63 protein-coding genes and 1 tRNA gene (1 of these 64 cut by a window edge) are annotated in these 55,280 nt (G+C 71.2%); 33 read left to right on the top strand and 31 right to left on the bottom strand.

The genetic code is table 11. The features are described 5' to 3' along the window. Window positions 1–147 precede the first annotated feature (147 nt). From KVT45_RS34730 to KVT45_RS34695, 8 genes are all read left to right on the top strand, one after another. Entirely contained in the window at window positions 148–774 is a 627-nt protein-coding gene (locus tag KVT45_RS34730) for a hypothetical protein (RefSeq protein ID WP_217553127.1), read from the top strand. A gap of 127 nt (window positions 775–901) precedes the next feature. After that, window positions 902–1,237: a WXG100 family type VII secretion target gene (locus tag KVT45_RS34725; protein ID WP_217553126.1), complete on the top strand. Its 336-nt coding sequence runs from the start codon at window positions 902–904 to the stop codon at window positions 1,235–1,237. A 41-nt stretch (window positions 1,238–1,278) separates the two neighbouring features. Then, window positions 1,279–1,569 carry a WXG100 family type VII secretion target gene (locus KVT45_RS34720; RefSeq protein ID WP_217553125.1) on the top strand — a complete coding sequence of 97 codons (291 nt, stop codon included), beginning with the start codon at window positions 1,279–1,281 and terminating at the stop codon, window positions 1,567–1,569. A gap of 1 nt (window position 1,570) precedes the next feature. Continuing rightward, the gene (locus KVT45_RS34715; RefSeq protein WP_217553124.1) at window positions 1,571–2,308 is read left to right on the top strand and encodes a hypothetical protein; all 738 of its coding nucleotides are present in this window, start codon (window positions 1,571–1,573) and stop codon (window positions 2,306–2,308) included. A 23-nt stretch (window positions 2,309–2,331) separates the two neighbouring features. Beyond that, the gene (locus KVT45_RS34710; protein WP_217553123.1) at window positions 2,332–4,686 is read left to right on the top strand and encodes a WXG100 family type VII secretion target; all 2,355 of its coding nucleotides are present in this window, start codon (window positions 2,332–2,334) and stop codon (window positions 4,684–4,686) included. A gap of 26 nt (window positions 4,687–4,712) precedes the next feature. Next, window positions 4,713–5,144, top strand: coding sequence for a YbaB/EbfC family nucleoid-associated protein (locus KVT45_RS34705; RefSeq protein ID WP_089099951.1), 432 nt, complete (start codon window positions 4,713–4,715; stop codon window positions 5,142–5,144). Then, window positions 5,137–5,514, top strand: coding sequence for a WXG100 family type VII secretion target (locus KVT45_RS34700; protein ID WP_217553122.1), 378 nt, complete (start codon window positions 5,137–5,139; stop codon window positions 5,512–5,514). The genes KVT45_RS34705 and KVT45_RS34700 overlap by 8 nt, the downstream gene beginning before the upstream one ends. Before the next feature lie 10 nt (window positions 5,515–5,524). Continuing rightward, complete coding sequence (locus KVT45_RS34695) at window positions 5,525–16,384, top strand: hypothetical protein (RefSeq protein ID WP_217553121.1); 10,860 nt, start codon at window positions 5,525–5,527, stop codon at window positions 16,382–16,384. A gap of 13 nt (window positions 16,385–16,397) precedes the next feature. On the opposite strand, the gene fabG is transcribed toward KVT45_RS34695, so the two are convergent. The 10 genes from fabG to KVT45_RS34645 all read right to left on the bottom strand — a co-directional run bounded on the left by fabG (window position 16,398) and on the right by KVT45_RS34645 (window position 25,519). Further along, a complete protein-coding gene (gene fabG / locus KVT45_RS34690) occupies window positions 16,398–17,102 on the bottom strand; it encodes a 3-oxoacyl-ACP reductase FabG (protein WP_217553120.1) in 705 nt (234 codons plus the stop codon). 19 nt (window positions 17,103–17,121) lie between these two features. After that, window positions 17,122–18,090 carry a zinc-binding dehydrogenase gene (locus KVT45_RS34685; RefSeq protein ID WP_217553119.1) on the bottom strand — a complete coding sequence of 323 codons (969 nt, stop codon included), beginning with the start codon at window positions 18,088–18,090 and terminating at the stop codon, window positions 17,122–17,124. 20 nt (window positions 18,091–18,110) lie between these two features. Continuing rightward, window positions 18,111–18,992, bottom strand: a complete 882-nt coding sequence (locus tag KVT45_RS34680; protein WP_217553118.1) for an ACP S-malonyltransferase — start codon at window positions 18,990–18,992, stop codon at window positions 18,111–18,113. Continuing rightward, window positions 18,989–19,774, bottom strand: a complete 786-nt coding sequence (locus tag KVT45_RS34675; RefSeq protein ID WP_217553117.1) for a polyketide synthase — start codon at window positions 19,772–19,774, stop codon at window positions 18,989–18,991. Before KVT45_RS34675 ends, KVT45_RS34680 begins: the two co-directional genes overlap by 4 nt. Beyond that, the gene (locus tag KVT45_RS34670; RefSeq protein WP_217553116.1) at window positions 19,771–20,499 is read right to left on the bottom strand and encodes an enoyl-CoA hydratase-related protein; all 729 of its coding nucleotides are present in this window, start codon (window positions 20,497–20,499) and stop codon (window positions 19,771–19,773) included. Before KVT45_RS34670 ends, KVT45_RS34675 begins: the two co-directional genes overlap by 4 nt. Continuing rightward, on the bottom strand, window positions 20,496–21,743 hold the full coding sequence (locus KVT45_RS34665) for a hydroxymethylglutaryl-CoA synthase family protein (RefSeq protein WP_217553115.1): 1,248 nt from the start codon (window positions 21,741–21,743) through the stop codon (window positions 20,496–20,498). The genes KVT45_RS34670 and KVT45_RS34665 overlap by 4 nt, the downstream gene beginning before the upstream one ends. Next, window positions 21,740–23,095: a beta-ketoacyl synthase N-terminal-like domain-containing protein gene (locus KVT45_RS34660; protein WP_217553114.1), complete on the bottom strand. Its 1,356-nt coding sequence runs from the start codon at window positions 23,093–23,095 to the stop codon at window positions 21,740–21,742. The genes KVT45_RS34665 and KVT45_RS34660 overlap by 4 nt, the downstream gene beginning before the upstream one ends. Next, window positions 23,092–23,340 (bottom strand): phosphopantetheine-binding protein, encoded by a 249-nt coding sequence (locus KVT45_RS34655; RefSeq protein ID WP_217553113.1) that lies wholly within the window; start codon window positions 23,338–23,340, stop codon window positions 23,092–23,094. The genes KVT45_RS34660 and KVT45_RS34655 overlap by 4 nt, the downstream gene beginning before the upstream one ends. Window positions 23,341–23,376: 36 nt before the next feature. Further along, a complete protein-coding gene (locus KVT45_RS34650; RefSeq protein WP_217553112.1) occupies window positions 23,377–23,646 on the bottom strand; it encodes an acyl carrier protein in 270 nt (89 codons plus the stop codon). Between the two features lie 70 nt (window positions 23,647–23,716). Next, entirely contained in the window at window positions 23,717–25,519 is a 1,803-nt protein-coding gene (locus KVT45_RS34645) for a polyketide synthase (RefSeq protein WP_217553111.1), read from the bottom strand. A 183-nt stretch (window positions 25,520–25,702) separates the two neighbouring features. On the opposite strand from KVT45_RS34645, the gene KVT45_RS34640 reads away from it, so the two are divergent. Continuing rightward, window positions 25,703–26,935, top strand: a complete 1,233-nt coding sequence (locus tag KVT45_RS34640) for a cytochrome P450 (protein ID WP_308310945.1) — start codon at window positions 25,703–25,705, stop codon at window positions 26,933–26,935. A gap of 3 nt (window positions 26,936–26,938) precedes the next feature. Here the strand turns inward: KVT45_RS34640 and KVT45_RS34635 are convergent, their stop codons facing one another. Both KVT45_RS34635 and KVT45_RS34630 read right to left on the bottom strand, forming a co-directional pair. Then, entirely contained in the window at window positions 26,939–28,819 is a 1,881-nt protein-coding gene (locus KVT45_RS34635) for a carboxyl transferase domain-containing protein (protein ID WP_217553109.1), read from the bottom strand. Between the two features lie 337 nt (window positions 28,820–29,156). Then, window positions 29,157–29,606, bottom strand: a complete 450-nt coding sequence (locus KVT45_RS34630) for a hypothetical protein (protein WP_217553108.1) — start codon at window positions 29,604–29,606, stop codon at window positions 29,157–29,159. A gap of 385 nt (window positions 29,607–29,991) precedes the next feature. On the opposite strand from KVT45_RS34630, the gene KVT45_RS34625 reads away from it, so the two are divergent. The 15 genes from KVT45_RS34625 (at window position 29,992) to KVT45_RS34555 (ending at window position 37,134) form a co-directional block, all read left to right on the top strand. Beyond that, a complete protein-coding gene (locus KVT45_RS34625) occupies window positions 29,992–30,387 on the top strand; it encodes a hypothetical protein (protein WP_217553107.1) in 396 nt (131 codons plus the stop codon). Next, the gene (locus KVT45_RS34620; protein WP_217553106.1) at window positions 30,384–30,611 is read left to right on the top strand and encodes a hypothetical protein; all 228 of its coding nucleotides are present in this window, start codon (window positions 30,384–30,386) and stop codon (window positions 30,609–30,611) included. Before KVT45_RS34625 ends, KVT45_RS34620 begins: the two co-directional genes overlap by 4 nt. Next, complete coding sequence (locus KVT45_RS34615; protein WP_217553105.1) at window positions 30,608–30,754, top strand: hypothetical protein; 147 nt, start codon at window positions 30,608–30,610, stop codon at window positions 30,752–30,754. Before KVT45_RS34620 ends, KVT45_RS34615 begins: the two co-directional genes overlap by 4 nt. Beyond that, window positions 30,751–31,269, top strand: a complete 519-nt coding sequence (locus KVT45_RS34610; RefSeq protein WP_254647764.1) for a hypothetical protein — start codon at window positions 30,751–30,753, stop codon at window positions 31,267–31,269. Before KVT45_RS34615 ends, KVT45_RS34610 begins: the two co-directional genes overlap by 4 nt. Further along, window positions 31,266–31,646: a hypothetical protein gene (locus KVT45_RS34605; RefSeq protein WP_217553104.1), complete on the top strand. Its 381-nt coding sequence runs from the start codon at window positions 31,266–31,268 to the stop codon at window positions 31,644–31,646. Before KVT45_RS34610 ends, KVT45_RS34605 begins: the two co-directional genes overlap by 4 nt. Then, window positions 31,643–31,843 carry a hypothetical protein gene (locus tag KVT45_RS34600; protein ID WP_217553103.1) on the top strand — a complete coding sequence of 67 codons (201 nt, stop codon included), beginning with the start codon at window positions 31,643–31,645 and terminating at the stop codon, window positions 31,841–31,843. The genes KVT45_RS34605 and KVT45_RS34600 overlap by 4 nt, the downstream gene beginning before the upstream one ends. A gap of 4 nt (window positions 31,844–31,847) precedes the next feature. After that, on the top strand, window positions 31,848–32,117 hold the full coding sequence (locus KVT45_RS34595; RefSeq protein WP_217553102.1) for a hypothetical protein: 270 nt from the start codon (window positions 31,848–31,850) through the stop codon (window positions 32,115–32,117). Beyond that, entirely contained in the window at window positions 32,114–33,235 is a 1,122-nt protein-coding gene (locus tag KVT45_RS34590; protein ID WP_217553101.1) for a conjugal transfer protein, read from the top strand. Before KVT45_RS34595 ends, KVT45_RS34590 begins: the two co-directional genes overlap by 4 nt. Further along, window positions 33,235–33,411 (top strand): hypothetical protein, encoded by a 177-nt coding sequence (locus KVT45_RS34585; RefSeq protein WP_217553100.1) that lies wholly within the window; start codon window positions 33,235–33,237, stop codon window positions 33,409–33,411. Before KVT45_RS34590 ends, KVT45_RS34585 begins: the two co-directional genes overlap by 1 nt. Then, a complete protein-coding gene (locus tag KVT45_RS34580; RefSeq protein WP_254647763.1) occupies window positions 33,408–33,824 on the top strand; it encodes a hypothetical protein in 417 nt (138 codons plus the stop codon). The genes KVT45_RS34585 and KVT45_RS34580 overlap by 4 nt, the downstream gene beginning before the upstream one ends. 97 nt (window positions 33,825–33,921) lie before the next feature. Next, a complete protein-coding gene (locus tag KVT45_RS34575; protein WP_217553098.1) occupies window positions 33,922–34,344 on the top strand; it encodes a transcriptional regulator in 423 nt (140 codons plus the stop codon). Between the two features lie 32 nt (window positions 34,345–34,376). Continuing rightward, complete coding sequence (locus KVT45_RS34570; RefSeq protein ID WP_217553097.1) at window positions 34,377–34,562, top strand: hypothetical protein; 186 nt, start codon at window positions 34,377–34,379, stop codon at window positions 34,560–34,562. Beyond that, window positions 34,559–34,774, top strand: a complete 216-nt coding sequence (locus KVT45_RS34565) for a hypothetical protein (RefSeq protein ID WP_217553096.1) — start codon at window positions 34,559–34,561, stop codon at window positions 34,772–34,774. The genes KVT45_RS34570 and KVT45_RS34565 overlap by 4 nt, the downstream gene beginning before the upstream one ends. After that, the gene (locus KVT45_RS34560; RefSeq protein WP_217553095.1) at window positions 34,767–34,931 is read left to right on the top strand and encodes a hypothetical protein; all 165 of its coding nucleotides are present in this window, start codon (window positions 34,767–34,769) and stop codon (window positions 34,929–34,931) included. Before KVT45_RS34565 ends, KVT45_RS34560 begins: the two co-directional genes overlap by 8 nt. 88 nt (window positions 34,932–35,019) lie before the next feature. After that, complete coding sequence (locus KVT45_RS34555) at window positions 35,020–37,134, top strand: zonular occludens toxin domain-containing protein (RefSeq protein ID WP_217553094.1); 2,115 nt, start codon at window positions 35,020–35,022, stop codon at window positions 37,132–37,134. 155 nt (window positions 37,135–37,289) lie between these two features. Here the strand turns inward: KVT45_RS34555 and KVT45_RS34550 are convergent, their stop codons facing one another. Next, a complete protein-coding gene (locus KVT45_RS34550) occupies window positions 37,290–37,505 on the bottom strand; it encodes a hypothetical protein (protein ID WP_217553093.1) in 216 nt (71 codons plus the stop codon). 103 nt (window positions 37,506–37,608) lie between these two features. On the opposite strand from KVT45_RS34550, the gene KVT45_RS34545 reads away from it, so the two are divergent. From KVT45_RS34545 to KVT45_RS34520, 6 genes are all read left to right on the top strand, one after another. After that, a complete protein-coding gene (locus KVT45_RS34545; protein ID WP_217553092.1) occupies window positions 37,609–38,280 on the top strand; it encodes a hypothetical protein in 672 nt (223 codons plus the stop codon). An 85-nt stretch (window positions 38,281–38,365) separates the two neighbouring features. Continuing rightward, window positions 38,366–39,097, top strand: coding sequence for a DUF6879 family protein (locus KVT45_RS34540; RefSeq protein WP_217553091.1), 732 nt, complete (start codon window positions 38,366–38,368; stop codon window positions 39,095–39,097). A 10-nt stretch (window positions 39,098–39,107) separates the two neighbouring features. After that, complete coding sequence (locus KVT45_RS34535) at window positions 39,108–39,947, top strand: helix-turn-helix transcriptional regulator (protein WP_217553090.1); 840 nt, start codon at window positions 39,108–39,110, stop codon at window positions 39,945–39,947. Window positions 39,948–40,034: 87 nt separating this feature from the next. After that, window positions 40,035–40,499: a hypothetical protein gene (locus KVT45_RS34530; RefSeq protein WP_217553089.1), complete on the top strand. Its 465-nt coding sequence runs from the start codon at window positions 40,035–40,037 to the stop codon at window positions 40,497–40,499. Next, window positions 40,496–40,864, top strand: coding sequence for a DUF6415 family natural product biosynthesis protein (locus KVT45_RS34525; protein ID WP_217553088.1), 369 nt, complete (start codon window positions 40,496–40,498; stop codon window positions 40,862–40,864). The genes KVT45_RS34530 and KVT45_RS34525 overlap by 4 nt, the downstream gene beginning before the upstream one ends. Before the next feature lie 352 nt (window positions 40,865–41,216). Next, complete coding sequence (locus KVT45_RS34520; protein WP_217553087.1) at window positions 41,217–41,435, top strand: hypothetical protein; 219 nt, start codon at window positions 41,217–41,219, stop codon at window positions 41,433–41,435. 69 nt (window positions 41,436–41,504) lie between these two features. Here the strand turns inward: KVT45_RS34520 and KVT45_RS34515 are convergent, their stop codons facing one another. Genes KVT45_RS34515 through KVT45_RS34505 form a run of 3 tightly spaced genes read right to left on the bottom strand, consistent with a single transcriptional unit; the run spans window position 41,505 to window position 45,198 of the window. Continuing rightward, window positions 41,505–44,612, bottom strand: a complete 3,108-nt coding sequence (locus tag KVT45_RS34515) for a hypothetical protein (RefSeq protein WP_217553086.1) — start codon at window positions 44,610–44,612, stop codon at window positions 41,505–41,507. Then, window positions 44,609–44,980 (bottom strand): hypothetical protein, encoded by a 372-nt coding sequence (locus tag KVT45_RS34510; RefSeq protein WP_217553085.1) that lies wholly within the window; start codon window positions 44,978–44,980, stop codon window positions 44,609–44,611. The genes KVT45_RS34515 and KVT45_RS34510 overlap by 4 nt, the downstream gene beginning before the upstream one ends. After that, window positions 44,977–45,198: a helix-turn-helix domain-containing protein gene (locus KVT45_RS34505; RefSeq protein WP_217553084.1), complete on the bottom strand. Its 222-nt coding sequence runs from the start codon at window positions 45,196–45,198 to the stop codon at window positions 44,977–44,979. The genes KVT45_RS34510 and KVT45_RS34505 overlap by 4 nt, the downstream gene beginning before the upstream one ends. Window positions 45,199–45,397: 199 nt before the next feature. Here KVT45_RS34505 and KVT45_RS34500 point away from each other — a divergent pair, with 199 nt between their 5' ends. Further along, window positions 45,398–45,865, top strand: coding sequence for a hypothetical protein (locus KVT45_RS34500; RefSeq protein WP_217553083.1), 468 nt, complete (start codon window positions 45,398–45,400; stop codon window positions 45,863–45,865). Between the two features lie 77 nt (window positions 45,866–45,942). On the opposite strand, the gene KVT45_RS34495 is transcribed toward KVT45_RS34500, so the two are convergent. From KVT45_RS34495 to KVT45_RS34435, 13 genes are all read right to left on the bottom strand, one after another. After that, window positions 45,943–46,632 (bottom strand): hypothetical protein, encoded by a 690-nt coding sequence (locus KVT45_RS34495; protein WP_217553082.1) that lies wholly within the window; start codon window positions 46,630–46,632, stop codon window positions 45,943–45,945. A gap of 140 nt (window positions 46,633–46,772) precedes the next feature. After that, complete coding sequence (locus KVT45_RS58500) at window positions 46,773–47,066, bottom strand: WhiB family transcriptional regulator (protein ID WP_217553081.1); 294 nt, start codon at window positions 47,064–47,066, stop codon at window positions 46,773–46,775. 169 nt (window positions 47,067–47,235) lie between these two features. Further along, on the bottom strand, window positions 47,236–47,505 hold the full coding sequence (locus KVT45_RS57800) for a hypothetical protein (RefSeq protein WP_308310944.1): 270 nt from the start codon (window positions 47,503–47,505) through the stop codon (window positions 47,236–47,238). Continuing rightward, window positions 47,499–47,666 carry a hypothetical protein gene (locus KVT45_RS34480; protein WP_217553080.1) on the bottom strand — a complete coding sequence of 56 codons (168 nt, stop codon included), beginning with the start codon at window positions 47,664–47,666 and terminating at the stop codon, window positions 47,499–47,501. The genes KVT45_RS57800 and KVT45_RS34480 overlap by 7 nt, the downstream gene beginning before the upstream one ends. Continuing rightward, the gene (locus KVT45_RS34475) at window positions 47,663–47,887 is read right to left on the bottom strand and encodes a hypothetical protein (RefSeq protein WP_217553079.1); all 225 of its coding nucleotides are present in this window, start codon (window positions 47,885–47,887) and stop codon (window positions 47,663–47,665) included. The genes KVT45_RS34480 and KVT45_RS34475 overlap by 4 nt, the downstream gene beginning before the upstream one ends. Next, window positions 47,884–48,417, bottom strand: coding sequence for an HGGxSTG domain-containing protein (locus KVT45_RS34470; RefSeq protein ID WP_302832595.1), 534 nt, complete (start codon window positions 48,415–48,417; stop codon window positions 47,884–47,886). The genes KVT45_RS34475 and KVT45_RS34470 overlap by 4 nt, the downstream gene beginning before the upstream one ends. 101 nt (window positions 48,418–48,518) lie before the next feature. Continuing rightward, the gene (locus KVT45_RS34465) at window positions 48,519–48,773 is read right to left on the bottom strand and encodes a hypothetical protein (RefSeq protein WP_217553077.1); all 255 of its coding nucleotides are present in this window, start codon (window positions 48,771–48,773) and stop codon (window positions 48,519–48,521) included. Window positions 48,774–48,785: 12 nt separating this feature from the next. Next, complete coding sequence (locus KVT45_RS34460) at window positions 48,786–48,977, bottom strand: hypothetical protein (RefSeq protein WP_217553076.1); 192 nt, start codon at window positions 48,975–48,977, stop codon at window positions 48,786–48,788. A gap of 208 nt (window positions 48,978–49,185) precedes the next feature. After that, window positions 49,186–50,265, bottom strand: coding sequence for an AAA family ATPase (locus tag KVT45_RS34455; RefSeq protein ID WP_217553075.1), 1,080 nt, complete (start codon window positions 50,263–50,265; stop codon window positions 49,186–49,188). Next, entirely contained in the window at window positions 50,262–51,125 is an 864-nt protein-coding gene (locus KVT45_RS34450; protein WP_217553074.1) for a toprim domain-containing protein, read from the bottom strand. Before KVT45_RS34450 ends, KVT45_RS34455 begins: the two co-directional genes overlap by 4 nt. Then, a complete protein-coding gene (locus KVT45_RS34445; protein WP_217553073.1) occupies window positions 51,122–51,400 on the bottom strand; it encodes a hypothetical protein in 279 nt (92 codons plus the stop codon). The genes KVT45_RS34450 and KVT45_RS34445 overlap by 4 nt, the downstream gene beginning before the upstream one ends. Before the next feature lie 167 nt (window positions 51,401–51,567). Further along, complete coding sequence (locus KVT45_RS34440) at window positions 51,568–51,960, bottom strand: hypothetical protein (protein ID WP_217553072.1); 393 nt, start codon at window positions 51,958–51,960, stop codon at window positions 51,568–51,570. 123 nt (window positions 51,961–52,083) lie between these two features. Then, complete coding sequence (locus KVT45_RS34435) at window positions 52,084–52,278, bottom strand: helix-turn-helix domain-containing protein (protein WP_217553071.1); 195 nt, start codon at window positions 52,276–52,278, stop codon at window positions 52,084–52,086. A 154-nt stretch (window positions 52,279–52,432) separates the two neighbouring features. Here KVT45_RS34435 and KVT45_RS34430 point away from each other — a divergent pair, with 154 nt between their 5' ends. Next, window positions 52,433–53,089 (top strand): hypothetical protein, encoded by a 657-nt coding sequence (locus KVT45_RS34430; protein ID WP_217553070.1) that lies wholly within the window; start codon window positions 52,433–52,435, stop codon window positions 53,087–53,089. Continuing rightward, the gene (locus KVT45_RS34425) at window positions 53,086–54,399 is read left to right on the top strand and encodes a tyrosine-type recombinase/integrase (protein ID WP_308310943.1); all 1,314 of its coding nucleotides are present in this window, start codon (window positions 53,086–53,088) and stop codon (window positions 54,397–54,399) included. The genes KVT45_RS34430 and KVT45_RS34425 overlap by 4 nt, the downstream gene beginning before the upstream one ends. 93 nt (window positions 54,400–54,492) lie before the next feature. Here KVT45_RS34425 and KVT45_RS34420 read toward each other — a convergent pair. Next, window positions 54,493–54,569 (bottom strand) — tRNA-Thr (locus tag KVT45_RS34420). Window positions 54,570–54,676: 107 nt separating this feature from the next. Continuing rightward, a protein-coding gene (locus KVT45_RS34415; RefSeq protein ID WP_217553069.1) for an alpha/beta hydrolase crosses the window boundary here: on the bottom strand, window positions 54,677–55,280 show its 3' end. It continues 1,007 nt past the right edge of the window; 604 of the gene's 1,611 nt are visible here — the last part of the coding sequence; the start codon falls outside the window, past its right edge; it ends in the stop codon at window positions 54,677–54,679.

The raw sequence follows: 55,280 nt of genomic DNA, 5'->3' as shown, positions 1-55,280 counted from the left end.
GCGGGTGGGAACACAAAGGCCGAAGGCGAAGCCGAGGCCACCCGCCACCTCACCGCCCTCACCTCCCTCACCCCCGTCACCGACGCCCTGGCCGCCCGCCTGGACACGCTCGTCAAGCTCGGGCAAGGCACCGCAGGTCTCGCGGACGTGGTGCTGGAGGGCCCCCCGGGCAGCGGACGCCGGGCCGTGGCCGCCGCGTACGGCAGAGCGCTGGGCGAGCTCGGCATCGTCGCGTCCGGCGCGCTCACGCACGTACCGCTGTCGGCCGTCCCGGCCCGCTGGGCCAACCAGCCGCGCGCGTTCCTCGCCGACGTGTTCCGGCGCGCGGCCGGCGGCCTGCTGACGGTGGCGGCGGACCCCGCCTTCGAGTCCCGGCCGGAGGCCGAACGGCACGCTGTCGTCGACGCGTTGACCACGGAGACGGCGGCCCGCGGCCCGTACGGCCCGGTGCTCGTGCTCTGCGGCGGCGCCCCGCGCCTGATGGAGCTGCTGCGCACCCGTACCGATCTGGCCGGGACGTTCGCCGAGTACCTGCGGCTGCCCGCCTGGACCGGCGCGGGTCTCGCGGAGCTGACCCGGCGGCGGCTCACGGTCCTCGGCTTCGAGGTACCCGACGACGTCCTCGCGGCGCTCGCCGCGCAGGACCCGGCGCACGGCGCGTACTGCGCGCACCGGCTGGCCGACCGGATCGCCGCCCGCGCGGGCGCCCCCGCGCTGGTCCTCGCCGACCTGGCGGGCGAACTCCCGTTGGAGGACGCGCTGGTGGCCGGCTGACGGGCCGCAGGGACAGAAAATCACGGCCGGTGGGGCAGCGAGTCCGGATTCCGGCCCCTGCCAGGCGCGGCCCCGGACCACCATCACGAACGACGACCCCCACGTCCCCGGCACGAGAGGAACGGCCATGGCCGCCAACACGAACACATCGGTCGACACTTCGGGCATGCGGACCGCCCAGGGCAGCTTCCAGACCGCCCTGGACGAGGTCAACGGCACGTACACCCAGATGCAGAGCCAGATCGAGGCGCTGCGCTCCAGCTGGACCGGTGACGCCTCCACCACCTTCCAGAGCGCCATGGACACCTGGCTCACCGACTTCGGCACGGTGAAGCAGCAGTTGGAGCTGATGCTCCAGAAGCTCCAGGCCAACACCGGGAGTTACGACACCACGCACCAGAACACCACGGACGCGGCCAGCCAGCTGAGCAAGACCATGTCGGCCCCGCTGCCCGGTTTCTGACCTCCGGTCCCCACCACCCCCACACACACAAGGAGCGACCCATGCCTACGTACACCGTCAACATGAACCAGGTCGAGTACGTGATCGGCGAGATGACCGCGATCAGTGGGAAGATCCAGGCGGCGCTGAGCGAGCTGGACGACAGCGCCAAGGTGCACCTGAGCGAGTGGACCAGCGACGCCCGCGCCACCTACGACGTCGCCAAGGCCAAGTGGGACGCCGCCGCAGCCGACATGGTGACCCAGGCCCAGAACGCCACCAACGCCCTCGGCCAGATCAACGAGTCCTACTACGCGGGTGAGCGGCACGGCGTGAGTCTCTGGGAGCAGTGAGGTGGCGACCGATTACGTCCACACCACCGGTCAGGACGACAACGTCGGCAACAACGACCCGACCATCAACCCCAACGACTACAAAGACAACAACAACACCACCACCCTGGTCACCACCACCGGCAGCAGCGACGACCAGCACTACCACGGCGGCACCGACGTCCTGCACACCCAGGGGATCCTCTCCGACCTGCACCCCTTCGTGCCCCCGCCGGTACCCGGTGGCGACGGGCACGACGGGACCTCGGTCAGCACGCCGTCGCTGGACCTGTTCGCCTCCAACATCGACCTGCTGATCCAGCCGGTGCGCAAGCTCGCCACCGATCTGACCGATGTCTCGGTCGCGCCGGGCGCCTTCTACCACGCCAACGTGATGCGTACGACGATCAACGGCCCGAACGCCGACGCAGGTCTCAAGAAGAGCTACAGCGACGCACTGTCGGCCCTGGTCCGGGGCCTGACGGACCTGCGGGACGGCGTACGGGGGCTGAGCCAGAAGTACGCCACGACCGAGGACGCCAACAACATGACGGCCCAGGACCTCTCGGACGCCTTCACGACGACCACCGCCGACTTCAACACGATGATGACGTCCAACGGCGGCAACAACATGACGACCAACACCGGTAACGGCAACTCGAACAGCAACACCGGTAACGGCAACACCGGTAACGGCAATACCGGCAACGGCAACGGCAACGGCAACACCGGTAACGGCAACTCGAACAGCACCACCTAGGCGCGCTCGGCGGGAGGGCGAAAGTGCCGGACTACAACAGCGGCGGCTTCCACCAGGGCGATGACGGAGCGATCTTCGGTGATCCCGACGGCTCGTCCAACGGAAGCGTCACGGACTACGACAACTGGGACTGGAAGCAGATCAAGGCCGCCGTCTACGGCATGTCGTCCGGAGTCTCGACCGACGCCAACCTGGCCCACGCCCGCTCCATCGCCAACCCGCAGTCGCTGCTGGACGCGGCCAACGCCTTCTACCACATCCAACTGACCCTGGAGGGCGTCACCAAGAGCCTGGTCGACCAGGCCAAGGCGCTCGCCGGCGACAACGGCCCGTGGGGCGGCACGGCCGCCGACTCGTTCCTCGACATGATGACCAACTTCTCCCGGCAGGTGAAGGCCAACGCCGATGTGCTGTCCGGGGGTTCGACCGGCGACCACTCCGTCCCGCACCAGCTGGCCAACAACGCGATCGCGTTCCAGAGCGCGCAGAACAAGCTCGCGGAGATCGACGTGTTCTACGCCAACGAGGCCCAGCAGATGGGCGTCACGCCGATGTCCGACGGGCTGATCCCGATCAGCCAGAAGCCCGAACTCGTCGCGATGATGACCGACGACATGCGCGCCGTGCTCAAGAACCTGGCGCACTCCTATCAGGTCACCACCGACGCCATCGTGAACCCGACCCCGGTGACCTCGCCGACCGACAACCCGAACGACTCCGGTGACGACAACGGTCTTCCGGACCCGAACGGCGATCCGAACACCGATGCGAACCTGGGCGGCGGGTCCGACTCCGGCCTCGGCGACCTCGGCGACAACGGAAACCTGTCGGACCTCTCCGGCTACCCCAACACCGACCTGGACAGCGGGCTCGGCACGGGCGACGGCACCGGCGACGGTATCGGCGACATCGGGGACCTCGCCGGTCTGGACGGCTCCGGCGACCCCACCTCCTACCCCGGCGACCTCGGCCTGGACGGCGGTGCGGACAGCGGGCTCGGCAGCGGCGACGGCATCGGCGATCTCGGCGGCCTGGGCGATCTCGGCAGCCTCGACCCCTCGGCCATCGACAGCGCGCTCAACCCGCTCTCCTTCCCCGGCCTGGGCAGCCTGTCCGGGCTGGGCAACAGCGGCCTCGGAGCCGACGGCGAGAGCTCGCTGGGCGGTCTGTCCACGGCCGACCCGGCCGCCTTCGGCGACACCGGGCTGAACGACGGCCTGGGAGACGGCCTGGGCGACGGCCTCACCGGCGGAGTGGACGACGGCCTCACCGACGGCCTGTCCTCCGACGCCCTCTCCCCCTCCCAGCTGGCGACGTCCTCCGGGATGCCGTACATGCCGGGGATGGGCGGTGCGGGGGCGAACGGCGCCGGTCTCACCTCCGAGCCCACGGACGCCTCGGGGCTGCTCGACTCCAGTGCGGACCCCTGGGAGGGCGAGGAGGCCCCCGGCGACGAGGTCGGCTCGGAGCTGGGCACGGCGGCCGGCGGCGAAGGCCTCGGTACGGCCGGGATGCCGTATCTGCCGGCCATGGGCGGCATGGGCGGCGCCCCCGGCGCGGGCCGGGACGGCGCCGGCGAACGCACCGACGCTTCCGGGCTGCTCGACGGCAGCGCCGAACCCTGGGAAGGCGCGGAGGAGTCCGGCGACGACGAGGCCGGCTCGCCCACCGGAGCCCTGCCCGGAGTGCCGTACCTGCCCGGATTCGGCACCACCACGGGCCCCGCGACCCGCGCCACCACGCGCCGCGCGGACGACCGGGCCGACACGAGCACCGCCGAGAACGCCGACGGGAACGCGGACGAGAGCACCGCCGAGAGCACCGATGTGAACGCCGGGCAGGGCGCCGTAGAGCCGGCAGCGGCCGAAGCGGGCACGGCGGCGGAGCCTGCGACGGGCATCGCCCCCGAGACCGAGACCGCGACCGCCCCCCGCACTGCACCGGTGGCCGTCGGATCCGACGGTCTGCCCCTGACCGCGGACCACCACGGCGACGACGGCGACGACGGTGAGGAGGACTTCTCCGTGTGGGAGGCCGGGGCCGGCGCGGCCGCGTTCGTCCCCCTGCTGTGGGCGCTGAACGGTGACCGCGAGCGGGAGGCGGACCCCGAGCAGGCCGAGTCCGCCGAGCCGCGCACCACCTGGCAGCCGGACCGCACCGCCACCGGGGCACAGGCCGGCACCGGCACCGCCTTCCTCGGCGAGGCGATGTGCGGCGACGGCGGCCCCGCACCGGAGGAACCCGAGGAGCCCGAGGAGTCGGCGGAGGCCGGGGAGGAACCGGACGAGGAACCGGACGCCCGCGGCATCGCGGACCTGCTGGTCCAGCACCAGAGCACCTGGGGAACCGTCCCCGGCGACTCCACCGCCACCCTCTGACCCGGCCCGAGAGGAGACGAGTTCCCGTGCCCAGCCCGTACGACCAGCAGATCGAGGACCTGCTGGACCAGTACCGCCGCCAGCGCGACGAGGCCGCCGCGACCCGGCGCCGGATCAACGAGACGACGGCGACCGTGACCGCCCCACGGCAGACGGTGAAGATCACCGTCGGCGCCCAGGGGGAGGTCACCGCCATCGAGTTCCCCACCGGCGCCTACCGCCGGATGGCGCCCAAGGAGCTGGCCGACGTACTGCTCACCACCCTGCGGCAGGCACGGGCCGAGGCGCTGGAAGGCGTCGCGGGCGTGCTCGCCGAGCAGTTGCCGCCCGGGGTGACCGTGCCGGACCTGCTCCAGGGCCGGGTCGACCCGGCCGCCGTACTGCCCGAGGACCCGGCGATGCCGGACTCCGTACGCGACTACGTCGACCACGGCTTCCAGGGAGAGACCCATGAGTGACAACACCTTCTCCGTCGACACCGCCCGGCTCGGCCAGTCCGCCCCGCAGATGCAGGAGCTGGCCGCGCGGATCCGCTCCATCGCCACCAAGCTGGACGGCCGGCTGGAGTCGCTCGGCGCGTGCTGGGGCGACGACGAGAGCGGACGGCAGTTCCTGGAGCAGTACGCGGAGCCCAAGCGGCAGCTCAGCAAGGGCATCACGGGCGTCGGCAACGTACTCGACAGCACGGTCGACGGCATCCGCACCATGGCCAAGGGGTACGCCCGGACCGAGGAGGCGAACGTGGAGGCGCTGCACGCCATCACGCCGGCCACCGACTCCGTGACGACGGGCGGCGGCGACTCCTCGCCGCACCGCACCCGGCGGTGAACTCTCCGGTATGAGCGTCGAGATGCCCCCCGAGCTGGCCTGGGTCGCCCGGCTGGCGGTCGGTCAGGCCTGGCCCAAGGGCGACGAGGACAACCTGCATGCCCTCGGCCAGGCGTGGAACGACGCCGCCCAAGAACTCAAGGGCATCAGCGGGCAGATCGGCGCGTCCGGCAACGGGGTCCTGGAGAGCGTGGGCGGGCAGGTCGCCGACGAGTTCCGGGCCTTCGTGACCCAACTGGAGGCCAGCCTCCCGGAGATGGCCGAGTCGGCGAACCAGCTGGGCAAGCTGGGCAAGCACACCGCCGTCCAGGTCGAGTACTCCAAGTACATGATCCTCGGCCAGCTCATCCTGCTGGCCGCGCAGATCGCGGAGTGGATCTTCTTCGCGCCCGAGGTCATCCCGCTGGCCATCACGGCGGCCCGGGTCGCGGTGAAGATGATCCTGCGCCGGCTGCTCATCTCGGTCGCGACCGGTGTCGCCATGAACGTCGGCCTCGACGTAGCCGTCCAGACCATCCAGTTCCTCAAGGGCGACCGCACCGAGTGGTCCACCGACAACACCGTCTCCGCCGTGGTGTCGGGCGCCATCGGCGGGGCCGTGGGCGGCCTCTTCTTCGGCGCCGGCAGCGTCCTCGCGCCGAAGTTCGCGCACTCGCTGCTCGGCAAGGCCATCCTCGGCGCGGCCACCGGCATCGGCACCTCCGGGATCATGTACGGCATCTACCACAGCGGGGAGGACGAGTTCGGCACGTCCATCAGCGCGGGTGCGCTGGGCGCGCTGGGCGGTGGCGGCAAGCGGCGGTTCGGCGGCAAGGACGACACGGTCAAGGTGGACCCCGTCCATGTGGACGTCCCGGACGCGCTCAAGATCAACCTGTCCGGCCTGGCCGACCTGTCCGACCTGCCCGGCCTGGTCTCGGCCGAGAAGACGGAACACCTGTCCGACACCGGGACCTTCAAGGACTCGACGCAGAGCACGGCGGCCACCGAGAAGAACGCGACCGCCACAGCGACAGCCACCGGGCAGAGCTCCACCACCCACCACAGCACCGAGACGCCCCACAGCACGTCCACGTCCACATCCACGTCGACCACGACCTCCACGTCATCGTCCTCGTCCTCGTCCGTCGCCACCGCTCAGCACGAGCACCAACACGAGCAGGGGCTGCCGGGGTTCACGACCACCGTCACGTCCACGTCGAGCGCGACGACATCCCACGCCGACGGCGGGACGGCCACCCGTACCGGTACGACGGCCACCTCGCAGACCCGCGTGACGACAGGCGGCACCAGCACCACCACCGCCGCCGGAACCGCCCGCCCGTCCACGGCGGGCACGGGTGGGCAACGCGGCACCGGGATCAGCACCGGCACGAGTACAGGTACGACCGGATCGGCGCCGTCCGTCCGTACGGAGACCGGCGTATCCGCCGCCCGTAACGAGTCCGGCACCTCGGTCCGTACCCAGACGGAGACGAACACCCCGCCGTCCGCCGCCACCCGCACCCAGACGACCGGCCCGGAATCCGCCCGGACCACGCAGACCACCGGCACCGCGGGCGCGGCCAGGCCGACGGAGTCCAGTACCGTCACCACATCCTCGTCGGCCACCACGGGCGTCACCGACACCGAGGCCGACGGCACCTCGCATACGACCGCCGCCGTATCGGAGACCGCGACCGCGACCGCGACCGCGACCGCCGGCGCCACCGCCGCACCCGGCCATGACGGCGCCGCCGTACCCCACCGGCAGGCCGCCGCCCACGCCTCCACCCCCGACCCCACTCCGGACCCCACCCCGCCCCCCGGCGGCCACCGGGCCGGACGGGATCCGGCGCCCCGGATGACGCTCGACCGCACGCCCCGCTTCGTCGTGCGCTCCACCTTCGAGGCCCGCCGGTTCGTGTACCAGGGCGAGCCGGTCACCGATCTGACGGTGCGGATCGCCTTCCGGGACGGCGGCCAGGGGCACGACACGGATGCCGTCTGGGCCAAGGTGTCGGCCGGCGTCGAGCAGTACCTCAACGCGCCGGGGTACCGCCTGCCCGGCCCGGACCACCTTCCCGGTGGCGGTGACCGGCTGCATGTCACCGTGGAGCGTGCGGCGCCCCATGAGGAGGCGCACCTGACGGTCGATCTCGTCGGCCGTGACGGGGTCATGGACCAGCGGAGGTGGCGGGCGGACGCGGAACCCGTCGAATACGCCCATGAGCTGAGTCACCAGGTGCTCGGACTGCGTGACGAGTATCGCGACGAGGCCGTTCCGCACCGCCCCCAGGTCGAGGGCAGTCTGCTGGGCAACTTCCACGCCGACTCGCCCGAGGGGCTGAGCAGGGGTGGTCTGCGCGACCGTCATCTGCAGTTGGTCGCCGCTGTCGTCGGCGACCTGCACCGCGAGGACCCGGGGCTCGCGCACGACGCCGAGTGGGAGCAGACGCGCCTCACGGCGACGCCCCACAAGCGCAGTCACACCTGGGTCGACCCGGTCTCCGATCCGTCACGCTACGAGCCGCTCGACGGCTCCGGGCAGAAGGCGTCGGCGGTCACGGACCCGCGCACCACGACCCCTGCAGATCTCGCCAGGGCGTTCGACAACGCAATGAGGAATCGGCGGCTGCAGCACGACTCCGACGAGGAGTCGGAGCCGGAGACGGACTGGAGCGACGCCGAAAGCGACACGCCGGCCACCCGCGGCGCCACTGCGCTGCCGGGGCCGTCCCGCTGGACAGCACCGGCTCCCACCCACGACATGGCGCAGCACGGCAACGGGCCGGGGACGGGGACGGACGCCGAAGGACAGGGCCCGGACCGCCCGGGGACACCGGAGACCGAGGAGCAGACAGGGCACACCGAGCACACCGATGCCGCCGGACACCAGGCGGTCCCGGAAGAGGCGACCGTGCCCGCCCCGGACGTTCCCCTGCTGGAGTCGTTGCCGTCCGGGCCGTTCGAGGCACGCGCGCTGTGGGGAGACGATCCCTTCGTCTATTTCGGTCTGGTCGTCCAGGAGCACCGGTCCGCGCAGAACATCAGTACGTTTCCGGCGGCGTACTCCCACGAAAGTGAGGTGACAGGTCTCCTGGAGGAGAACGAGCAAGGCGCTTGGCCGCAGTGGGATTACCGGAATGACGCGTACCGGGCCATGGCGCATGCGGCCGAGTACCGGCTTCGGCTGATCACCGAGCGGGCGGAGGAGACCGTCCGTGCGAAGGAGCCGGGCGATCCGGAACGAGAGCGTGCCGAACGTCTGCTGAAGGTGGAGTCGTCGCTGAAGCAAGACGGCTGGAGGCCCGAGTACCGCGATGAGTTCCTGCACGTGCAGATGCTGATGGCGGAGGACGGCTTCCTGGACAACCTGCCGCGGGAACTGGTCGTGAACGAGCGCTGGGGTGACCGGTCCGAGATCGATGCGGGCGTCGTGACGTCGTATGCCCTGGTCTCGCCGACCGATCCATCGGGGCCGATCGGCGGTTCGCTGCATGGACCTGGCGGTGTGTCGGAGCAGTTCCACGCCTGGCTGAACAGGAACGGCGGCGACAGCAACTGGCTGGCGCACTGGGCTGTGGGCCAGTCGGCCGGCTCCAACAACAGCGAGTCACTCCGCTTCAAGGTGATGGTGAGCCATTTCCGTCCGGCGAAGCATCCCGACGGCTTCTACATGTCTCGGCTCGACGGCCCGGAGGTCAAGAACAGCGATGCCCCCTACCCGGGCCACCGTGACGCCCTCCCGGTGCTGGACTTCGCCCCGGAATACGTGCGGAGCATGGTGGCCCAGCACGTCTTCACCCACGAGATCCTGACCCGGGTGAAAATGCCGAACGTGGACCCGGAGCGGGGCGTCGTCCAACTCCTGCGCCTGGACAAGCGATCCGTGGTGGACGATGCCAACGGTGACCGGACCCCGGACATCGGCGCCCGGATCAATCTGCGGCGCGGGCCCGCGGATTCGTACAGCCTGATGTCGCCGTACAAGGACCAGAACGACACCGAGAACCACACGCTGGGGGCGTTCTGGGTCACCTCGCAGGAGATTCCGCTGCACCAGGTCTTCGGAACGTACCTGCAGAGCAGAGCACCGGAAGAGGGGACGCCCGAGCACACCCTCTTCCTGTACGAGTCCGAGAACGAGTTCCTCGCCATGTCCGACGGCGTGGAGGCCGTGTTCCACGGAACGGACACGCCCCCCGTGCTGCAGGTGGCCCGAGAGGCGTCCGCTCCGCCCTCCGACGAGGCCGCACCCCGCGCCCCCGTGGCCGGTGGCAGCGGCCTGCAGACGCACTCTCCGGACACCGATCAGCAGGGAGACACCGGCACGGAGCACTCGTCCGTACCTGACATCCAGATCACGGACACGACGGCGCAGACGCCCGCGCCCGCGCCGGAGCACGAATCCCCGCGGACGGTGGCCCCGGCCGTGGCACGGTCGCACTACGGAATGCCGGAGAAGAACTTCGACAGGTTCAAGAGTCTGGCGCAGGCGCGCAATCTCGTGATCGACGTCCGGCCGACCAATCCGACGGCCGCCGGATGGCTCGAAGAGGGAAAGCTGCCCAAGCCCAAGGACATCAAGGCGAAGTCCGTCAACGACCTGGACGTCAGGCTTGGAGCCAAGGACGAACACCGCGGTCTGATCGGCTACTTCCAGCCGGTGCTGCCCGAGCGCGGCAGCCTCGACGACGCGACCTGGAACAAGCTCGAAGCCCGGCACGCCCAGCGCGACGAGGAGTTCAGGACGCTGGCGCCGGTCATGGACCAGCTCACCGAGGAGGGCCGGTTCAAGGTCGAGGACGGTCTGGTGTTCGGCCGGGACGGCCAGGGGGAGTGGCGGGAGATCACCGGCGACCACGACGTGTTCGACATCAGCACGCCGGGCGGTACCCGGCTGCAGGGCGAGCCGTACAACGAGGTCGTCGGCACCATGATGACCAACGACATGGCCGTCATGCACGGGGCGCACATGGACTGGGAGCCGACCACGCCCTTCAGCAAGGGCATCTTCAGCAAGATCGTGGAGTCCCACCAGGAGGGCGGCGAACCCCTCCTCCGCTTCCGCCCCGACGTCAACAACGCGGAACTCGTCCACGCCCCGGCCGAGTTCCGCTTCAGGGGCCCGGCCCCGGAGCCGCGGCCGGCACCGGCGGAACCACCGACCGGCCGGCCCGAGCCGCCGACCGACCACCCCGAGTCACCGCTCCCGCCGACGGAGCCCATCACCATCGCCGACTCACCGATCCGGCAGGCCGAGCCGCCCCTCATCAACGCCGACGCACCGCTCCCCCACGCCGAATCCACCACCCGCCAGGCGGAGCCGCCGACCCTCACCCGCGCCGAGTCGCCCCTCACGCACGCGTCCCCCCTCCCCCGTGCCGAGTACCCCGTTCTTCCCTCGCCGGAGCCCGAGGCCGCGGTCGGTGTGCGGTCCGGTGAGCCCGAGGTGCTGCCGGTCGTCGAACCTGTCGTGGACCCCGTCGTCGAACCTGTCGTAGAACCGGTCGTCAACCCCGGGACGGTCACCGGGGATGCCGTCAAGGCCGCCGAGCCCGAGCCGATGGTCGTGGAGCCGGAGGGCGACCCCTCGACCCCCCGTCCGCCGGACGACGACCCCCACCGGGCCGGTGCCCCCGAGACCGTGGACCACACCGCGCCGTCCCCCGAGCCCCCCGAGCCGCCCGGTCCGCCCGCCCGGCTCGGTGACCGGCACCAGCAGTCGCTGGCCGGCATCCGGATCACCGACGCCCCCGGCCCGGAGGACCTGCGCGCCCAGGTCCTGGCGACCCTGCCCGAGGCGCACCGCACCGACCGCCAGGTCGTCCAGAAGCTCGACGCGGAGTTCGACCCCGCCGACTTCCGGACCCGGCACGAGCAGATGGTCAACGGCGGCTGGCGCTTCCAGATCCGGGTGGCCGGCGCCCTGCACGACGTGACGCTCACGGCCCGCCCCGGCCGATGGCACCTGCGCGGGGACCAGGCAACGGCCGAGGAGAGGGACGGCAAGAGCTTCGACCGGTCCGCCGAGGCCAAGCGCGCGCCCGAGCCGAAGAAGACCTCGCTCACCGCCTCGGAGGCGGGCCTGGACCTGGCCCCGACCGTGATCCGCCCGGACGGTTCCCAGGGCGACCGGCTGGCCCTGATCACCCCCTCCGTCAAGGCGGGCGGCGCCACGCACGCGACCGACACCTCGGTGAAGACGGGCGCCGAGACGGGCACGAAGACCTCGCTCACCGGCCCCACCGACACCTACGTCTCGCGCTTCCGCTACGAGGCGACCGTCAACGGCCCCGACGGCCGCCCGCTCCCCCGGCCCGCCGGTGCCCCCGTCGCCGCCGACGTGACCGCGGAGATCACCCGCCCGGACCGGGCCCCGACGGACGGCCGCGCCACCGGCTGGAACGGCTGGGAGAGCGACCGCCCCGACCGCGCGGAGGGCCGTCCGCTCGACGTCACCGGCCTGGGCGCGCTGCGCGAGGACGTCTTCCGCCATCTCCCGGGCGAGGCCCGCCCCGACGGCACCGCGCACAACGACATCCTGGAGTTCCTGTCCCCGAAGAACGTCGTGGACGGCTTCGAGCACGCCGCCGGCTGGGGCCTGACCTCCAAACGGCTCGACCTCACCGGCGGCGGCCACGCCTGGCTCCGGCTCACCCTGGAGCCCGAGACGTCGGTGCGCGAGGGCACGGTCGCCGACAAGGACACCGTCACCAGCAAGGAGACCGGCGAGCACGCCACGGGCCGTACCGACACCAGCGGGTGGGGCCTCGGCCTGAACGGCGGCGGCGCGCGGCGGTTGTGGCAGAGCCGTACGACGAAGGAGTCGACCTGGCTGACGGTCACCGGCGGCTACTCCTACGCGTACAGCCAGGCCCACCAGGAGAAGGGCAAGCAGACCTTCTCGCTGGAGCGGAGCCTGGAGCACAAGGGCACCGGCGACCTGGTCAGGACGGGCGTACGGTTCCGGCTGGAGGTGCTCCGCGAGCGGCTGGCCCCGGGCACGGACGGCCTGCACGCGGTCCGCGCGGAACCCGACCCCGCGCCCGCGCGCGACGAGGAGAACCCGCCCGCCGTACGCACCGGCGAGGTCATCCGCGTCCGCCACCAACCGGCCGCACCCCCCACCGACACCCGCACCACCGCCCCGGCCCCGGCCGCCGACGCTTCCGGCGTCCCCGGCACCCACGCTCCCGCCCCGGCCGCCGACGCCCCCGGCACCCGCCCCGCCCCCGCAAGCCTCCGTGAGCCCCTGACCGCCCAGCGCACCGCCTTCGTCGACGTGCCCGGTTCCCGGGAACTGGAGCGGCACATCACCGAGCGGCTGCGCGAGCTGGCCCCCGGCATCCTGCCGCCGCCCGACGGCACGGCGGGCCGGGTCACCCCGCAGGCCATGGAGAACCAGCGCCTGCTGCGCGAACGCGTCTCCCGGTCCGGACTGCGCGCCGACGGCGACCGGCTCCTCGACGGCACCTTCCGGATCACCCTGGACGCCTCCCATCTGCCGGGGCTGCCCGGTCGTACGTACGAGGTGGTGGTCCGCGCCGACACCGGGGCGGGCCACCACGACGGGGCGGCGGCGGGAACCGCGAAGGACACGGTGGCCCGGGGCCACGCCGCCGACAAGGGGGTGACCCGGGGCAGCAAGCACACCCTCGGTGTCAGCGGCAACGTGCGCAGGGCGCTGAACCCGCCGGACACCGTACGGGCGTTCGGGAACGCCGGTGTCGACGGCTCGTACGGCCCGTCCCGGCAGACCGTGGCGTCCAGCGAGACGCAGGCCAAGCGCACGTTCCAGCACAAGGGACCGGCGGACGCGTTCAGTTACCCGGTGACGTACCGGGTCCTGGTCGCCCCGCACCGGGAGGGCGACCCGCCGAGCACCCTGCCCGCCGAGCGCCCCGCCGACGGCCAGGGCTCGGACAGGGTGCGCGACGTGACCACCGCGGCCGACGACCGGCTGCGGGTCGAGGTACGCCGCCCGGAGCTGTCCGCCACCGCGCCCCGCCATCTGCGGCCCACCCGGCTGCCCCAGCTGCACGCCGTCACGCGGGTCGCCGACGAGGCCGGGCTCCAGCGCCAGGCGCGGACCGCGCTGGAACAGGCGTACCTGTCCCGTGAGCCGGGCGACGCGGAACCGTCACCCGTCCCCCGGCTGGAGGAGGCCGTGGAGGCGCTGGCCGGCCACGCCCAGCTGCCCGGTCTGGTCTCCGCCTCGCACTCCGGCTGGGCCAACACGCTCGACCGGCACGTCGGCGACGGCCGGGCCCCCGACACCGTGGGCCTGTCGGTGCGCACCCGGCTGATCGACCTGACGTACCAGGAGACCCTGTCCGGGGACAGCACCCTCGACCTGGAGCTGAAGGCGAGCGGGGCCACCGCCCTCGCCGACCAGACGTCGTTGTCCCTCAAGGGCAACATCGGCCCGGACTTCGGCCTGTTCCCCGAGACCGCGACCGGCGCGCTGACCACCACGTTCCAGGTGCGCGGCGGCGGCAAGCTCAAGGCCGGCGGCCAGTGGGACGACGTCGACACCTTCAAACAGCAGACCAGCACGACCCGCAAGGTCAGCCACACCGGCACCTGGCACGTCTACCGGGCCACGGCCGAGCTGAGCGTCACCGGCCGTCTCACCGAGGCGTCCGGCGCCTCGCACGTGGGCCGCCCGGTCCGCCGCGACCACGACATCCACGTCCTCCTCTCCGACGAGGACGTGACCCGCCTGCACACCGCGCCCACCGCCCCCATGCCCGCCGCCCCGTCCCCCGCGCCCCCGGAACTCCGCGCCACCCTGCTGGACCAGGGCGTCTCGGGCGGTGCCCTGGTGGAACTCCCCGACACCGACCCCGTGCTCCGCGAGATCGACCAGCAGTTGCGCGGCCCGCGCGAGGAGGCCGTCCCGGTGGCCGCCCTCCCCTTCGCCGACACCTACTCGCCGGACAGCCTCGCCGCCCGTTACGACGAACTCGTCGGCCCCGGCGTCCTGGACCGGCACGTCGAGGTGACGCGCGCCGGGCATGTCGTCACCGAGGTGCTGGTGCGCGGGATCGCCGACGCCTGGCACGACGACGGCTCCCGCTCCGACCGCCCCCTCACCCGTGACGTCACCGCCGCCCACACGGTCAAGGGCAAGGCCGGCGCCAAGGGCACGCTCGGCGTCGACGGCAACCTGCGGGCCTCCGTGCGCCCCCCGGTGCCCCACTTCAACTCGGCCTCCGCCACCCCCGCCGGCGCGCTCGAAGGCGGCCGGGGCAGCAGCGCCGAGTCCGGCGTGACCACCACCGTCGGCCACAAGACATCCGGATACGGCGGCACGAACGCCCGGTTCACCACGGACCTGCGGTACGAGGTGACGGTCACCCGGCGCACCGAGACCGGCCGCTTCGTACACCTGCCGAAGGAGCCGGAGGCCGTGGGCCCGCACCAGGCCACGGCGTGGGTGCCGGAGTCCCTCACCCAGGACGCGACCGCCGCACCCCACCCCGGCGCCCCGCACGTCCCCGCCGATCCGGCCGCGCCGCCGGCCGACCACCCGTTCGACGTCGAACTCAGCCGCCTCCGCGACCCCGCCCGGTACACCGCCTGGCAGAACGCCCTGCGCGGGGCGCACGACCTGGTCGGCTTCGACAACACCAAGGCCCTGCACGACACCGCCGTCCAGGTCCAGGCGACCCCGCGCCCCTGGGGCGACGGCGTACTGGGCCAGACCGGCGCCTACTACTCCTGGGCCCTCGCCCAGAGCGCCGGCGCGGCCCACTGGGCGGCCCACACCATGCTCCCCCCGCACCTGACCGCCACGGTCTCCCGTTTCCTGGCCACCTTCACCGCCGACCCCCGGCTCGGCCCCGGCCACGACCTGAGCCAGGAACAACGCCTCACGCTGGAGGAGCAGTTCGCGATCCGCCAGATGTTCTCCGGCCAGTCGCTCCCCGCCCTCTTCCACGAACTCGGCAACTCGGACAGCCCGTACCGGGTGCCGGGCACCTCGCTCGCGGTGTCCATGGAGGCCATCGGCCCCGCCGAGGAACTGACCCGCCGCGAGGCCGCCGACGACGAACTCTCCGTCGCCGTCAAGGACGAATCGGCCACGGCCGCCACCAACTCCTACAACTGGACCGTCTCCCCCGCCGACTTCGCGGTCCTCACCGAGGACCCGGTCCTCTCCGTCCCCCTCGCCACCACCCGCCTCACCCGCGACCAGACCTACGACTCCACGCGCCCCGTCACCCGCGCCCCCGGCACCCCGCACCGCCCCACCCCCGACGCGTCCCTGCCGCACGCCCAACCCCCCACCGAACCGGGCAAGGCCAAACTCACCGGCCCCACATCCCTGATGCGCCAGCCCGTCCGCATCACCCTCCACCCCCATGACGACACCGGCCCCTACGGCACCCGCCGCACCCTGACCGGCCACGTCTTCCACTGGACCACGTCCCCTCAAGCCCCCCCACGCCCAGTCTCACCCGCACCCCCACCCGCCCCGGCGCTCACCCACGACATCACCTTCACCACCGAGGACACCCCCACCCTCGACCCCGCCCAGACCACCCACCTCGACGCACTGGCCGGCGACGTCGCACGGAACGCCGTACAGCGCACCGACCCCGGACACGGGCTGCCCACCGTCCAGATCACCGGTCACGCCACCGTGTCCCTCTCCGGCCGGCCCCACTTCGGCCGCTCGATCCAACTCGCCACCGAACGCGCCGCCCACATCCGCGAGTTCTTCGTCCACCGCCTGAACACCCACCTGCACGACCTCGGCTCCCCCCTCACCTCCGACGCGTTCACCATCACCACCGAGCCCCACGTCCCGGACCCCGCCCACGACACCCAGGACTCCCCCCACGGCGCGGTCATCACGATCACCCACCCCGCCCAGTAGCGTCCCCGGCGCGTCAGGCGCCGAGGCTCAGGCCGCCGTCGACATGGATCTCCGCTCCTGTGACGTAGCGGGATCTGTCGTCGGCGAGCCAGAGCACGGCGTCGGCGATCTCCTCCGGTTCCGCCGGGCGCTTGAGGAGGGTCCGGTCCAGGAGCTGGAGGCGCATGTCCTCGGGCATGTCCTCCATCATCTCGGTGCGGACCAGGCCGGGCGTCACGAGGTTCGCCGTGATGCCGTAACCGGCGTACTCCCGGGCGATGCTGCGGGCGAGGCCGACCAGGCCGGCCTTGGACGCGGAGTAGTTGGCGGCACCGCGTCGGCCCCCCGTGCCGAGCACCGAGGAGATGAAGATCATCCGACCGTTCCGGAGCCTGACCATGCCGCGGCTGGCGCGTTTGGCGACGCGATAGGCCCCGGTGAGGTTGGTGTCCAGGACGCGGCCGAACTGGTCCTCGGCCATGGCGGCCAGCGGCGCGGAGTCCGTGATCCCGGCGTTCGAGACGAGGATCTCCACGGGCCCGTGGGCCGACTCCGCGGCCGTGAAGGCGGCGTCGACCTGCTCGGTGCTCGTGACGTCGCACCGCAGGTCGAGGGTGTCCGGCAGTTCGTCGCCGCCTCGGTGCGCGACGGCGACGCGGTCGCCCGCCTTGAGGAAGGCTTCCGTGATGGCGCGGCCGATACCGCGGTTGCCACCGGTGATCAGGACGGAGCGGTTCATACGAGGCGCCTTTCGCGGGTCACCAGTGGAAGGCGATCTTGCCGACGACCTCGCCGTCCAGGAGCCGTTCGAAGCCCTTGCGGGCGTCGGCGAAGGGGAGTTCGTCGGCGATGTCCGGACGCAGGCCGTGCCGGGTCATGAGGGCCAGGAGCCGGCGGAGTTCGTCGAGGGTGCCGGACGTGGAGCCGACGACTTTCAGTTCGTTCCAGAAGATCCGGTTCAGGTGGGCGATCGGGTCGGCGCCCGAGGTGGCGCCGGTGACGACGATCGTGCCTCCGGGGCGGACCGAGCGCAGGGAGTGGGACCAGGTGGCGCGTCCGACGCTCTCCATCACCGCGTCCACTGGCTCGGGCAGCGGCCTGCCACAGGGGAACGCGGCGTGCGCGCCGAGCCGTTCGGCCGCGGCGCGCTTCTCGGCGCTGCGGCTGGTGACCCAGACCCGGAAACCGGCCGTGCGGGCGAGCCGGGTCAGCGCGGTGGACACCCCGCCGCCCGCTCCCTGGATCAGGACCGTGTCTCCCGGGGCGAGGCCGGACTTGGTGAAGAGCATGCGGTACGCGGTCAGCCAGGTACCGGTGACACAGGCGGCCTCGGCATGCGTGAACCCGGCCGGTTTGGGGGCGAGGACATGGCGCGGAACGGCGACGCGCTCGGCGAACGTACCGGGGGCTCCCTCGCTGAGGAGGGTGTGGGCGGGGTCGCGGACGGGCTCGTGGCTCCACTGGGGTGCGGCGATGACGGTGCCGACGATGACCTCGTTGCCCTCGTCGTCGATACCGCTGGCCTCTCCGCCGAGGATCATCGGGTAGCGGTCGGCGGGCAGTCCGGCACCCCGCAGCGTCCACAGGTCGTGGTGGTTCAGGCCGGCGGCCTTGACCGTGACGACGGTCCAGGTGTCGTCGGGAGCGGTGGCCGCCGGGCGTTCCCCGAAGCGCAGGGTGCCCAACGGGTCGTCGGACGAGGGGTGTTGGGCGTATACCGCGAGCATGGTCTGCCTCCGGAATGTGGTCAGGGCCGGGCCGCGAGGCGGTCTTGGCGAAGTCGGCGGCGGGTCTGCCGTACGAGGGAGAGCAGCGTCGTGTTGCCGCCGATCTCGACGAACGTGGTGTCCGGGTCCCGGTCGAGGACGCGTTCGACGGACGGGGCCCACAGGACGGGGTGGTCGATCTGGCGGGTGAGGTCCGTGACGACGCGCGGGACGGCGTGGGGCAGGGCGGTGTGGTTGGCGATGACCGGTACCGAGGGGACGCGCCAGCGGGGGACGGCCATGAGGGCGGCGGCGAACTCCTCGGCGGCCTCGGTCAGATGGGGGGTGTGGAAGGGGCCGCTCACCGTGAGCCGTGTCACGGCGCGGGCCCCGGCCTCGCGCAGTCCGGGGACGGCCTGGCGGAGCGCCTCCTCGGGGCCGGCGAGCACCACCTGGTGGGGTGCGTTGAGCGCGGCGATGTGCAGGCCGGGCGGGCCCAGCCGACGTAACGTCTCCTCGATCGTGTCGCTGTCGATTCCGCTGACGGCGACCATGCCGCCCGGGGTGGCGTCCATCAGCCGGGCACGTTCGACGACGAGCCGCAGCCCGGTGGCGAAGTCGAGGACCCCGGCGGCCTCCAGGGCGTTGTACTCGCCCAGGCTGTGGCCGAGCAGCACATCCGCGGGGGCCCCGCCGTCGAGGGCCCGCCGGCGGTGGGCGAGGGCGTTGACGGTGTAGACGGCGGGCTGGGTGAAGCGCGTGTGCCCGAGGACGCCGTCCGGATCTTCGAGACACAGCCGGCGCAGTGAGTGGCCGAGGATGTCCTCGGCGAGCTCGGTCAGGTCGGGGAACGCGGCGAAGAGGTCCTTGCCCATGCCGATGTGCTGGGATCCCTGACCGGGGAAGAGCAGAGCGATGGTCACCGTGGGCTCCCTGCTTCGGACTGCCGGGAGTGGGTGAGCGGGTAGAGCGCGCCGATACGACGCCGGGTCTCCGGGTCGTCCAAGGTGGCTGTGTGGTGGGGAAGTTCACGCTCCAGGGCTGCCAAGGCCAAGTCCCTTTCCGGTGCGGTGAGTTCCTGCTTGAGCAACTGGAGTGTCGTACGCGGCGCCTGGGCGATCCGTCGGGCGAGGGCGGCTGCTCGGGCGGGGACCTTGTCGTGCGCGACGATGTTCACCGCGGCGCCGCGGGCGGCGAGTTCACGGCCGCGGTAGGGGCGGCCGGTGTAGAGCATCTCGGTGCCCAGCGCCTGTCCGAGGACCGTGGGGAGCACGTGGGTGGCGCCCAGACAGGGGGTGAAGCCGTAGGTGAGGAAGTTGGCGGAGTAGCTGGAGCGATCGCTGAGGACCACCGCGTCCGCGTAGAGCGCCAACAGCAGTCCGCCCCCGATCGCATGACCCTGCACCGCCGCGACGACGGGCAACGGGCAGTCGGCGGCGGCCCGTACGAAGTCCCAGCCGTGCGGGGTGCGGGCCGCACCGTCGGCGGTCAGGTCCTCGCGCGTGCCGCCGGCGCAGAAGACGTCCGGCAGCCCGCTCAGTACGATCACGCGGGTACCGGGATCCGCTGCCGCCTCCGCCAGAGCCGCGGGCAGGGCGGTGCGCGCGGCGGGTGTGATGCGGTTGCCGTGGGCGGCGTCGTCGAGGGTGACATGGGCCAGAGGTGCTTCCAGGCGGATCGCCACGGGGCCGGGAGCGCGTGTCATGGCAGCAGCCCCTGTTCCGCGAGCAGGGACATCCTGGCCCGGCCGGCCGGATCTTCGAGGCGCTCACGCATCGCTTCCACCGCCTGCTCCAGACTGCCGGGCCCGGTCCGAAGGGCGTCGCGGTACCGCTTGAGGGCCGCCACGGCCGACGGGGTGGTGCGTCCCACCTCGCGCATGATCCGCGCCAGTTCGGCCTCCGGCTCCGGAGCCGCGCGGTCGGCGAGGCCGATGCCGACGGCGGCAGCGGCGTCCAGCTGGTGTGCGGTCAGCGCCAGCGAGAAGGCGCGGTGGTGACCGACGCGCTCGGCGACGACCGGGAGCAGCACCGCCGGCAGCAGCCCCACCAGCAACTCGGTGATCCTGAACGTGGCTTCGGGACCGGCGACGACCTGGTCGCACGCGGCGACGAGGGCGACACCGCCACCGGTGACCTGCCCGTCGACGAGGGCCACGGTGACCAGGGGGCTGCGCGCCAGGCCGGTGAAGAGGTCGTGTGCCGACGCGAGGCCGCCGAGGACGTCGCCCGTGGACCGGTCGCCGCTCAGGGGCATTCCGGTGCAGAACGCCGGACCGTCGGAGGCGATCACGAAGGCCCGTACCCGGGGCGTGCGTTCGGCCTGTTCCAGCGCCGCGATCAGCGCTTTGACCACGTCCTCGCCGAGCACGGGACCGGTGAGCGTGGCCCGCAGCCGTCCGGGCCGGTGGGTCACGGTGACGCCGGTCATGGCCGCCCCCCGCCGAGACGGACGTAGTGACGCTCGTGGTCGTCGATGTGTTCGAGCATCGTCAACGGGCGATCCGGGCTCACGGCCGGCGCCAGCTTCTCCGCCAACGACAGGTCGCCCTCGAAGTCCGCCACACCGGCGCACAACGGGTCACAGGCGTCGGCGATCTCGTCGTAGGCGTCGACGTCCAGCCGGGTGCGGGCGGCGAGGGCCTCCGCCACACCCGACGCGCCCGTCGCCCCCGGGGAGTTGAGCAGGTAGCTGAAGAACTCCGAGGAGCACCCGGACCCGTAGGAGAAGATCCCGACGCGCCGCGGGGACGCGGGGCCGGCGTCGGCGTGGTCGAGCAGGCTGAGCAGGGCGAGGAGAGTGGTCCCGGCGTAGATGTTGCCGACCTGCGCCGGGTACTGGACGGAGTCCTCCAGACGGCGCCCGAAGTCCTCCGCGACCTGCTGCGGGGCGAAGCGCCCCAGGCTGCGCAGCAACGAGCGGTGTGCCCCGCGGACCGCTCCGGGGAAGGGGGTGTGGAACACGAGGTGGTCGAAGGAGTCGAAGAAGTCGGTGTCCGGGCGCCGCCGCACATAGTCGCCGTAGGCGGTCCTGAGGCACTCCACGTACGACATGAGGGACAGATCGGGGTCCCAGATGTGATCCGACGGAGTGGGACGGCGGACGTCGGTCACGTCGAAGCCGCAGTATCCGGCAGCGCCCAGCTCGGCTGTCGCCAGCGTGGGCCGGGAGCCGACCAGGACGGCGACCCCGCCCGCCCCCTGGCTGGGTTCCGCCGTGCTGCCCCGGATGAGACGCGGCACGTCACAGCCGATCACCAGAGCGCGGGCGTCCTCGCGGGAGGCGGTCGCCATCTGTGCCGCGGCGAGTTGGAGTGCTGCCACGCCCGCGTAACACGCCTGTTTGACCTCGTACAGGCGGCAGGTGCGGGGCAGCCCCAGGAGCTCGTGGATCCACGTCGCGGCCGACTTGGACAGGTCGATCCCCGACTCGGTTCCCACCACCAGCAGTTCGATCGTCTCCAGCTCGCCCTCGCCGAGACGGTCCAGGAGCGGGCGGGCGGCGTTGACGGCACAGCTGACGACGTCCTCGCAGGGCAGCGCGGCCGTCTTGCGCCGCATCATCAGGTTCGCCATCCGGGAGGTGTCCATGCCCCGCGCCCGGAACAGGTCGTCGACCTCGACATAGGCCAGGCCGAGATAGGCGCTGATGTCCTCGATGCCGACCGGTTTCATGGGCAGTCCTCCTCCGCTCGCCCCAGGACGAGGGACGCGTTGATCCCGCTGAAGGCGAAGCTGTTGCTCAACGCGGTACGCAGCGGCGCACGCGTGATCGTGTCGGTGACGAACCTCAGGTCGGACCGCACCGGTTTGGCCAGGTGGGGATTGGCGTGGCAGTAGCCGCCGGTGAGCTGCAGCAGGGTCGCGACGGCCTCGACGAGCCCCGCGGCTCCCAGCCCGTGACCGAGAAGGGCCTTGGTCGAGTTGACCCACGGCCCTTCGACGTCTGCTGAGCCGGCGGCTGTCGATTCAACTGCCGTTGATCCGGCGACCGTTTGTCCGGCGGCGCCGAACACCTCGGCCAGGGCCGCCGCCTCGCTGTCGTCGCCGACGGCCGACCCGGTGGCGTGGGCGTTGACGTAGTCGATGTCCGAGGGGGCGAGACCGCAGTCGGACAACGCCGTACGCATCGCCCGGACCTGGCCGTCGGTGTCGGGCCGGGTGCCTCGTCGGCCGTCCGTGCTCGTGCCGGAGCCGAGGATCCGGCCCAGCGGCCTGATGCCGCGCCGGTGTGCCTCGGACGCCGGCTCGATGAGTACGGCCGCCGCGACCTGGGCCACGGCGATGCCGTCGTGGCTCTCGTCGAAGGGGCGGCAGGCCGCGGTGGCGTCCCCGCCCGCGGTGACCGGGGTCATGGCCCCGGCCTTCACGAAGGCGCCGATCTCCACCGGGGAAAGGTCGTTGACCGGCGCGACGACCAGACAACGGGGTGCCTGACCGGCCGCCACCATACGGGTGGCGTGGATCAGGGCGAGCGCGCCGGCGGCCGACGAACCGCCGATCGGCCAGCCCTCCCCGCCGCACCCGGTCACCTCTCCCACGGCGCCGAGCGCGTCGGTGTCGAAGCAGTCCAGCAGATGCCCGGCACGGACCGTGGACGGGTCGGCGGCGTAGGCGGCCGCCGCGCGTGACTGGTGGCCCAGAGCCAGGTTGTTGCCCGCGATCACCACGCTCGTGTCACGGGCTTCGGCATCGGTCAGCCGGGCGGCGGTACACGCGGCGAGCGCGACACAACAGGCCGTGCGCACCGGGAGGGTGGCCCGTCCGGCGACCCGGCGCAGTCTGTCGCGACTGTGCGGGTCGGCGCAGTGGGACCGGGCCCAGGACCGCAGGTCGAAGCCGTCCAGGTGGGCGGCCGGGACCACAAGTTCGGCGCCGGGTAAGGGAGTCGGGCGCAGCGTCGGCTCCCCACGGCGGAGCACCCGGTCCAGTTCGGTGACGGTGGCGGCGGCCGGATGCAGCACCGCGGCCGAGGTCACCGCGATGCCGGTCCGGCACCGCCGGTCCGGCACCGGTGAGGGGCTCACGGCTGCTCGCAGTGCGCGTGGAGCAGTTCCGCGAGACCACCGAGCGTGGGTGCGGCGGCGAGCGCCCCCGTGGGCACGGTCAGCCGCAGCTCGTCGACGGTACCGACCAGGATGTCCATGCGGTCGAGGGAGTTGGCTCCCAGGTCCCGCAGGTTCTGCCCGGGGTGGATCTCGTCGTCCTCGACGTCGCTCAGGACGTCCCGGACGTGCCGGCTCAGCACTTCCCAGATCTCGTCGTGTGTCATGGAACCCTGCCTTCTGCCGAGTGCCGGGCGGCCGGGTCAGCGCGCGCCCTGCGGCAGGCCGACGCACTGCGCCACGTGCTCGGCGAGCTCGGCGAGGGTGGGGTTCTGGTAGAGCGCCTCGACCTTCTCCTGCAGGCCGTAGCGGGAGTTGATCACCGCCGTGACCTCGGCACCGAGCACGGAGTCCAGGCCCAGGTCCTGGAAGGCGGTGTCGTCGCCGATCTCCTCGGGCTCGCAGTAGAGGACTTCCGCCAGATGCGTGCGCAGTACCTCACGGACCTCGTCGGCGGTAACGGTCTGGGACATGGGAGTTCTCCTGTCGTGCTGAACGGTCGTCGTAGTTGGCAGTTGCCGTAGTCGGCAGTTGTGGTGCGGGTCAGTGCGTGCCGGCCTGGGGCGCGGCGGCCCGGGTGCCGGCTGCCGGGCCGTGGGCGTCGAACCAGTGCGGGCTGCGCTGGAACGGGTATCCGGGCAGGTCGGGGCAGTGTGACCGGGGTTGCGGCCAGTGCTTGGCCCAGTCGGCGGGGAGTCCGTCGAGCCAGTCGCCGGCGGTGTGGGCCATGGGCGTGGGCAGGTGGCCGAGCGCGTCCTTGCGGTCCGTCGCCGCCACCTGTCCGTGCGGCTGCTCCGCCGCCACGGCTGCCAGCGCCTGCGCCAGCCCGGTGAGGTCGGCGGCCACCAGGACGCGTCGTTCCCGCAGCCTGGCCCGGCCCGTCTGGGTCGTCCACGCGAGGGCGGCCAGGTCGGGCGGCCGCGGCCCGCGCACTGTCCGTATCAGGTCTGCGGCCAGGGCGGACAGGCCCGTTCGGTTCATGGCGGACAGAGGGACGGCCAGTGGGTCGGGACCGGTCCACGGTGGCGCGCCGGCCGTTTCCTCGGGCGCCTCCTCGACGATGGCGTGTGCCAACGCGCCGCCCACACCGAAGGAGTTCACCCCGATACGGCGGACCGCCGCACCGCGCGGCCAGGCGACCGGACGATCGGCGAGGGCGACCGGCAGGCCGCCGAACGACAGGGTGGGGTCGGGCCGGTCGAGACCCGCGATCGGCGGGATGAGCCCATGCCGCAGGATGAGCACCGCCTTGACGATGCCGAGCAGCCCCGCGGCGGCCTCCAGGTGCCCGATGTTCGACTTGACCGAGCCGATCCACAACTTGCCCCCGGGTCCGGCCGCTTGGGCTTGCGGCATCTCAAGTGCCGTGCGGAGGGCCTCGGTCACGGCCGCGGCCTCCGCGAGGTCGCCTCCGGTACCGGTGCCGTGGGCCTCGACGTAGCCGACGGAGGAGAGCGGAACTCCCGCCGCGCGGGCCGTCCGCAGGAACAGCCGGGTCTGCGCCGGGGCGTCGCTGCCGGTGAGGCCGCCGGCCCTGCCGTTGTGACCGACACCGACACCGCGGATCACCGCGTGCACCGGATCGCCGTCCCGCCGCGCGTCGGCAAGACGCTTGAGCAGGAGGCAGGCACCGCCCTCGCCCCGCACATAGCCGTCGCGTCGCGTGCTGAACGGGACGGAGTCGCCGGTGGGGGAGAGCGCGCCCGCCTGATAGGCGCTGCTGGTGTAGAAGCCGTTGCAGGTGATGTTGGCGGCCATCACGGCGGCCAGGGAGAACTCACCGGCGCGCAGCCCCTGCACGGCCGGGGCCAGTACCGAGAGGCCGGAGGAGCAGGCGGAGTCGACGGCGTAGCTGGGGCCGGTCCAGTCGAACTGGTACGAGATCCGGTTGGCGGTGAACGTGATCAGGGTGCCGGGGAAAGCGGCGCTGTCCACGACGTCCGCCCGGATCATGCGCTCCCGGTAGTCGGCCATGGGGGCCGCGGCGAACACCGCCACCGGTTCGCCGCGCAGCCGGTCCGGTGCGATGGCCGCGTTCTCCAGGGCGTGCCAGGTCAGTTCGAGGAGCACGCGCTGATGCGGGTCCATCCAGGCCGCCATGCGCCGGGAGACACCGAAGAAGGCCGCGTCGAAGCCACTGACGTCGTCGAGCAGCGCCGCCTGCATCGGCCCCGCGTCGACGGGCCCGGCGTCGACGGACGGCACCCGCTGCCCGGGCACCGGGCCGATGAGCCGCCGCTCGGCCCGCAGCAGCCGCCACAGCGACTCCGCGTCGTCGGCTCCTGCCGTACGGCAGGACAGCCCGATGACGGCGATGGGTTCGGGGACGTGCGGCGCGGCGTTCATACGGACCTCCTCGTGAAGCTCGGGGTGCGCCACGCTAGAGACGCCATGTGACATGGCTGCGACAACCAGCCCGGTCGCCGGACCCGGCATATGCGGGCTGTCACCGGACCGTCACGGCGGCCCCGCAAGCTGGCTGTCCGCGACCGGGGCGGACCCCGGTACCCGTCTGCAGTTGGAGGAGCGGTGCCGGACAAACCGTCGAGGGCCAGGACCCTGAACCAGTACCTCGACCCGTACCCGTACTTCGGGAGACTGCGCGAGGCCGGCCGCGTGGTCCGGATCCAGACTGCCTTCGCGGGCGAGGGCTGGCTCGTCACGCGCCACGAGGACGCCCAGCGCCTGGCCGGAGATCCACGCCTGAGCGTGGAGGACCGCCATGCCGGCCCCGAACTGCGCTGCCGGCTGGACCGGTTCAAGTTCCGGTTCGCCGACTGCCTCCCCGAGACCATGCTCGTCATGGACCCGCCCGAGCACACTCGGCTGCGCCGGATGGTGGCCCGGGAGTTCACCCCCCGCCGGGTGGCCACCCTCGCCCCCTACATCGAGGAGACGGTCCGCAGACTGCTTGCCCCGCTCCCGCCGGACGGGACGGCCGACCTGGTGTCCGTCCTGGCGGAGCCGCTGCCGACCATGGTGATCTGCCGCCTCCTGGGGCTGAGCGAGCAGGACGCCACCCACCTGGGCCCCTTCGTCTCCGTACTGACCGAGCTACCGGTGGACCCGGAGGTGGCGGCCCGGGTGGAAGAGGCGCGCGACGCGGTGTGGACGTATCTCTCCCGCATGATCGAGGAGAAGCGGCACAAGCCCGACGACGGGCTGCTCAGCGCCCTGATCTCCGCCCACGACGACGAGGGGCGGCTCACCGACACCGAACTGACGGCGATGGCAGGGGTGTTGTTCGCCGGCGGCGCCGAGACCACCACCCAGATGATCGGCTCCGGACTGCTGCTGCTCCTGCGCCACCCCGAACAACTGGCCCGGCTCGTCGAGTCACCCGACCTGATCCCCTCGGCGGTCGACGAACTGCTGAGGTTCGAGAGCCCCGTGACGCTCGGGCTCATCCGGTACGCGGCCGAGGACATCCCCCTCGCCGACGTGACCATTCCCCGAGGCGACCTGGTCTTCGTGGGGGTCTCGTCGGCCAACCACGACCCCCGCCGCTTCCCCGAGCCCGACCGAGTGGACGTCGCACGCCGGGACAACCCCCACCTGGCATTCGGGCACGGCCCCCACTACTGCCTGGGCGCACCCCTGGCCAGGCTCGAACTCCAGGTGGTCCTCTCCACGCTCCTGAGACACCATCCGCACCTGGAACTGGCCTGCCGCCCCACCGAGGTGCCCTGGCGACCGTCCGCCCTGCGCGGCCCGGCGTCCCTGCCCGTGCGGCTGGGCCCTCGTGATGCGACGGACCGGTGACGATCAGGCACCCGCCCGCCGGTCCAGGCAGGCCGCGAGGAGCGTACTGACCACCGCTCGTGTGGCCTGGGGAGCGATGACACCGTCCAGCGCGCCGTCCGCGAGGTCGGTCCGGGCCCGCGGCCAGGCGTAGACGGCGTCCGCGCCGGACTCCCGCGCCCCCATGACCAGCCGCGGCCAGCCCTCCGCCCGGCCCACGAGCACGGTGACACGTGGTACCCGAGCCTCCAAGAAGGCGTTCAGCAACTCCGCGCCCGCCACTGCCGGCGAGTGCCAGACACCGGTCACACCGGTGCCTGGCACCTGCGGGGTGTCGACCAGAACCAGCAGGGGGATGTTCCACAGCGCGAAGAGGTCGACCATCCGCCGCCCCTTGCTCGCCGCCTGCGGAGTGAGCGCGCCGTCGCCCACCACGGGGTTGTTCGCGATGACGCCGACCCGCTTGCCCTCGATACGGGCCAGCCCCGTCAGGACACTCGGACCATGCTCGGCCATGAGTTCGAGCCAGTCGCCTCCGTCGGCGATCCCGGCGATGACACCACGCATGTCGACGGGCGCCCCGTCGGCCCTGAAGTGCTCGATCGCGGTACGGGGCGGCGACGCGGGAGCCCACTGCCGGGTCAGATAGTCCAGCAGCTCACGCGCGCTGGCCGCCGCCTCGACCACGCTCGTCGCCTCGATCTCGGCCGCCGGATGCCCGTCGGCTCCGCCCGGACGGTCCCGCCGTACGAGGACGAAGGCGTCCCCCAGTGCCGCTGCGCCGAGGGACCGCATCACCGCGTCGTCGAACGAGATCACCACCCGGGGCACCACACCTCGCAGTTGCACGAGGGAGCGCAGCAGCGTCACCCGGTGCGCGGGGATCTCGGAGGCGACGGCGGGGTGGCGACCGGGCTCCCCGACGAGGAGGGCCACCGGCAGGCAGGCTTTTCGCGCGTACTCCAGTGTCCGCAGAACACTTTGGACATCGGGCGAGTGCTCGGGGTTCGTGTCGCGGAACACGGCGACAGGGAAGCCGCCGACGCGGTAGATGCCCGCGACGGGAGCCGACGGTCCGGACGTCTGTGGTGGGGCCGGGCTCCTCAGACACACGGGTGGTTCACCGTCGACGATCAACTCCAGCAGCCGGGCCGAGGACAGGTCCCGCCGAACGCGACCGCGGCCACCGGGGCGTGCGGGGGGCGGAATCGTCTCCGAGCCGACGCCGAGATCGTCACGCAGCGCCCTTCGGATGCGCTGTTCCACCCGCTGGGCCTCGTGCGGCCTGCCCGACCGGTACAACGCCGTTGCCAGGAGACGGGCGAGAGACTCGTCGTAGGGGTTCTCCAGGAGCAGGTCCTGCAGGTCCGTGATGACCCGCGTATGGTGCCCGAGGGCCAGCCTGACCGAGGCCAGTCGCTCGGCCGCCTCCCGCCGGGCCGCCTCCAGCCGTGCGACCAGGCGGCCGCCCCCCGTACCCGTCGACGTGCCCTCCAGCACCGGGCCACGCCACAGGTCCAGGGCGGGTTCGAGGATCTCCATGGCGGCACCGGCATCCGAGGGTCCCAGGGTTCGCACCCGCGCCAGCTCGGCCAGGAACTGTCCGGCGTCCGACTCCAGGGGCGAGACCTTCAGGACGTACCCCGCGGCCTTGGCCAGCAGGCGCTCCGCGCCGGGCCCTTCGGGCTCCCACTGCCGTAACGCCCGGCGCAGCCGCGCCATATGGGCGTGGACGGCCCTCAGCGGCTGGCGCGGGATGTCCTCACCGTAGAGCGCGTCCGCGAGCCGGTCGGTGGAGACGACCATGGATTCCGCGGCGAGCAACTCCGCGATGAGCGTGGCCTGCAGGCCCCGCACATGGACGACATCGCCGTCCGACAGTTCCACACCCAGCGAACCAAGCACGAGGAGTTTCACCGCGCACCGGACACAAGGTGTTCGTGTAACTCGCCCACCATCTGATTACGCATCGACAACTCCGCAGAGTATTGGAGGCTGCTGTCTGATGTTCTATCGGAGCAGATTGGTCGGTACAACGAGAAGGCCATCAGAAGTCATGGACGTTAAGGAGCCATCCCAAAACCATTTCAATTTGCTGTGCGAAAGCAATGACGGCCGCGACGTCCCGCCCCAACGGCCCCGGCAGGCTAGCGCCGACGAAACAGGCAGGCGACCGGCAGCGACGGGACCTGCGCGAACAGGCAGCCCCGCTGCACCAAGAGGAAAGCTCCGCACAGGCGATTCAAGACAAAGAAATGATCCCCGCACAACTCGCGCCGAGGGGCAAACAATTCGACCATCCGGGACCGAAGGGCCAGGCTCTGAGAAAACGGACCGGGTCCCCGCCGGAATCGACGACGACGCCGGCGGTGCCGTCACTGTTGCTGTAGATACTGATTTGTCCGCCGGTGCCGGCCGGGGTGATCGCGAAATTGTCCAGGGTGTCGTCGGCGCCCCGGTTGATATTGCTGGTGGCAGGTTTTCCGATACCGGTCGGGTCGACGGAGGCGTAGCCGCCGGCCGTGGCGGCGAGGCGGGTGGGGTTGCCGGTGTGGAATCGGACCACCACGTCCCGGGCTGGGCGAACCTGCTCCTGCCCGGACCGCACCTGGACCCCTTCGACCGACGCCGGTCCCCTCGGCTCACGCACGAGGCGGATCCCGAAACGAAGAAGCCCCAGGTCATAGACCATCTGACCTGGGGCTTTCTGGAGCCGCTTTCGGGATTCGAACCCGAGACCTACGCATTACGAGTTTCCGTGATGAAAGGTCGGGATAGCGCGCCACGGTTCATATTGGCTGGTCAGAGTGCTTTTCCCGCCACAACGACCGCCCTCGACCGACGGCGAACCGCAACTAGGACTGCAACTGTCGGGCGAGCAGGCGCGCCCGCACCCCACCCCGAGTCGAAGATCGCCAGAACTTCGACCTGCGCAAGTGGCTCCACGTACTTGCGCGACCCGCAACGACCCTCTACGCTTTGAGCAAGCGACACCGCTTACGCAAGCGGCCCTCGTCGGTGCTACCAACACCGAACGAGGGCCTGACGGAATCACCTGAGCCAACAGGAGACCCGCTGTGCCGAACTCTCTCATCCGCCGTGAGCGCCGCGCCAACCGGCGCGTCCTGCGCTCCGAGCTCCGCCGCCGCACCGCCGCCGGCCGCCTCGCCTCCAGCTGCCACCGCCGCCCCCGCAGCCTCGCCACCGTGGCCATCGCCTCCGGCGTCGCCAAGGACACCGCGGCCGGCATCGCCAACGGCCTCCGCTCCGTCGCGAAGCGCATCGGCCTCACCCCCGCCGCGACCGCCCGCACCCGCCGCACCGTCGCCGGGGGCCGCGCCCACCGCAGCCACTCCGTGGCCCGCTGGACCCTCGCGCAGGTCGCCCGCCTCGTCGCCGCCTACAAGCCGCGCAAGGCCGAGTACGTCGCCGCCACCGCGCTGATCGCCGCGTTCGCCGGCGGTGCCCGATGAACGCCACCCTCACCCCCGCCGCCCACCGGATCATCAGCCAGCTGCGCGCCGGTCAGGCCGCCGGCACCGCCGCCGGACTCGGTAGCCCGGACTGGGACGCCTTCCACGACCTGGTGGTCCGGTTCATCGCCGAGGCCCCGGACCCGAAGTTCCGCATGCGGGAGATCGCCGACCTCCTCGACGAGCACACCCGCTCCGAGCGCCCCGTCGGGGGTGCCCGGTGACGAAGCAGACCGAGACGGCCCGCACCCCGCGGGCCGTCCCCGGCCGGCGTCTCATCGCCGCCGGGGTCATCTCCCGCAGGGTCGACGTCCGCATCACCGAGGCCGGTGTCACCGGCGTCCTCCGGAAGGGGAACCGGCGATGAAGCCCTGCGCCAGCACCCCCGCCCTCGCCGCCCAGACCAGCGAACTGGCCACCGCGGTCCGTGTGGCCCGCACGCTGCTCGCCGACTACGGCGACAGCAGCGCCGCTGGGTTCTCGTACCCCGAGGCCTACGGCGCCCTGCGCGAGACCCTGCGGATCCTGCTCCGCGTCCTCGACCCCGAGGCCGTCCCCAGCGCTGCCGATGTCCCCGCCGCGCCCCGCTGCCCCGCCGCGCATCCCGAGGACCCGACCGACTGCAACGGGCCGGTCGTCGTCACCGTCCTGGACCGGCACAACGGAGGCGCCAACGGGTGCGAGCACCACGGCGCCCGGCTCCTCGCCTCCCTCGACGGCGGCCGCGTGTACGGACTTCCGGACGCCCCCGCTGGCGCGGCCATTCGCGTGTTCAAGGCCGCCGACGGCATCCGCCCCTTCCCGTGGCTGACCGACGTGCCGCGCACCCGTCCCGACCAGCTCAGCCGAGCCGAGAACCGCGCGAGGAGTGAAGGCCAGTGAGCACCGAGCCCCGCACCATCACCCTCGCCACCAGCGACCACGGGCCCGTCACCCTGGAAGAGCCCTCTTGGTGTAGTGGTCACGCCGACCACGACCCCGAGATGCTGCGCGCCGACCTCATCCACGTGGGCCCGCTCGCCGAGTGCGTCTACCTCGGCCGGAACCTGCTCGCGGCCGAGATCGTGCAGTCCCCGTTCGCCACGTCGTCCGTCCCCGAGCTGGGCGGCCGGACGGCCGGCGTCTCGGTCTTCCCCCTCGGCAAGACGCTCACCCCGGTCCAGCTGTACGACCTCGCCGCGACCCTCGACACCTACGCCGACCGGCTGCGGGACATGGCCGACCAGCTCGCCCGGATCCTCGACGGGGGCAAGCAGTGAGCCGCACCTCGCACGTCCGCCGTCCGACCGAGGTGGCCGCCATCCGCGCGGCCGCCCGGTCGGCCCGGCCCGGCCCGCCCATCGAGGCGCTGTTCGCGCACCTCGTCATCGCCCAGGCCGCCGAAGACCGGCATGGCACCAACCTCCTCGGCCACGCCATCGCCCGCGCCGCCGGCATCCACACCACCCAGGAGTAGCCCCATGCTGAACAAGTCCAAGGCCAGGCGTACCGAGAACCGCCGCCACCGCGCCCTGATGAGCGTCGCCGACCACGTCGTCTCCCGGCACGTCATCGCTGGCGACAGCGAGCAGGCCACCACCGGCGAGATCATCGCCCTCGCCTTCGGCCGCCACCAGCTGCGCATCACCCACGCGGAAGCCCTCGACTTCCTCAACGCCCAGCTGGCCGCCCGCTCTCTGCCCCTCCGTGGCCGTGTCGCCGACACCGTGAGCCCGGAGGACGACCAGTGACCACCCGCAGAGAACTCACCTGGGGTCAGGCCCTCGTCCTCGGCGCGGCCGCCGTCGTCATCGTCGTCGTCGGCGGGTTCGGCGCCTGGGGCACGTACACGAACGCCGTGTCCGCGTTCCACCGGCAGGCGACCGCGGCCGGAGTCGTCGCGGCCGGCGAGGGACTCACCCTGATCCTGGCCCTGATCATGCTCGGGCGGACCATGCTCGGCATGGCCTCCCCAGCTGTGGTCCGGGGCGGCATGTGGCTCGCCCCGCTCTCGGCCAGCTGCATCGGTCTGGCCATCGCCAGCAGCCTCCGTGAGGGAGCCGTGTACGCGGTGACCCCGCTGGCCATGTCCGGGGCCGCCGAAGGGTTGGGCCTGATCGCCCGCTCGATCGTCGTCTACCGCACCGGCGAGGACGCCGAGGTGATCCGCCGCAACGGCGACGTCGCACGGCAACTCGCCTATCAGCGGGCCGTGGCCGACGGGCACCCCGACAAGCGGAAGCAGAAGCGTGCGGTCCGCTCCTACTGGCGGCTCGCGAAGTACGTCGGTGTGGGCGACGCCGAACTCGGCGCCGGCCTGGTCGACGTACAGCGCGTCCGGGTCCGTGACGGGGCTGATGCGGCCCTCGCGTCCATGTACGGCGCTGCCCCCACGGCCTCCGTGGGGCAGAGCCCCACACACCCCCGGTCCGTGTCGGCGACGGAGAAGCTCCGCAACACCTTCGCCGCCATGGACCCCGAGGACGCGATCCGGTTCGCGGCCGACGCGCGACCTGATGCGGACGCCGTCGAACTCGCCGTCATCCTCGCCACCTACGGACTGAACGTCGACCCCGTCGCGGTCGCCCTGGTCCTCGGCCAGCAGCCTCCCGAGTACACCGTCGAGCGACCTGATGCGCCCGCGCATCACGAGGTCAGTGCCCTGCCCGCCGTGAATCTTCAGGGCGCCGTCGAGGAAGCCGCGTCAGCCCTCGGCGAGACCGCATCACCCCGCGAGATCGCCGAGCACCTGGAGCAGCACCGCCGCCTGGTCGTCGACGAGACGTACATCCGCACGGCCCTGTCGAGGGCTGCGAAGAAGACCCCGCCGGAGCCTCCGGCCGACAAGATGGAAGGCGGATACGCCTGATGCGAGCACTCCTCGCGGGCGCCCTGTTCGGGGTCCTGCTCCTGTTCTTCCCGTCCGTCCTCGCCCTGGCCGGCGCCGTCCTCGTGGCGGCCGCAGTCAAGGCCGTCCCGCCCGCGCTCGTCGTCGCCCTGCTCGTCCGCGCCGTGCTGCCCCGGATCCGGCGGTGGGCTCGATGACCGAGCCGTCCAACGTGCCGGAGCAATACCGCCACTACGTCGTCCCGGCCGCCGAGCAGGCCCCGGCGCACCACCGTCCTCCGAACGTCCTGTACGACGACCGCGGCCGGCCGGTGCACTTCACGATTGGCCAGCCTCCGCCGCCGATCGTCGTGCAGGCGCCGGTGCAGCAGGGCATGGACCCGGCCACGTTCCGGCTGGTCGTGGTCACGTTCCTGATCCTCGCGGTGGTCGTCGTCTGCACGGCGTGCGCGTGCGCGGTCGTCGTCCTGATGGGCGGCACGCTGCTGGGCATCATCGGCGCCGTCTCCGCGAACCTGCCGTTCGTCGGTGTCTCCCTGGTCGGGGTGATCCTCGCCGCCGGATGGGCCGCCTCGAAGATCCGGCCCATCGTGAAGCGCAAAACCGACTGACCTGCCCTTCCGTCCCCCGGGATCACTTCCCCACGCGCCGAAGTGATGCCGGCGGGCGGTGGGGTCGGACAACCCGGCCCGCAACCAGGAGGAACCCGTGAAGTCCACCGCCTTCCCCGCCGTGTACGCGCTCCTGCGCGTCGCCGCCGACACCGCCGACCACTGGGTCCAAAGCGACCACCAGGCCCAGCACAAGGCCAAGCCCGGAGCCGAAGGACACAAGGCCCTCGCCGCGCACGTCGCCTCCTACACCGCCACGCAGGCCGTTGCCCTGCTGGCCGGCAACCGGATCCTCGGGCTTGGCCTGCGCGGGCGCAGCATGGCTGCCGCGCTCGCCCTGTCCGGTGCCACGCACTACCTGATCGACCGCCGCTGGCCCGTCCGACGAGCGGCCGAGGCCCTCGGCAAGGGGGCGTTCTATCAGCTCGGCGGCCCCCTCGGCGGCGCCTACCTCCTCGACCAGGCCACGCACCACCTTGTCGAAGGCATCGCCGCTTTCATCGCCGTCCGCGACCGCTGAACGAACAGGCCCTCAACCCGAGAGGAACAGCCGTGCCGCAGAGCACCGCACAGCAGATTGCCAACTACCAGGCCGGGGCCGCCCGCTCCCGCGCGCTCCAGCTGCGCATGCAGTCCGAGGGGCACACGGCGGCCGCCCAGATCGCCGCCGAATCGGTCGACGCCAACCTCGACGCCATCAACACCCTCACCACCATCGAGCAGGGGGACCAGCAGTGAACCGCGAACAGCACCTCGCCGCCGCCACCGAGGCCCTCACCAAGGCCAAGACGATCGCCGACACCGCCGAGCACCTCACCCGCGGCAGCACCCGGCACGCCGAGGGCTTCCACCTCGCCGCCGTCGGCACCCTCTACAACGACATGGCCCGCAACCACATCGAACTCGCCCGCGAGCTGGCCAAGGACGCACCGGAGCCGACCGATGACTGAGCCGAAGCTGACCCTCGTCGACCGGCTGGCCATCGCCCGCATCGAGGCCCGCGGGATCCGCCGCGCGGTCGCCGGCATCACCCACCAGCCGGACATCGACCGCGACATCGAGCGGGTGAAGGACCGCGCCCGCAAGCGCGACGCCAAGAAGAAGTAGCTCCGCCACGGGGCGGCCGCCATCGGCCTAGGAACCGCCGGCCGCCCCGTGTCCCGGACCGCCCAACTGAACGACCGGAGAGAACAGCATGACGGACATCACCGACCGGCCGCCCGCCGAGGTCGACGACACACCCGAACCGGTGTCACTCGACAAGCCCGAACCGACCACCAACCAGGCCGCCCGACCGCGCCGACGGGTCCGTATCGACTCCCTGCGCCGCGTGTTCGTCGACACCCGGCAGCACCCCACCTGGCGGTTCACCGTCCGTCACGGCGCCTACATCGCCGGCGGCACCCGCATCCTGACCCGGCGCGCCTGGGAGGCCCGCACCACCGCCGTGCACCACCGCATGATGCGCATCGCCGAGGCCTCCGGGAACGAGGACCTGCTCCGCACCTGGGAACAGCGGGCCTATGCGTTCAGGTTCGCCCGGCACAAGAGGCGCATGGACCTGCTGCAGATGGCCGTCAACCTGCCCAAGGCCATCGCGTCCGCCCTGGCCAGTGCCGGCGCCCTACTGCTGGTCATCGGCATGATGATGGCCGCGCACAGCCACGACGTGGCCGACGTGATCGCCCCGATCAACGCGGCCGTCCAGTTCGTCAGCTGGGTCGCGTTCCTCGCCGGGGTCATCTGGGAACCGCTGCTGTACTCGCTGCCCGCCCTACTCGTCGCCGGCGCCTGGGCTGTTGGCCGCGCTCAGAAGGCGGCACCGACCTGGGCCCTCCCCGCCGACGAAGGCGAGACCGGCGTCATCCCTGACGAGAACGCCATCTTGCGCGCCCTGGAGCACCTGTCCATCCCGAAGCTGAACGCGGCCATCAAGGAGGGGTGGAAGCCGCGTTGGGTGCAGCCCACCACCCGGCTCGGCAACGGCTACCACACCCAGTTGCAGCTGCCGATGGGTGTCACCGTCGAGATGATCAACGCGAAGAAGAAGGTGCTCGCCCACAACCTGCTGCGCAAGCCCGTCGAGGTGTGGCCGACGGAGCCCCCCAAGGCTCCCGGTGTCCTTGACCTGTGGGTGGCTGACCAGGGTTCCCTCAACGGTGCCGTACCGCCGTGGCCCCTGCTCACCGAGGGCACCACGGACTACTTCAAGGGCGTGCCGGTCGCCGTGTCCCAGCGCGGTGACCAGATCATCGGCCAGCTCATGGGGAAGAACTGGATCGTCGGCGGCATCATGGGCTCCGGGAAGACGTCCATCGTGGTCGCCCTGCTGCTCGGCGCGATCCTCGACCCGTTGGTCATCGCCGAGGTCTACGTGATGGCCACGAACGTCGACTACGACCCGCTCAAGCCCCGGCTGAACATGCTGGTCAAGGGCGATGACCCCGAGCAGCTGCGGGCCGGCCTCGACGCCCTGCGCGGCCTGGCCGCCGAGGTGACCGACCGGGGCAAGCTGCTGGAGGAACTCGGCGGTGACTCGCCGAAGCTCACCCGCGACATGGCCATGCGGGACCCGCGGATGCGGCCGAAGGTCGTCGTGTTCGACGAGTGCCACGAGCTGTTCATGCACAAGGAGTACGGCAAGGAAGCCGCTGAGCTGGCCATTCGAGTCATGAAGAAGGCCCGCAAGGTCGGCATCACCCTCATCTGGGTCACCGTGTCCCCGACCGCCGACAGCATCCCGCGCGACGTCACCCGCAACACCTCGCACCGGGTGGCGTTCGCGGTCGGCGACCAGGTCGCCAACGACGGTCTCCTCGGCTCCGGCAAGTACAAGGCCGGCATCCGCGCCACGGAGTTGGTGCCGGGGCAGGACATCGGTACCGCGGTCACCTACGGGTTCACGGCGAATCCGTTCGAGGTGATCCGCGCCTACTACGTGGCCCGTGACGCCGAGCGGGGCATCGACGAGGTCACCCCGGTCGTCGAGCGGGCGATGGCCCTGTACGACGGCCGCGGGCCCGTGGACGCGCCCGCCTTCGAGCCTGTCGACCACCTCGCCGACATCGCCGCCGTCCTCGGCAGCGCGCCCCGCATGCTCACCCAGGACGTGCTGCGCGGCCTTCAGGACCGCAACCCAGTCGAGTACAGCGCCTGGTCGTTCCGCGATCTCCGGCGCGTCCTCGACGAGGCGGGGCACGGCGAGTACAAGACCGGCGGTCGGCAGCATGTCGCCCTCGACCGGGTCCTGGACGCCATCGCCGCGCGTGCCGAGGACGACTTCGACGACGAGGGAGGCGACGAGGACTGAGGGAGTTCTCCCTACCCGCCTCCCCACCCTGCCTCCCTGTACATGAGCTGCGGAAATGGCCAGTCAGGGAGGCAACGGAGGCAGCTTGCGCGGGTCGTCCTGACCCCCGGAAACGGGGCGTTGGCCTCCCCTTTGCTGCTTCCCTCCCCCGGTTCTCAGTGCTCCCAGACGTCCGGGCCGCCGCCGCGCCACTCAATGAGTCCAGAGGCTGCGACATACGACTCGTCGACGTCCTCGATCCCGGCCCGGCGCAGGAACTCAGCGATGTCCCGCAGCCCGTACGCCCGGCCGAGGATTTCCCCGTCGACGCGGACGCGCCGGCCGCCGTCCTCGTCGGGCGGGTACACGATCACGGGCATCACGGAAGCCATGCCGACAGCCTCGCCCGCGCGGCGGCCGAACGCATCCGCACTGCACGAAGTCCCACCCCGACGTGAATGCCGCTGTCAAATGTGACTGAGTCACGTTATACGTATGACGGCAGCCGACGAGGCGTTCGCGCGCGGCACCGAGAGCCGTGCCAAGAGCGTGCCATCACCGCGCATCACTGCACGTCAGAGACACCACACCGCATACCTGATGCGGTTAGGGGGACACCCCGAGCAGGGTCACAACACGGACACACCGCCCACCCTCACGGCGCACACCGAGCATGATGCCCACCTCGACACGCACGTCCTTGGGGGGACCATGCACACCCGTACCGCCGCCTGCGCCATCCTGCTCGGCATCGCCGCCACCCTCACCGCGTGCAGTGGCGGCGGCTCCAAGGCAGACCCGGCCGCCTGCAAGGCCGCCATGACCAAGCAGTACAAGGACGCGGTCGCCAAGGGCGGCAACGCCCCCGAGGGCACCAGGCCGAAGGCGTGCGAAGGCGTTGACGACACGACGGTGCAGCAGTTCGCGTCCGACATCATGAAGGACGCCCTGAACAGCGCGGTCAGCAGCACGCCCACCGTGGCAGGTACCCCGGAGATCACCGCCAAGTGCCGGAAGTGGATCGAGGGCGAACTGACCGACGACACCAACTCCATCAACGCCACGGCCGGCCTCAAGGCCTGCCCCGGCATGGACAACAACCAGCTGAACGACGCCATCCAGGCCGTCACCGACGAGATGCTCAACAGCGCCACGGCGACCCCCTGACCCAACCGGAGGGCGCCCTGTTGCGGTCGCCGATAAAGCAGCTACGGTGCGCGCCAGCCTCACCCACACCGAAGGGATACACGCCATGACCAGGCGACTGTGGAAGGTCGGCACCAACTCCGGCAACGACGGATGCCCCACCCTGTACACCGAGTCCGGCACGGACACCTACGTCGTGCAGGGCGACCCGGTCACCGACCCCGCAGAGCTGGGTCAGCTCGACCTCGCCGAGGGCGAGGCCGCGGTGACCGTGCCCCGTGAACTCCTCGCGAACTTTGGCCCGAAGGAGTCCGTGCACGTGCCCCAGCCCATCAGCTTCGCCGAGTTCGGCCGCATGTTCACCACGCTTCGGCACTCGGCCTGGCGGTTGGAGACGCGCGGCCGGTACGCCGAGGACGAGGTGACCGACACGTACCGGCAGTTCGCCGCTGGCCAGCCCGTCACCTGGGATCTCGACGACCCATGGTGCGCCAACCGTCGCGAGCAGACCGCGGCCGGGAAGCGCTTCGAGCGGGTACGGATCCTCGACGAGCCCCCGACCGTCGGTCAGCGGTACCTCCTCGACAACGCCCGTCGGAACTCCGCCGTTGGCGAGGACATCCGTGTCCTGGCCCGCAGCCGCGCCGAGGAACTCCAGCTTCCACGTGAGGACTTCTGGCTGTTCGACGCCCGCGTGGTCGCCCTGCTCCACTTCGACGAGCACGACGTCATGACCGGTGTCGAGCTGATCACCAACCCCGTCGAGGTGCTCCGCTACGCCCAGGCCCGCGAGGCTGCATGGCACCACGCGATGCCGTACGACCAGTTCCGCGGGTAACTTCCCAAGGGTGACCACGGACTTCCAGCAGGCCCGCGAGGCGCTCGGCCGCCGGCTCCGTGAGCTGCGCGCCGAGCGCACCCAACGGGACCTGGCGGCCCTGCTGGAGTGGCCCCAGGCCAAGGTCTCGAAGCTGGAGACCGGACGGCAGACCGCCACCGCCGACGACGTCATCGCCTGGGCCGCGGCCGTAGGCGCTCCCGAGACGGCCGGGGAACTCACCGCCCGGCTTCAGGGCCTGGAGACGCACACCAGGTCGTGGCGCCGCCAGCTGACCGCCGGACACCGGCCGGTGCAGGACGTCCTCACCATCGAGTACGAGCGGTCCACCGAACTCCGGGCGTGGCAGGGGTCCATGGTCGTCGGGATGCTCCAGACCCCGGACTACGCCCGGCACGTCTTCACCCGGTTCGCTGAACTCCAGCAGTCCCCCAAGGACGTCGAGGACGCCGTGAGGGCCCGTGTGCGCCGCCAGGCGCTGCTGTGGGAGCCGGACCGGGTGTTCGACATCCTGCTGTGGGAGGCGGCCCTGCATGCCGCCGTGGCGCCCCCGGAGGTGCTCGCCGCGCAGATGGACCGGCTGATGTCCGTCATCGGCCTGGACACCGTCCGCCTCGGGATTGTGCCGCTCGGCGCGCAGCTGCGGATCCCGCCGGCTAACTCGTTCTGGCTGTACGACGACCGGCTTGCGATCGTCGAGGACTGGCACGCCGAGCTGTGGCTGGACGACGCCGACACCGTAGCCGTGTACCGGCGAGTGTGGGACACCCTCGCGGACGCTGCGGTGTACGGGACCCACGCACGCCGGCTGATCGCGAGGGCGCGCGCCCAGGTCTCCGACCTCGCGTGAGAATCTCGGCTTATCAGCCGCGCTCGTAGGCGAATATTCGCGAATCAGACTGCGCGCTGATTCTCGCCCGTCCCTACGGTCCTGGTCATGGCCCAACTGACCCGCACGGAAGCGCGGTACGCGGCCGGCGACGTGTGGCTCGCCGACTGCTCCGCGCACCCCGATCTCGTACGCGAGGCCTGGCATGCCGACCAGCTCGCGCCCATAGAGTCCGGCGCCCACTGGCTCGTCGCCGAGGCCCGGCTCGTCCACACGATGCCCGCCCTCACCCGGATCCGAGAGGGCCAGCGCGGCCCCGTGCTGACCGACACCCTGGGGGATGTGGCCTGGTGGCTCGTCCCGCTCGATGCCGCCGAGGAACTCGCAGACGTGCGGGCAGTGTCCGTGAAGCCGCACGGATGGCCGCTGCACTGCCCGCCCGCCGGCCGGATGCTACGCAAGCACCTGTGGCTGAACTACCCGGACGGCTCGGGAGTTCTTACGGATCCGGCCGTCCTCGCTGCAGCGCTCGGTCCGGGTGGGTTCAGCTACCGAGTGGGGGTACCGGCATGACGGCGGACGTGTCCATGACCGAGGCACAGCAGCAGCTTGCGCCGGACATCGAGACCATGCGGAGAACCGCGCACCGGTTCCTCGCCCCGGACGCCCGCCCTATCCCCACCGACGACGTGACGACGCTGGACACCGCGCTGCGCGGGCAGATCGAGGAACTCATCCCCACCATCGAGGCGATGACCCGCCTGCTCCCGGCGGACGACATCCCGAGCGCGTGTGCCCTGGCCTGCACCAGGGAGGCCAGCATGCGCCTGGGGTTGGTCCCCGGCTACAACAGCCCAGGCCAGATGACGGTGGCGATGAAACTCGCCCGGTCCGTGACGGCACTGTGCGACCACTACGAGAACCTCAAGGGCGCCTGATGCCAGCGTTCGGGTTCTGCGCCTGGTGTCGGGGCTACACCAGGAACGTGCGGCTGATCCACGTGGAGGATCAGGGCTCAGGGAGCCGGCAGGTCAGCCGGTACGCCTGCCCAGCGCACATCCGGCTGCGCGGCCTCAGGCCGCTCTCGGACGGCCTGGTTGATTCGCCGCCCGGCGAGGTGCCAGCCGCCGACGGCGAGAGATAGCCGCCACCCGATCGCCCGCCCGCTCCACGCTCCCCAGGTGACAACGGAGCGGGCGGGATCCTGGCCCCGGCCGAGCACGTCCGGCCGGGGCCGCCCCATGCCCCAACGGGCCTGTGTGCCCCGTTCCGGACCTCTCGGAGGAACTCATGCGCGACAGCTGTTCCGCGGACGCTGAGGGGCCGCTGACGCCGTTGCAACGGGTCCGCGTGCACTTCGCCCGGGCGGACCTCCAGCGCTCCCGCGTCACCGATCTGGCCGAACTCGACGAGGCGCACCTGATCCTGCTCGTCGAGCGGCTCCGCGGCCGTCTCGATGACGTGCTCGCCGTCCTCGACGAGATGACGTCGGCGCAGGAAACGCCGTGAGGCCCCGGCCGTTGACTGCTCTCTGGCCGGGGCCTCGCCGCCTCCGGGGGGCTTGACGCTGAGGCGACGTCACGGCCGTCCGCGATGCCCAACCAAGACGTTTTGGGCATTGCCGCCACGGACTCGGATGGCCCGTCGGATCGTCTTCAGCACCAGCTCCTCAAACTCGGTGGAGCCGCCTACCGTCCGCGCGAACTCCAGAACCACACGAACCTCCTGCGGTGTCGCATTCGCCGGCGTACCTGCACGCCGCGGGCTGTTGAGCATCGACGCCCACGGCGCCTCCGCCGCCTTCCGCCGGCTGTCCGGGCCCGACCACACCCGCGACCCGACCGGCAGGTCCAGCAGCTCCGGCTCGTGCTCGCCCACCCACGTCAGGCCGCCGCGCAGCCCCCCGGAGGCGGCCGCGCCGACGATGCCGCCCGCGGCCTTCCCCTTCAGCGCCTTGGAGATCAGTTTCTCCATGGTCTTCGCCAGGCTGGCCATGGACTTCTCCAGCTTGGCCTGCTGCGCGGTGAGCTTGTTGACGACCGCCGTCTGATCCTTGATCGCTTTCGCGTACACGGAGTCCGCAGTCGTCTTCCCCGCGGACCCGGCCGCCGAATTGATCTGCCCTTGCAGCGAGTTCAGCGACTTGATCTCCGACGACGACGCACCCAGCAGCGCGCCCGCGGTCTCCAGGCCACCGCCAGAAATCCCAGCCTCGCCGATCTGCTGAATCAGCGCCGACGACAGGCCCTTCGCCTTCAGCTGCTTCAGCGCGCTCGCGAACGCGGTCGCCTGGTCCCGGGACTGCGTGAGACCGCCCATGATCGAGCCGACCGTCACCGTGCTGCCACTGGCCCCGCTCGTGATGTTCGCCGACGACAAGATCCCCGACTTCACCGACGAGGCGAGCTGCGACGAGGCGTCCTTCAGCGAGTTCAGCTTGTCCTTCGCCGACGCCAGCGACTTCGTCACGCTGTTCAGCTGCTTCTCGTAGCCGATCAGGCTCTTGCCGACGCTCGACAGCCGCTTCAGCAGCGACGACTCCGTATGCCCCGAGAACGCCGCCTTGATCTGCCCCGCCACGCCGTTCAGCGCCGACACCAGACTGCTGACATCCGACGGCGCGCCCAGCGACTTCTCGAACGGCGTCCGCTCGTAGCCAGCGGCCCGCCCGAAGTAGGAGATCCCGAACTGGCTGCCCAGCTGGCCGCGGGCGTCCTTCATCGCCTGCGACATGCCGCCCTTCGCGAACTTCGGCAGCCGGTCGTTGTTGATGGCCTCCAGCAGCGGCAGGTGCTTCTTCGTCGCGTTGGCGTTGACGACGAACTCGGTGTTCGACGTGCGGCCGACAGCACCGGACGCGAACAGGGTGAGGATGCTGTCCGACGTTCCCGAACCTGGGCCGCTGAGCAGTCCGTTCGGCGCGAACTGCACGTCCCCGCCGTCCGCGTAGCCACGCACGCGGCCGCCCGCCGCATAGTTCCGCTTGGCCACTGGGATGCCGCCGCTGGCCGGCGAGCCCACCGAGTAGAACGTCGTGGTCACACTGACGTGCCTGTCTTGCACTGAAGCCAACTGCGCCTTCGCCGCCCGGACCTTCGCCTCCAGGTCGGCGATGTCCGCCCGGAGCGCCGCGCGCTTCGACGCCGGCACGTTCTTCAGCTGCGCCTTGGCCGTCGCGATCTGCGACTCCCAGTTGTTGATGTCCAGCTTCAGCTTGCCCGCGGCCAGCTTCGGGGCGGCGTTCGCGGCGAAGCTGTTCGCCTTCGACTCCGCTGCGGAAAGCCCGTTGAGGAACGCGCCCTTGAAGGTGTCGAACTCCCTGTTCGCGGCCTTCAGCTTCGGTCCGATCCCGGGCACCCAGCCGAACGCATCCGCCGCCCCCGACACAACCCCGTCCAGCGCGGTCAGCACGCCCTCGGACATGAGCCGGAACATGTGGATGATCGTGGGCGCGGACTTGATCGCCGCCCCCGACATGGCCAGCACGCCGTCACCGAAGACCCGCGCGCCCTCCTGGATCGCCCGCTTGTTCCGGTCGATAGCGTCCGCCAGCGCGGTGAACGGGCCGGCCATGCTGGAGTAGTTGGCCGGAACGAACACCGAGGCGAGCGCCGTACCGATGTCCTTCAGGGTGGGAGCGACGTCCGCGCCGAACGTGCGGATCCCGCGGAGCCCGTTCTCCGCATCGTGCATCAGCGGAGTAGCCGCCTTCAGCGCCAGGCCCAGCCCCTTGAACGCCACCTGCGCCGTGTCGCCGAGCAGCATCAGCGTCTGCTTCAGGACCGGGCCGCCGAGCTTCGCGAACTGGCCGGAGAACTCGCCGATCGCGGGAAGGATCTTGTCGTTCAGGGCGTAGCCGAGCCCGTCCAGCACCTGCGCCGCGCCGCCGATACCGCCCTCCAGGCCCTTGAACATCGACGGCAGGCCCTTGGACAGGGTGCCGCCGGCCAGGTTCGTGAGCGCGTCGAGGGTCGGCTTCGACTTCGCGCCGAAGGACAGGAACGATTCGACGAACGGGCCCATCGCCCTCGTCATGTCCTTCACGAACCCGGTGCCCAGCTTCAGGTTCGTGGCGAAGTCCTTCTGGAACCCGGAGTCCTTCATCATCCGGCCCACGCCCTTGGCTGCGTCACCAAACGAGCCACCCAGGTCGGTCATGCCGCGGCCAAGGATTTTCACGAGCGGCCCGGCGTCCTTCACTGCCTCGGTGAAGCCGGGCAGCATGGCCTTTTGGATCTCCTTGCCGACCCCGCCGAACTGGCCCTTCAGGTCGACCATGGCCTTCGTGAAGTCGCGGGCCTGCGGCGACAGCTTCTTGAGAGCGTCCGCGTACTCCTTCTTCCCCTTGCCCGCAGCCTCCATCGCACCGGAGACGCCCGCGAACCCGAGCTTCAACGTGCCCGCGGCGGCACCCAGTCCGAGCATCGCGGGGGCGGCCGCGCCGAGCGCTGGTAGGAGTGCAGTGCCCAGCACCGCGCCCACCTGCATGAGGGACGGTGTCAGGCTCGCTGCGCTGCCTTGCAGACTCATGACGGAGTTGTTGAAGCCGTCGCTGGACCGGCGCATGCTGGCGGCCGTCGCCGCGAACCGGCCGTCCATCGTCCTCAGCCGGCCGTTGATGTCCCGGAATCCGGCCTCGCTACGGTCGTTGACCCGGACTGTGATCGTTACGTCGTCGCCGCTCACGAGGCCGCTCCGCTCAGCAGCTGCGCCAGGTCGGAATCCATGTCACTCGGCCACACCTTCACCGGCAGCCCGACCATCGCGAACAGGTCGAGCTTCGTGTCCACCGGCCACTCGCACCAGGCCAAGGGATCGAGCCCTGCCGCCTGGAACAGGCCGTGCACGATGAGGAACGCCTCCACGTTCGGCATGCCTTCCGCGCACGCCTTCCGCGCGGACTCCACGTCCTGCTCGTCGAGGCCGTAGAGGGTGAAGAACTGCCCCTTGTTCTCGCCCTCGACGAGCGTGATGTTGACGTACTTCGCGGTGGCGGCCCCCAGCTTCGCCCCCAGGCGGCCCTTCTGGCGGCCGCGGCCCTTGCGCCGGCTCATTCCCCCGCCCCCGCCCGGACGGACGCCACGGCGCTGTCGAGGAGACGCAGCCGCACCCGCCTGATGTCCGCCCGCATCTCCGGCCGGGCCCTCCAGCGGCGAACCGTGCGCCCGCTGACGCCGATCTCCGGCCCGATCTCCTCCGTGCTGCGGCCCATGGCCAGCAGCACCGCCGCCCGCATCCTCGGGGGCAACTCTGCGCGTCCAGGACTGTCCATTGTTGTCCACCTCCTACAAAGATCGTACGACCGAATGCAGGAGTTCATACAGAAACAGCGGCATCACATTGGGGGATTCCGACAAACAGCGGCACGTGGCCCTTCCCCCAGGAAGACCAGGTCTCGCGATCGCCACGACCAAACAGAAGCGTTACGGCTACGCGTGACAGAACTCTCCCCGACCCGTACCGTTACAGCTATGCGTGAGAGAACCTGTCCGATGTGCAGTGCCGTCATCGACGGCACCGGCTACCTCGTCGACGGCGCCCAGAAGCACCGCCGCCAGTGGTGGCCAGCACTCCTGCTCATCTGCGAGTCCTGCCACACCTGCGGTGCTCCCGACCCAAAGACCGGTCTTTCGCGCCCGGGTCACCTGCGCGAGACCCCGCAGTACCGCTGGTCCTGCCTGGTCGGCCGCGGCGAGCAGATGCCGGCCGCGCCGTGCGCCGCATGCGGACAGATGGTGGTGCGCGCATCCGATCCACTGCTGAAGCGGGTCACTTGCTCGCGAGCCTGCTCGACGTCCCTCACGCGTAGCCGTAACGGCAACAAGGGCACCGACCGGCCGTGCCCCGAGTGCGGTGACCGCATCGACACCGGCCGCGCCGATTCCCTGTACTGCTCGAACGCGTGCAGGCAGCGGGCCTACCGGAAGCGCCGCCAGTAGCCGCACGCGAAGGCGCCCGGCCCTCCCCGCAGGAAGAACCGGGCGCCACGCCTGGCGAGCCGCTCAACGACCGCGTATCACGCCGCCTTCCCCCGACCCACAGGCCGCACCGGAGCCGACCACTCCACCACCGGCTCCGGCACCCCCGCCAACAACGCCACCGCCCGGTCACCGCCCGGCAGATACCTCGCCGCCACCGCCAACCGATGAGACCGCGGCAACGATGCCGCCAACCGCGCCACCACCGCACCCACGACGGCCCCAGGCTCCGCCGGCGCGTGCCCCTCGCCGTCGACAACGACCATCGGACCACTCAGCCCGCGGCCGCCACCGTTCCGGCCGCCCGCAAGGTCCAGGCCCACGGCCGCCAGGGCGTCCGCGTGATGGGCCGCCAGCGCGTTGTAGACGGCCGTCGCCTGCACGAGTGTCGCCAAGGCATCCTGAGCCGCCGCAGCAGCCGCCGTGAGGCTCTGTCGAGCCCCCGTCAGATCTTTCGCGGCCGCACGGACTTCCTTCGTCGCCGCCTTCTCGGCCTCCGCACGATCCGCGGCCCGCGCCGCCTCCGACTCCTCGAACTCCTCGCGCAGCCGCTCCAGCCGCCGCGTCGCGGCCGCGGCCTTCTGCGTCGCGTCGACGGCCGCCTCCGCTGCCCGCCTGGAGTGTGGCGCGTGGGTCAACTCCGCGTCGGCCTGCGCGCGCACCTGCTCCGCCCGCTGCGCCTGCGCTTCGGCCTCCCGGACCTGCTCCTCAGAAACCAAGATCACCACTGGTCTGCTCCAATCTGTTCCTACGCCTCCGGCGCCCCGCCTCGGGGCCACCGCTCATCACCGAACGCGGATACTGCCGCGCCCGTCATTCCGAAACCCGATCACCGACACCAGACGACAGCCGAGGCAACCGGCCTGCCCTACACCGCGAATGACGCCGGCGGACCCCGCCCCACCGCCCCGCGCTGCACCGCCTCCCGCTCGCGCCTGGTCGTACCGCCCCACACCCCCCACAACCCCGGCCGCGCCAATGCGAATGAACGACAGGCCTCCAGGAACCCGCAGCCCGCACACAACGCCCGCGCCTGCGACGGCCGCAGGCCCGTCACGAAGAACTCCTCACCACGCTCCCGACACGGCACCGGCTCCCACGCATCGACCACGAACCCCGGAATGGCCAGCCCATCCACCGGCCGACGCGCCCGCCCCGTCATCGCCCAGCCCCTTGCGCTTCCCGCCACCGCTCAGCCGCGATCACGAGCGCCGCCTGCCGCTGCGGATCCGCAGGCTCCAACGCGTGCCACGCATCGCTTCCGTACTCCGGCACCGTCGTCAGCCCCGCCAACTCCTCGCGAGCCCACGACGCCGTCTCATCCACCACCGTCACCACTCGCCCCGCCGCTCACGCTCCGCCCGGGCAGCCGCCTCGGCGATCTGCTGCCCCAACGCCGCACGCCCCGCCCGGTTGTGCTCCAGCACCGCGGCGAACTCCTCGTCGGCCGTCAGCTCCCCGCGGCCCGGCTCCCCGGGGCCGGCCACCGCCGAGGGTGCCGTCGACTGCTGCCCGAGACGCACCAGCGCCCACAGCAGCACGACCACCAGCACCGTCACACAAACGGTGATCACCGCCGCCAACCCGTACCCGTTCACCACGACCCCGCCTCCCAATCACCGGACTCCAGCGCTGCGGCCACCTCCGCGACCTCCTCCTCGTCGAACAGATCGAGAAGAGCGAAGATCTCCTCACCCAACGCACGCGCCTCCGGAGTGCCCTCCTCCAACCACCCCGCGGCCACCTCGAACGCGCCCGTCACCGCAGGTCCCCAAGGGCCACGCCAAGCACCTCGTACGTCAGCACCGAGCCCGCGCCCACAAGGCTCAGCCGATAGGCGCCAGCCTCCTGCCGCTCGTACGCCCGCCGGCCGCCCACGTCCCACAGCAGCGCCCCGAACCGAGCCGCCTCCTCCGCCGCGCTCCGCTCACCCGGCCGGCCGAACTCCAACCAGTCCGCCGCCGTCTCGAACATGCCGCTCATCCCACGCTCCTCAGATGCCGCGCAGCCGCCACCCGCGCCTGCTCCGCCTGCTCGCCACCCACGCCCACAGCCTCCAACGCAGCATTGATCGCAGACAGCACCGCTTCCGCCTGCTGCTCAGTCAGCCGAACCAAGCGCTCCTCGATGCCGAGCTTCGCGATCGTCGCCAGCACCTGACACGCCCGATCCATCGCCCGCTCATACAGAGCAACCTCGGCACGCAACTGCTCCGCACCATTCGCCCCCCGATACCGCGGCGAGTCCAAGGCATTGACCAAGGCCGCCGTCGACTCCTGCCACGCAAGCACCTGACCAGCCAGCTTCAGCAACCCCGCCAGCGGATCACCCACCGGAGCAACATCAAGCTCAGCCAGCAGGCGCGATGCATCCGCTTCCAACAGCCGCCGCTCAGCAGCAGCCCGCGCCTGAGGACTCGCGCCCCCATGCATCCGGCACCGCTCCGCACCCTGCATCGGCGCATTCGAACACGCCGACCCATCCCGGCAACGCGCACCGCAGCGGGCGCTCATCGGGAACCCCATGCACTACGCCCGGGGGCGTGGACCCCATGCACCATGTCGCTCTCCTTCGGGTTGGTCAGCCGCCGGTCGACGGCCGGAAGTTGGTGGGGTCAGCGCTTGCCGAGCCGGGCGGTGGCTTCGGTGAGGGCTCGCAGCAGCGCGGGTTCGTGGTTCTTGACCCAGTCGGTGATGGCGCGTTCTGCGCCCCAGCTGATGGCGGCGCCGCCCTGGCTGGTGAGTTCGATCCAGTCGACGACCGCGGACCGTGCGCCGGCGGTGATGGCGTCGCGGCCGGCGGTTGTCTCCAGCCATTCGGTGATGGCTTCCTTCGTGCCGGCCTTGATGGCTTCGTTGTCGGTGGACATCGGGGTCTCCGTTCAGGGGCGGAAGGTGGCGGGGGGTGCTGTGCGGAGAGCCTGGATCTGTTGCCAGGTGGGGCACCAGTCGTCGTGTGCGATCCCGATGGACCAGAGCAGGGGTTCGATTCGCGTGATGCGCTGTTCGGCGTTGCAGGTGTCGCAGCCGCCGGGGATGACGGTGCCGTTGAGGGCTTCGGGGATGACGGTCATGTGGGTTCCATTTCTGGTGGGGGGTCACGTTCCCCCTCTCTCTAAGGAGAGGGGGGAAACGTGAGGCCCCTGGGGTGTGAGGGTGCGTGAGGGTCGGCGTGAAGCTGTGACCTGCGGTCTTGTGTTTTGCGTGAGGGTGCGTGAGGGGTGCGTGACCCCTCCCTTCCGAAGGGGGTGCGTGAGGGGTGCGTGAGGGTGTCCGTGAGGGTCACGAAGCCTCCCGTGACGGCAGTTGGGCGCGCCCCAGGAAGAAGCGGACGGGGTCGCCCGGAGCTTCGGGTTCGACCTTGGCGAGCAAGCCCTTGTCGACGAGCTGGCCGAGTCGTCGGCGGGCTTTCTCTCGCTCGGCTGCCGTGGGCTTCTTGGTCTCGAACATGGCCGCAGCAGCGTCGACAGCGGTGAGTCCGTGGACGCCCTTGATGCGGACCATGTCGAGGAGATCCACAGCGTGGCGGACGGTGGTGAGGCCGCTCGCGTGATCGTGGATGAGCTGGAAGGGGCCGACCTCGTTCATCGGCTGCTTGATGTGGCGGAACGAGACGACAGGGTCACCCGCATCGCCCCACAGCATGACCACTGATCCAGATCCCGCCGTGATCCAGACGGAGCCGTACACATCGGTGAGGGTGTTCGGCTCGCCGCCGTTGGCGCCCGCCTTCTTGGTGTGGTGGTTCTCCAACACCTGGATGCCTTCGGCCAGCGCCTTTTGCCGGGCCCGGTTGTAGCCCGCGCCGACTTCGTCCGCAGAGATACCGAGGGCGCCGTCCTTGATCGAGTCGACCAATACCGTGTCGGCGCCTGCCCGGGCGCACATCGCCGCGAGGATGTCCGTGCGCTTGGCGAGGTCGTAGGGCGGCGGCCCCTCCCATACGACGAGACGCTCGTTCAGGTAGTCCTCCGGGTCCTTGCCGAAGATCCGGTGACCCGCCCGGCGGGCCTGCGCCGGCCGGTCCATCAGCAGCATCAAGCACTTCTTGCCGTCCTGCGCAGGCTCCACGGGCAGGCCGAGGACTTCGTCTTGTAGACCGAGGCGCGCGCGGATGAGCTGGTGGGCGATCGTGGTTTTGCCGACGCCCTGGGGGCCCGCGAGGATCAGCGACTCGCCCTGCGCCCACAGCACGTCCCCTCCACTGCCCCACACGGCGGGAGGGGTCGGCGGAGCGTTCAGGAAGAACGAACCACCTGGGGTGAACGACTTGGGGAGTTCGTCCTCCGCCTGCGACTCGGCGGCGGCGTGGGCGTCGGACTCGGCCTTGACGTCCTCGGCCCACTCTGGGGTGTTCGTCACGCGGCCACCTCCGGATCTCCCGGGTACGGGACGGGGGCCCACACCTGAAGGAACTCGGAGTCGGTGTGGCCGGCGGCGAAGTGGTCGGCGGCGTCCTTGCCGGTCTTGGCCTGGACGACGTACACGGAGCGGGCGATGCCGCGGAGCGTGTCGACGACGTGCTCGGCGTGCTTCCTGCCGACGGGATCACGATCGGCGACGATGGTGACGTCCGCCCCTTCAAGGAAGCGGGCGTGTTCGGCAGTCCACTTCCCGGCGCCCTGCGCGTTGCAGGTGGCGACGAGGCCGTGCTGCACGAGGGCGTGAACATCCTTTTCGCCCTCGGCGATCCAGACGACGCGGTCTTCCTGCTTGGCGGCCAACAGTTCGGGGAGCCGGTAGGGCACCGTACGAACGAGCCGGTTGCCCTGGTCGTCGGTGAGCCGCCACCTACGCCCCGACCGCGTGCCCGCGTCGGGCCGCCACTGGGCGAAGCACTTGTGGTCGCAGCGGGTGACGCCATGGACGAGGTTGCCGAGTTCGTCGTGGTAGCGGTACTGCGCGACGCACTTGTGGCCGCGGTCCTGGCAGGGGATCCAGGTGTCGTCGGCGGGTCGGTCGCGGGGCCGATCGGCGAGAGGTTCGTCGTTGAGGTCGGCGAGGGTCCAGCCGATGGCTTCGAGGAACCCCACGTTGTCCTCGCAGGCGTGACACCAGACGATCAGGGAGCCGTTGTTGCCGCGCTTGATGGACACGGCGCCGACCCCGGCCGCCCCGTGGCAGATGCCCTGCACTCGGAGCGCGCCGCCGCCGTACCTGGTGGCCACGCCGAGGTCGCGCAGGCGGTCGGCCATGCGGTTGAAGGCGATTCCGTCGCTCACGCCTGGTGCTCCTGGTTCTGTCGTTCAGTGGCGAGCGCGTCGGCCGCAGCGGTGATGTCCCTGCACCACCGCCGGGCTACGGTCCGGATCGAGCTCGGGGTGGGCTGTTCGGCCAGGTGCTCGCAGATGGCCCGGTACGCGGCCGTACGTCGCGCGTGCTCGGCAGCCCACTTGGCGCGGAGAGCCGCGGTCTTGCTGGGCCATCCCCCAGGGGGCCGGCCGGCCGGTTCGGGGAGCGCCGGCGTGTCCGGCTCCCGCTCTGTCGTGTCGCGCATGGTCGTCGGTCCGTTCGCGAGAGCGAGGCGGGGTGGCTGTCGCTGCGGGGCGGCCGTCTCGCGAGGAAGATCGAAGGTCCGGGCTCGGCGAGTCCCGGGTGGTGCACCGCGGCCCCGTCCGGCCGTGAGGGCCAGTCGGGGTGCGCGGCGGGCGGGGCGTGAGGTCACTACGCGCGGGCCTGGTGGTCGGCGAACACCCGGTCGGCGAGCGCGTCGACCTCGTCGAGGAAGCGGCGCAGCTCCTGCGTCTTCGCCTTCAGGGCGGCCGGGTCCGAGTACTCGGCGACACCGATGTACACGGTCGCGTGCACCGTCGCGTGCGGGTCGTCCGTAGACAGGGAGACCATGCCGGCGTCGATGACCGTGCTGGTGTCGCGCTCGTCCAGCACCTTCAGGACCCCGTGCCCGGAGTGGTCGTAGTGGCCCGGAGTGGGGTCGTTGCAGTCGCGGTACATCGGGCAGGTGAGGGGCTGCGTGGGGTGCTCACGGGCTGCGTCGCCGTCCGCGCGTACACCTTCGGCCGGAACGGTGCTGGTGCTGGTGCTGAGGGTCTGTGCCATGCTGGCTACATCCGTTTCAGTTGGAGCCCCGGTCTGCTGTCGTGAGTGAGCCGGGGCTCTGGCGTTTCCTGGATCGGGTCGGCCCCCGGCGTGAGGTGTTGGCGCACCTGCTGGGGGCCGCTTTCACGCGGCGGTCTCGCCGTTCTGCTCGGCGTCGAGGCGCTGCACGTACTCGCGCAGCGCGTCGGCCGGCACTCGGCGGGAACGGCCGATCTTCACGCTCCGCAGCTCACCGGTCTTGATGAGGGCCTTGGCGGTCGTGAGCCCAACGCCGAGCTGCTCGGCAACCTCGTCAGTCGGGTACAGGATCCGAGTCATTCGAGTCTCCTGAGTAGGTGGCGGCGAGTACGTATCACCGCTTGCTCACTTCGACTCTAGAGGGTCGTAGTGGGTCGCGCAAGCACATGGCACCACTTACTCACGCGCGTGGTTCCACTTGCTCACGCCGTGACATCGGTGCCATGCTCCGCCCATGGACTTCCGCATCGATCAGTGGGACATCGCCGTACGACCGTGGGGCTGGATCAGGCTGCGCGAGATCTCGGATGAGGGCCCGACGGTGTATCTGCACTACGAGGTTGGCGGCAGCGAAGGGCAACATCGGCTTGAGCTCCAAGCCGTGGTGCTGCGCTCCAGTGCGAAGGAACCACTGAGCGGGCGCGTCTGGCGGCGAATCCCCTTCGCTGAGATCGAAAGGGCATTGACCTTCATCGTCGTGAATCCGCCGCCCCCGCCGACGGAAACCATAGAGCGGTCGTACGCCCAGGCCAGAGAGATCTTCATGGATGGCGTAGAGGGGTTCGTGCCGCCCTCTCTCGACTCCCTCGACGACTTCTTTGAGGCCACAGAGAACCTGACGTCGATGTACTTCAACCCCATGCCGAGCGGCATGCTCGTCAGCGAGGACCACGGCAGGCTCCCCCATATCAAGCAGCCCGAGGGCCGCATCACTGACGACTTCCTCCAGGACGTGGCAGACGCCTACCGCTGGTTCGCCGACCGAGACAAGGCGCCAGCGCCGTCCATCGCAGAACTGTCCGGCGCTCCTGTGCGCACGGTGCACCGCTGGGTGTACGAGGCCCGCAAGCGCGGCATCCTGCCGCCTGCTCGGACGGGGCGAGCAGGGTGAGCGGCCGGCGCGCAAACGGGGAGAGCAGCGTCTACTTCTCCGAGGCTGACGGGAAGTGGCACGGCTGGGTCACGGTCGGGACGAAGCCGAACGGCGCGCCGGACCGACGCCACCGCATGGGCACCGACGAGGACGTCGTGCGCGCCAAGGTCCGCCTACTGGAGCGCGAGCGGGACGCGGGCAAGACGAAGAAGGCCGGCCGGCCGCCGACGATCGAGCAGTGGCTGACGACGTGGATGGACACGGCCTGCGCCCGCAAGGTGGCCGACGGGACCATGAGCCCGCGGACCCTGGACGACTACCGGTCCAAGTGCCGGTTGTACCTGTTCCCCGGGATCGGGAAGCACCGCGTCGACAAGCTCGCCGCCGAGCACCTGGACGCCCTGTACCTCAAGATGATCAAACAGGGGCTCGCCTCCGGCACGGTGCTCAAGACGCACCGGATCATCGCTCGCGCGTTGAAGGTGGCCATGCAGCGGGACATCGTCATGCGGAACGTCGCCACCCTCGTGGAGCCTCCGCAGGCGGCCGAGGAAGAGATCGAGCCGTTCAACCAATCCGAGGCCCGCGCTCTGCTCGCCGAGGCTGCCGAGCGCCGGAACGGGGCCCGATGGTCGGTCGCCCTCGCCCTCGGGCTGCGGCAGGGCGAGGCGATCGGCCTGCGCTGGAAGTACATCGACCTGGACAACGGGGTGGCAAAGGTCTGGTGGCAGTTGCAGCGGCTGACGTGGCAGCACGGTTGCGGGGACGCGCACGCCTGCGGCGAGAAGCACCACCGCAAGGCGTGCCGGAAGAACTGCGCGACCCACAAGCACTACAAGCGCGGCTGCCCGAAGCCGTGCCCGAAGGACTGCACCGATCACGCCAAGGCCTGCCCGGAGCGAACGGGCGGCGGCCTGGTGTTCAGGGAGCCGAAGGGCAAGAACAAGCGGCTGGCGCCCATTCCGCCGCCCCTGGTGCCGCTGCTGAAGGCGCACCGGAAGGCGCAGCTGCGGGAGCGCCTGGCGGCCGGTGAGCTGTGGGAAGAGAACGATCTCGTCTTCTGCCAGCCGACCGGGAAGCCGATCGATCCCCGCATGGACTGGGAGGAGTTCAAAGACATCCTCGAAGCGGCCGGCCTGCGCGACGCCCGGGTGCACGACAACCGGCACACCGCGGGCACGCTGCTGATCGAGGCGGGCGTCTCACCCCGGGTCGTGATGGAGATCCTCGGGCACAGCTCCATGCGGATGATGACCCGTTACACGCACGTCGCCTCGGTCCTCGCGAACGATGCGGCGAAGCGGATGGGGGACGCGCTGTGGGGCTGAGCGTTGTATCGCCGTTTGTGGCAATGGCAACTACCGCTGCAACTAGGCCAGAAACAGAACAGCGGCTCCCCGAAGGAAACCGCTGGTCAAGCATGGAGCCGCTTTCGGGATTCGAACCCGAGACCTACGCATTACGAGTGCGTTGCTCTGGCCATCTGAGCTAAAGCGGCGCGTCGCCCGCACTATGGTGCGATCAGCGACGTCGGTAAGTCTACACAGTTTCCGGGGGTGCTCCGTACACGCCCCGGAGCGGGGGCTCCGGGGCCGGCCGCAGGGGCTATGAGCAGCGCTTTCCCTCCGCCGGCGGGGTGCCGTCGAGAAGGTAGGTGTCGATCGCCGAGTCGATGCAGGTGCTGCCCCGGCCGTAGGCGGTGTGGCCGTCGCCGACGTAGGTGAGGAGGCGCGCCGAGGAGAGCTGACGGGCCAGGGACCGGGCCCAGAGGTAGGGGGTCGCGGGGTCGCGGGTGGTGCCGACCACGACGATGGGGGCGGCGCCCTTCGCCTTGATCCGGTGCGGCTCCCCCGTCGCCCCCACCGGCCAGTACGCGCAGTTCAGCGACGCCCACGCCATGTTCGGGCCGAACACCGGGGACGCCTTCTCGAACTCGGGCAGTGCCTTCTCGACCTGCTCGGGGCTGGTGAAGGCGGGCGGCAGGTCCAGGCAGTTCACAGCGGCGTTGGCGAACATCAGGTTCGAGTAGCGGCCGTCGGCGTCCCGCTCGTAGTAGCTGTCGGAGAGGGCGAGCAGACCCGCCCCGTCGTTGTCCTTCATCGCCGTGTGCAGGGCGTCGCGCAGCTGCTCCCACTCCGCCTGGTCGTACATCGCCGCGATCACGCCGGTCGTCGCGAGGGACTCGGTCAGCTTGCGGCCGTCCGGGTCG

Source organism: Streptomyces sp. GbtcB6 (assembly GCF_019091475.1).
In the GTDB taxonomy this organism is placed as follows: domain Bacteria; phylum Actinomycetota; class Actinomycetes; order Streptomycetales; family Streptomycetaceae; genus Streptomyces; species Streptomyces hyaluromycini.
The sequence above is the reverse complement of the archived record's forward strand: the minus strand, read 5'-3'. Positions and strand labels throughout refer to the sequence as shown.

Bases quoted from the DNA above. Each gene is read 5' to 3' on its own strand.
- KVT45_RS34700 (WP_217553122.1), top strand. From the start codon at position 5,137: ATGAGTGACAACACCTTCTCCGTCGACACCGCCCGGCTCGGCCAGTCC.
- KVT45_RS34555 (WP_217553094.1), top strand. From the start codon at position 35,020: ATGACGGACATCACCGACCGGCCGCCCGCCGAGGTCGACGACACACCC.
- KVT45_RS58500 (WP_217553081.1), bottom strand. From the start codon at position 47,066: ATGACGGGGCGGGCGCGTCGGCCGGTGGATGGGCTGGCCATTCCGGGG.
- KVT45_RS34500 (WP_217553083.1), top strand. From the start codon at position 45,398: ATGCGTGAGAGAACCTGTCCGATGTGCAGTGCCGTCATCGACGGCACC.
- KVT45_RS34530 (WP_217553089.1), top strand. From the start codon at position 40,035: ATGGCCCAACTGACCCGCACGGAAGCGCGGTACGCGGCCGGCGACGTG.
- KVT45_RS34460 (WP_217553076.1), bottom strand. From the start codon at position 48,977: ATGACCGTCATCCCCGAAGCCCTCAACGGCACCGTCATCCCCGGCGGC.
- KVT45_RS34685 (WP_217553119.1), bottom strand. From the start codon at position 18,090: ATGCTCGCGGTATACGCCCAACACCCCTCGTCCGACGACCCGTTGGGC.
- KVT45_RS34540 (WP_217553091.1), top strand. From the start codon at position 38,366: ATGACCAGGCGACTGTGGAAGGTCGGCACCAACTCCGGCAACGACGGA.
- KVT45_RS34695 (WP_217553121.1), top strand. From the start codon at position 5,525: ATGAGCGTCGAGATGCCCCCCGAGCTGGCCTGGGTCGCCCGGCTGGCG.
- KVT45_RS34445 (WP_217553073.1), bottom strand. From the start codon at position 51,400: ATGCGCGACACGACAGAGCGGGAGCCGGACACGCCGGCGCTCCCCGAA.
- KVT45_RS34585 (WP_217553100.1), top strand. From the start codon at position 33,235: ATGCGAGCACTCCTCGCGGGCGCCCTGTTCGGGGTCCTGCTCCTGTTC.
- KVT45_RS34525 (WP_217553088.1), top strand. From the start codon at position 40,496: ATGACGGCGGACGTGTCCATGACCGAGGCACAGCAGCAGCTTGCGCCG.
- KVT45_RS34675 (WP_217553117.1), bottom strand. From the start codon at position 19,774: ATGACACGCGCTCCCGGCCCCGTGGCGATCCGCCTGGAAGCACCTCTG.
- KVT45_RS34470 (WP_302832595.1), bottom strand. From the start codon at position 48,417: ATGAGCGCCCGCTGCGGTGCGCGTTGCCGGGATGGGTCGGCGTGTTCG.
- KVT45_RS34650 (WP_217553112.1), bottom strand. From the start codon at position 23,646: ATGTCCCAGACCGTTACCGCCGACGAGGTCCGTGAGGTACTGCGCACG.
- KVT45_RS34435 (WP_217553071.1), bottom strand. From the start codon at position 52,278: ATGACTCGGATCCTGTACCCGACTGACGAGGTTGCCGAGCAGCTCGGC.
- KVT45_RS34465 (WP_217553077.1), bottom strand. From the start codon at position 48,773: ATGTCCACCGACAACGAAGCCATCAAGGCCGGCACGAAGGAAGCCATC.
- KVT45_RS34520 (WP_217553087.1), top strand. From the start codon at position 41,217: ATGCGCGACAGCTGTTCCGCGGACGCTGAGGGGCCGCTGACGCCGTTG.
- KVT45_RS34630 (WP_217553108.1), bottom strand. From the start codon at position 29,606: ATGGTCTATGACCTGGGGCTTCTTCGTTTCGGGATCCGCCTCGTGCGT.
- KVT45_RS34510 (WP_217553085.1), bottom strand. From the start codon at position 44,980: ATGAGCCGGCGCAAGGGCCGCGGCCGCCAGAAGGGCCGCCTGGGGGCG.
- KVT45_RS34550 (WP_217553093.1), bottom strand. From the start codon at position 37,505: ATGGCTTCCGTGATGCCCGTGATCGTGTACCCGCCCGACGAGGACGGC.
- KVT45_RS34620 (WP_217553106.1), top strand. From the start codon at position 30,384: ATGAACGCCACCCTCACCCCCGCCGCCCACCGGATCATCAGCCAGCTG.
- KVT45_RS34670 (WP_217553116.1), bottom strand. From the start codon at position 20,499: ATGACCGGCGTCACCGTGACCCACCGGCCCGGACGGCTGCGGGCCACG.
- KVT45_RS34655 (WP_217553113.1), bottom strand. From the start codon at position 23,340: ATGACACACGACGAGATCTGGGAAGTGCTGAGCCGGCACGTCCGGGAC.
- KVT45_RS34560 (WP_217553095.1), top strand. From the start codon at position 34,767: ATGACTGAGCCGAAGCTGACCCTCGTCGACCGGCTGGCCATCGCCCGC.
- KVT45_RS34505 (WP_217553084.1), bottom strand. From the start codon at position 45,198: ATGGACAGTCCTGGACGCGCAGAGTTGCCCCCGAGGATGCGGGCGGCG.
- KVT45_RS34580 (WP_254647763.1), top strand. From the start codon at position 33,408: ATGACCGAGCCGTCCAACGTGCCGGAGCAATACCGCCACTACGTCGTC.
- KVT45_RS34665 (WP_217553115.1), bottom strand. From the start codon at position 21,743: ATGAAACCGGTCGGCATCGAGGACATCAGCGCCTATCTCGGCCTGGCC.
- KVT45_RS34440 (WP_217553072.1), bottom strand. From the start codon at position 51,960: ATGGCACAGACCCTCAGCACCAGCACCAGCACCGTTCCGGCCGAAGGT.
- KVT45_RS34475 (WP_217553079.1), bottom strand. From the start codon at position 47,887: ATGAGCGGCATGTTCGAGACGGCGGCGGACTGGTTGGAGTTCGGCCGG.
- KVT45_RS34725 (WP_217553126.1), top strand. From the start codon at position 902: ATGGCCGCCAACACGAACACATCGGTCGACACTTCGGGCATGCGGACC.
- KVT45_RS34545 (WP_217553092.1), top strand. From the start codon at position 37,609: ATGACGGCAGCCGACGAGGCGTTCGCGCGCGGCACCGAGAGCCGTGCC.
- KVT45_RS34720 (WP_217553125.1), top strand. From the start codon at position 1,279: ATGCCTACGTACACCGTCAACATGAACCAGGTCGAGTACGTGATCGGC.
- KVT45_RS34645 (WP_217553111.1), bottom strand. From the start codon at position 25,519: ATGAACGCCGCGCCGCACGTCCCCGAACCCATCGCCGTCATCGGGCTG.
- KVT45_RS34610 (WP_254647764.1), top strand. From the start codon at position 30,751: ATGAAGCCCTGCGCCAGCACCCCCGCCCTCGCCGCCCAGACCAGCGAA.
- fabG (WP_217553120.1), bottom strand. From the start codon at position 17,102: ATGAACCGCTCCGTCCTGATCACCGGTGGCAACCGCGGTATCGGCCGC.
- KVT45_RS34595 (WP_217553102.1), top strand. From the start codon at position 31,848: ATGCTGAACAAGTCCAAGGCCAGGCGTACCGAGAACCGCCGCCACCGC.
- KVT45_RS34430 (WP_217553070.1), top strand. From the start codon at position 52,433: ATGGACTTCCGCATCGATCAGTGGGACATCGCCGTACGACCGTGGGGC.